This window comes from Shigella sp. FJ200513 (assembly GCF_040495915.1).
Lineage (GTDB): Bacteria > Pseudomonadota > Gammaproteobacteria > Enterobacterales > Enterobacteriaceae > ECMA0423.
In genome coordinates this window covers 1-55,523 of sequence record NZ_JBDYCV010000016.1, presented here as the reverse complement: position 1 = coordinate 55,523, position 55,523 = coordinate 1, and the positions used below count along the sequence as shown (strand labels likewise).

General features: G+C 51.9%; 54 protein-coding genes, 3 tRNA genes, 5 pseudogenes and 1 other annotated feature. Of the genes and pseudogenes, 22 read left to right on the top strand and 40 right to left on the bottom strand.

The window, feature by feature from the left end; genetic code table 11:
* Positions 1-61: IS1 family transposase (locus ABZJ92_RS05850; protein WP_071528444.1), on the top strand; the 61-nt coding region annotated here is incomplete at its 5' end.
* Positions 62-76: 15 nt separating this feature from the next.
* Positions 77-436, top strand: a pseudogene (locus ABZJ92_RS05845) (fimbrial family protein); the annotation flags it as partial.
* A gap of 37 nt (positions 437-473) precedes the next feature.
* Here ABZJ92_RS05845 and nhaR read toward each other — a convergent pair.
* Positions 474-1,373 carry a transcriptional activator NhaR gene (gene nhaR / locus ABZJ92_RS05840; protein ID WP_001338226.1) on the bottom strand — a complete coding sequence of 300 codons (900 nt, stop codon included), beginning with the start codon at positions 1,371-1,373 and terminating at the stop codon, positions 474-476.
* Positions 1,374-1,438: 65 nt separating this feature from the next.
* Positions 1,439-2,605 (bottom strand): Na+/H+ antiporter NhaA, encoded by a 1,167-nt coding sequence (nhaA, locus tag ABZJ92_RS05835; RefSeq protein WP_000681363.1) that lies wholly within the window; start codon positions 2,603-2,605, stop codon positions 1,439-1,441.
* A gap of 585 nt (positions 2,606-3,190) precedes the next feature.
* Here nhaA and mokC point away from each other — a divergent pair.
* Positions 3,191-3,343 (top strand): type I toxin-antitoxin system toxin MokC, encoded by a 153-nt coding sequence (gene mokC / locus ABZJ92_RS05830; RefSeq protein WP_000809168.1) that lies wholly within the window; start codon positions 3,191-3,193, stop codon positions 3,341-3,343.
* Positions 3,344-3,446: 103 nt separating this feature from the next.
* Here mokC and dnaJ read toward each other — a convergent pair whose 3' ends face one another.
* Together dnaJ and dnaK are read right to left on the bottom strand one after the other, a co-directional pair.
* The gene (gene dnaJ / locus ABZJ92_RS05825) at positions 3,447-4,577 is read right to left on the bottom strand and encodes a molecular chaperone DnaJ (protein WP_001118475.1); all 1,131 of its coding nucleotides are present in this window, start codon (positions 4,575-4,577) and stop codon (positions 3,447-3,449) included.
* Between the two features lie 88 nt (positions 4,578-4,665).
* Positions 4,666-6,582, bottom strand: a complete 1,917-nt coding sequence (gene dnaK / locus ABZJ92_RS05820) for a molecular chaperone DnaK (RefSeq protein ID WP_000516121.1) — start codon at positions 6,580-6,582, stop codon at positions 4,666-4,668.
* Positions 6,583-6,958: 376 nt separating this feature from the next.
* Here dnaK and ABZJ92_RS05815 point away from each other — a divergent pair, with 376 nt between their 5' ends.
* The 3 genes from ABZJ92_RS05815 (at position 6,959) to satP (ending at position 8,817) form a co-directional block, all read left to right on the top strand.
* Entirely contained in the window at positions 6,959-7,363 is a 405-nt protein-coding gene (locus ABZJ92_RS05815) for a DUF2541 family protein (protein WP_000843568.1), read from the top strand.
* 25 nt (positions 7,364-7,388) lie between these two features.
* Positions 7,389-8,102, top strand: a complete 714-nt coding sequence (msyB, locus tag ABZJ92_RS05810; RefSeq protein ID WP_001102351.1) for an acidic protein MsyB — start codon at positions 7,389-7,391, stop codon at positions 8,100-8,102.
* Between the two features lie 148 nt (positions 8,103-8,250).
* Entirely contained in the window at positions 8,251-8,817 is a 567-nt protein-coding gene (satP, locus tag ABZJ92_RS05805; RefSeq protein WP_000528538.1) for an acetate uptake transporter, read from the top strand.
* A 34-nt stretch (positions 8,818-8,851) separates the two neighbouring features.
* Here the strand turns inward: satP and mog are convergent, their stop codons facing one another.
* Together mog and tal are read right to left on the bottom strand one after the other, a co-directional pair.
* On the bottom strand, positions 8,852-9,439 hold the full coding sequence (gene mog / locus ABZJ92_RS05800) for a molybdopterin adenylyltransferase (protein WP_001295414.1): 588 nt from the start codon (positions 9,437-9,439) through the stop codon (positions 8,852-8,854).
* 114 nt (positions 9,440-9,553) lie between these two features.
* A complete protein-coding gene (tal, locus tag ABZJ92_RS05795; protein WP_000130185.1) occupies positions 9,554-10,507 on the bottom strand; it encodes a transaldolase in 954 nt (317 codons plus the stop codon).
* A gap of 278 nt (positions 10,508-10,785) precedes the next feature.
* On the opposite strand from tal, the pseudogene ABZJ92_RS05790 reads away from it, so the two are divergent.
* Positions 10,786-12,216, top strand: a pseudogene (locus ABZJ92_RS05790) (alanine/glycine:cation symporter family protein).
* Between the two features lie 69 nt (positions 12,217-12,285).
* Positions 12,286-13,062 carry a peroxide stress protein YaaA gene (gene yaaA / locus ABZJ92_RS05785; RefSeq protein ID WP_000906197.1) on the top strand — a complete coding sequence of 259 codons (777 nt, stop codon included), beginning with the start codon at positions 12,286-12,288 and terminating at the stop codon, positions 13,060-13,062.
* A 152-nt stretch (positions 13,063-13,214) separates the two neighbouring features.
* Here the strand turns inward: yaaA and ABZJ92_RS05780 are convergent, their stop codons facing one another.
* The 7 genes from ABZJ92_RS05780 to yjjY form a co-directional block, all read right to left on the bottom strand.
* A complete protein-coding gene (locus tag ABZJ92_RS05780; RefSeq protein WP_000738723.1) occupies positions 13,215-13,511 on the bottom strand; it encodes a DUF2502 domain-containing protein in 297 nt (98 codons plus the stop codon).
* A 213-nt stretch (positions 13,512-13,724) separates the two neighbouring features.
* On the bottom strand, positions 13,725-15,011 hold the full coding sequence (thrC, locus tag ABZJ92_RS05775) for a threonine synthase (RefSeq protein WP_000781046.1): 1,287 nt from the start codon (positions 15,009-15,011) through the stop codon (positions 13,725-13,727).
* The gene (gene thrB / locus ABZJ92_RS05770) at positions 15,012-15,944 is read right to left on the bottom strand and encodes a homoserine kinase (RefSeq protein ID WP_000241641.1); all 933 of its coding nucleotides are present in this window, start codon (positions 15,942-15,944) and stop codon (positions 15,012-15,014) included.
* 1 nt (position 15,945) lies between these two features.
* Positions 15,946-18,408 carry a bifunctional aspartate kinase/homoserine dehydrogenase I gene (gene thrA, locus ABZJ92_RS05765; RefSeq protein ID WP_001264716.1) on the bottom strand — a complete coding sequence of 821 codons (2,463 nt, stop codon included), beginning with the start codon at positions 18,406-18,408 and terminating at the stop codon, positions 15,946-15,948.
* A gap of 25 nt (positions 18,409-18,433) precedes the next feature.
* Positions 18,434-18,553 (bottom strand) — a sequence feature (Thr leader region).
* Positions 18,489-18,554: a thr operon leader peptide gene (thrL, locus tag ABZJ92_RS05760; protein WP_001386572.1), complete on the bottom strand. Its 66-nt coding sequence runs from the start codon at positions 18,552-18,554 to the stop codon at positions 18,489-18,491. It overlaps the preceding feature by 65 nt.
* A 213-nt stretch (positions 18,555-18,767) precedes the next feature.
* A complete protein-coding gene (locus ABZJ92_RS05755) occupies positions 18,768-19,454 on the bottom strand; it encodes a tRNA/rRNA methyltransferase (protein ID WP_001223164.1) in 687 nt (228 codons plus the stop codon).
* Between the two features lie 399 nt (positions 19,455-19,853).
* On the bottom strand, positions 19,854-19,994 hold the full coding sequence (yjjY, locus tag ABZJ92_RS05750) for a YjjY family protein (protein WP_001303782.1): 141 nt from the start codon (positions 19,992-19,994) through the stop codon (positions 19,854-19,856).
* A gap of 95 nt (positions 19,995-20,089) precedes the next feature.
* Between yjjY and arcA the strand changes: the two genes are divergently transcribed.
* Positions 20,090-20,806 carry a two-component system response regulator ArcA gene (gene arcA, locus ABZJ92_RS05745; protein WP_001194358.1) on the top strand — a complete coding sequence of 239 codons (717 nt, stop codon included), beginning with the start codon at positions 20,090-20,092 and terminating at the stop codon, positions 20,804-20,806.
* Positions 20,807-20,864: 58 nt separating this feature from the next.
* Here the strand turns inward: arcA and creD are convergent, their stop codons facing one another.
* Genes creD through creA form a run of 4 tightly spaced genes read right to left on the bottom strand, consistent with a single transcriptional unit; the run spans position 20,865 to position 24,874 of the window.
* Complete coding sequence (gene creD, locus ABZJ92_RS05740) at positions 20,865-22,217, bottom strand: cell envelope integrity protein CreD (protein ID WP_000920341.1); 1,353 nt, start codon at positions 22,215-22,217, stop codon at positions 20,865-20,867.
* A gap of 57 nt (positions 22,218-22,274) precedes the next feature.
* Positions 22,275-23,699 (bottom strand): two-component system sensor histidine kinase CreC, encoded by a 1,425-nt coding sequence (gene creC, locus ABZJ92_RS05735; RefSeq protein WP_001219565.1) that lies wholly within the window; start codon positions 23,697-23,699, stop codon positions 22,275-22,277.
* Entirely contained in the window at positions 23,699-24,388 is a 690-nt protein-coding gene (creB, locus tag ABZJ92_RS05730) for a two-component system response regulator CreB (RefSeq protein ID WP_001188683.1), read from the bottom strand. The genes creC and creB overlap by 1 nt, the downstream gene beginning before the upstream one ends.
* A gap of 12 nt (positions 24,389-24,400) precedes the next feature.
* Entirely contained in the window at positions 24,401-24,874 is a 474-nt protein-coding gene (gene creA, locus ABZJ92_RS05725; protein WP_000875487.1) for a protein CreA, read from the bottom strand.
* Positions 24,875-25,084: 210 nt separating this feature from the next.
* Between creA and robA the strand changes: the two genes are divergently transcribed.
* Positions 25,085-25,954 (top strand): MDR efflux pump AcrAB transcriptional activator RobA, encoded by an 870-nt coding sequence (gene robA, locus ABZJ92_RS05720; RefSeq protein ID WP_000371666.1) that lies wholly within the window; start codon positions 25,085-25,087, stop codon positions 25,952-25,954.
* Here the strand turns inward: robA and gpmB are convergent.
* The gene (gene gpmB, locus ABZJ92_RS05715; protein WP_000942344.1) at positions 25,951-26,598 is read right to left on the bottom strand and encodes a 2,3-diphosphoglycerate-dependent phosphoglycerate mutase GpmB; all 648 of its coding nucleotides are present in this window, start codon (positions 26,596-26,598) and stop codon (positions 25,951-25,953) included. The genes robA and gpmB overlap by 4 nt on opposite strands.
* Before the next feature lie 51 nt (positions 26,599-26,649).
* Here gpmB and yjjX point away from each other — a divergent pair.
* Positions 26,650-27,170 (top strand): annotated as a pseudogene (gene yjjX / locus ABZJ92_RS05710) (inosine/xanthosine triphosphatase).
* Positions 27,171-27,254: 84 nt separating this feature from the next.
* On the opposite strand, the gene trpR reads toward yjjX, so the two are convergent.
* Positions 27,255-27,581, bottom strand: coding sequence for a trp operon repressor (gene trpR / locus ABZJ92_RS05705; RefSeq protein WP_000068679.1), 327 nt, complete (start codon positions 27,579-27,581; stop codon positions 27,255-27,257).
* Between the two features lie 89 nt (positions 27,582-27,670).
* On the bottom strand, positions 27,671-29,608 hold the full coding sequence (gene sltY, locus ABZJ92_RS05700; protein ID WP_353765428.1) for a murein transglycosylase: 1,938 nt from the start codon (positions 29,606-29,608) through the stop codon (positions 27,671-27,673).
* Between the two features lie 210 nt (positions 29,609-29,818).
* On the opposite strand from sltY, the gene ettA reads away from it, so the two are divergent.
* Positions 29,819-31,486 carry an energy-dependent translational throttle protein EttA gene (gene ettA / locus ABZJ92_RS05695; protein WP_000046745.1) on the top strand — a complete coding sequence of 556 codons (1,668 nt, stop codon included), beginning with the start codon at positions 29,819-29,821 and terminating at the stop codon, positions 31,484-31,486.
* A 106-nt stretch (positions 31,487-31,592) separates the two neighbouring features.
* On the opposite strand, the gene nadS is transcribed toward ettA, so the two are convergent.
* Genes nadS through serB form a run of 4 tightly spaced genes read right to left on the bottom strand, consistent with a single transcriptional unit; the run spans position 31,593 to position 35,446 of the window.
* Complete coding sequence (gene nadS / locus ABZJ92_RS05690; RefSeq protein ID WP_000007444.1) at positions 31,593-31,760, bottom strand: NadS family protein; 168 nt, start codon at positions 31,758-31,760, stop codon at positions 31,593-31,595.
* Positions 31,761-31,793: 33 nt separating this feature from the next.
* A complete protein-coding gene (nadR, locus tag ABZJ92_RS05685) occupies positions 31,794-33,026 on the bottom strand; it encodes a multifunctional transcriptional regulator/nicotinamide-nucleotide adenylyltransferase/ribosylnicotinamide kinase NadR (protein ID WP_000093812.1) in 1,233 nt (410 codons plus the stop codon).
* Between the two features lie 20 nt (positions 33,027-33,046).
* Positions 33,047-34,429 (bottom strand): DNA repair protein RadA, encoded by a 1,383-nt coding sequence (radA, locus tag ABZJ92_RS05680; RefSeq protein ID WP_005053736.1) that lies wholly within the window; start codon positions 34,427-34,429, stop codon positions 33,047-33,049.
* Positions 34,430-34,477: 48 nt separating this feature from the next.
* Complete coding sequence (gene serB, locus ABZJ92_RS05675; RefSeq protein WP_001132955.1) at positions 34,478-35,446, bottom strand: phosphoserine phosphatase; 969 nt, start codon at positions 35,444-35,446, stop codon at positions 34,478-34,480.
* A gap of 105 nt (positions 35,447-35,551) precedes the next feature.
* Between serB and ABZJ92_RS05670 the strand changes: the two genes are divergently transcribed.
* From ABZJ92_RS05670 to ABZJ92_RS05660, 3 genes and pseudogenes are all read left to right on the top strand, one after another.
* Positions 35,552-36,196, top strand: coding sequence for a YtjB family periplasmic protein (locus ABZJ92_RS05670; protein WP_000124615.1), 645 nt, complete (start codon positions 35,552-35,554; stop codon positions 36,194-36,196).
* Positions 36,197-36,223: 27 nt separating this feature from the next.
* Positions 36,224-37,233: pseudogene (gene lplA, locus ABZJ92_RS05665) on the top strand (lipoate--protein ligase LplA).
* A 31-nt stretch (positions 37,234-37,264) separates the two neighbouring features.
* The gene (locus ABZJ92_RS05660) at positions 37,265-37,528 is read left to right on the top strand and encodes a helix-turn-helix domain-containing protein (RefSeq protein ID WP_000566150.1); all 264 of its coding nucleotides are present in this window, start codon (positions 37,265-37,267) and stop codon (positions 37,526-37,528) included.
* A gap of 160 nt (positions 37,529-37,688) precedes the next feature.
* Here ABZJ92_RS05660 and deoD read toward each other — a convergent pair whose 3' ends face one another.
* The 4 genes from deoD to deoC all read right to left on the bottom strand — a co-directional run bounded on the left by deoD (position 37,689) and on the right by deoC (position 41,968).
* Positions 37,689-38,408, bottom strand: a complete 720-nt coding sequence (gene deoD / locus ABZJ92_RS05655; protein ID WP_000224879.1) for a purine-nucleoside phosphorylase — start codon at positions 38,406-38,408, stop codon at positions 37,689-37,691.
* Positions 38,409-38,464: 56 nt separating this feature from the next.
* Positions 38,465-39,688 (bottom strand): phosphopentomutase, encoded by a 1,224-nt coding sequence (gene deoB / locus ABZJ92_RS05650; protein WP_000816471.1) that lies wholly within the window; start codon positions 39,686-39,688, stop codon positions 38,465-38,467.
* 51 nt (positions 39,689-39,739) lie between these two features.
* On the bottom strand, positions 39,740-41,062 hold the full coding sequence (gene deoA, locus ABZJ92_RS05645) for a thymidine phosphorylase (protein WP_000477815.1): 1,323 nt from the start codon (positions 41,060-41,062) through the stop codon (positions 39,740-39,742).
* Positions 41,063-41,188: 126 nt separating this feature from the next.
* The gene (gene deoC, locus ABZJ92_RS05640) at positions 41,189-41,968 is read right to left on the bottom strand and encodes a deoxyribose-phosphate aldolase (RefSeq protein WP_005053747.1); all 780 of its coding nucleotides are present in this window, start codon (positions 41,966-41,968) and stop codon (positions 41,189-41,191) included.
* A gap of 257 nt (positions 41,969-42,225) precedes the next feature.
* Between deoC and ABZJ92_RS05635 the strand changes: the two genes are divergently transcribed.
* Positions 42,226-43,767, top strand: a complete 1,542-nt coding sequence (locus ABZJ92_RS05635) for a YjjI family glycine radical enzyme (RefSeq protein ID WP_001143271.1) — start codon at positions 42,226-42,228, stop codon at positions 43,765-43,767.
* Positions 43,739-44,602 (top strand): YjjW family glycine radical enzyme activase, encoded by an 864-nt coding sequence (locus tag ABZJ92_RS05630; protein ID WP_001088391.1) that lies wholly within the window; start codon positions 43,739-43,741, stop codon positions 44,600-44,602. Before ABZJ92_RS05635 ends, ABZJ92_RS05630 begins: the two co-directional genes overlap by 29 nt.
* 213 nt (positions 44,603-44,815) lie before the next feature.
* On the opposite strand, the gene ABZJ92_RS05625 is transcribed toward ABZJ92_RS05630, so the two are convergent.
* From ABZJ92_RS05625 to holD, 8 genes are all read right to left on the bottom strand, one after another.
* Positions 44,816-45,598 carry a metal-dependent hydrolase gene (locus ABZJ92_RS05625; protein ID WP_000563019.1) on the bottom strand — a complete coding sequence of 261 codons (783 nt, stop codon included), beginning with the start codon at positions 45,596-45,598 and terminating at the stop codon, positions 44,816-44,818.
* On the bottom strand, positions 45,595-46,668 hold the full coding sequence (locus ABZJ92_RS05620) for a patatin-like phospholipase family protein (RefSeq protein ID WP_005053752.1): 1,074 nt from the start codon (positions 46,666-46,668) through the stop codon (positions 45,595-45,597). Before ABZJ92_RS05620 ends, ABZJ92_RS05625 begins: the two co-directional genes overlap by 4 nt.
* Positions 46,669-46,789: 121 nt before the next feature.
* The gene (locus ABZJ92_RS05615) at positions 46,790-46,951 is read right to left on the bottom strand and encodes a DUF1328 domain-containing protein (RefSeq protein WP_000490275.1); all 162 of its coding nucleotides are present in this window, start codon (positions 46,949-46,951) and stop codon (positions 46,790-46,792) included.
* A gap of 116 nt (positions 46,952-47,067) precedes the next feature.
* Positions 47,068-47,673 carry a molecular chaperone OsmY gene (osmY, locus tag ABZJ92_RS05610; protein WP_001295410.1) on the bottom strand — a complete coding sequence of 202 codons (606 nt, stop codon included), beginning with the start codon at positions 47,671-47,673 and terminating at the stop codon, positions 47,068-47,070.
* A 392-nt stretch (positions 47,674-48,065) separates the two neighbouring features.
* Positions 48,066-49,655 (bottom strand): peptide chain release factor 3, encoded by a 1,590-nt coding sequence (gene prfC, locus ABZJ92_RS05605; RefSeq protein ID WP_000175932.1) that lies wholly within the window; start codon positions 49,653-49,655, stop codon positions 48,066-48,068.
* Positions 49,656-49,745: 90 nt separating this feature from the next.
* Complete coding sequence (gene yjjG, locus ABZJ92_RS05600; RefSeq protein ID WP_000870703.1) at positions 49,746-50,423, bottom strand: pyrimidine 5'-nucleotidase; 678 nt, start codon at positions 50,421-50,423, stop codon at positions 49,746-49,748.
* Positions 50,424-50,437: 14 nt separating this feature from the next.
* Positions 50,438-50,884, bottom strand: coding sequence for a ribosomal protein S18-alanine N-acetyltransferase (rimI, locus tag ABZJ92_RS05595; RefSeq protein ID WP_001092461.1), 447 nt, complete (start codon positions 50,882-50,884; stop codon positions 50,438-50,440).
* Complete coding sequence (holD, locus tag ABZJ92_RS05590) at positions 50,853-51,266, bottom strand: DNA polymerase III subunit psi (RefSeq protein ID WP_000204032.1); 414 nt, start codon at positions 51,264-51,266, stop codon at positions 50,853-50,855. The genes rimI and holD overlap by 32 nt, the downstream gene beginning before the upstream one ends.
* Before the next feature lie 102 nt (positions 51,267-51,368).
* Here holD and rsmC point away from each other — a divergent pair, with 102 nt between their 5' ends.
* From rsmC to ABZJ92_RS05570, 4 genes are all read left to right on the top strand, one after another.
* On the top strand, positions 51,369-52,400 hold the full coding sequence (rsmC, locus tag ABZJ92_RS05585) for a 16S rRNA (guanine(1207)-N(2))-methyltransferase RsmC (RefSeq protein WP_001272299.1): 1,032 nt from the start codon (positions 51,369-51,371) through the stop codon (positions 52,398-52,400).
* A gap of 276 nt (positions 52,401-52,676) precedes the next feature.
* Positions 52,677-52,763 (top strand) — tRNA-Leu (locus tag ABZJ92_RS05580).
* A gap of 28 nt (positions 52,764-52,791) precedes the next feature.
* Positions 52,792-52,878, top strand: a tRNA-Leu gene (locus ABZJ92_RS05575).
* 34 nt (positions 52,879-52,912) lie between these two features.
* A tRNA-Leu gene (locus ABZJ92_RS05570) sits at positions 52,913-52,999 on the top strand.
* 38 nt (positions 53,000-53,037) lie between these two features.
* On the opposite strand, the gene ABZJ92_RS05565 is transcribed toward ABZJ92_RS05570, so the two are convergent.
* Positions 53,038-53,274 (bottom strand): DUF1435 domain-containing protein, encoded by a 237-nt coding sequence (locus tag ABZJ92_RS05565; protein ID WP_001423769.1) that lies wholly within the window; start codon positions 53,272-53,274, stop codon positions 53,038-53,040.
* Positions 53,275-53,414: 140 nt separating this feature from the next.
* Here ABZJ92_RS05565 and fhuF point away from each other — a divergent pair, with 140 nt between their 5' ends.
* Positions 53,415-54,203, top strand: coding sequence for a siderophore-iron reductase FhuF (gene fhuF / locus ABZJ92_RS05560; protein WP_000331583.1), 789 nt, complete (start codon positions 53,415-53,417; stop codon positions 54,201-54,203).
* Positions 54,204-54,240: 37 nt separating this feature from the next.
* On the opposite strand, the gene bglJ is transcribed toward fhuF, so the two are convergent.
* The 3 genes and pseudogenes from bglJ to ABZJ92_RS05545 all read right to left on the bottom strand — a co-directional run.
* Positions 54,241-54,918, bottom strand: coding sequence for a DNA-binding transcriptional activator BglJ (gene bglJ, locus ABZJ92_RS05555; protein WP_014532396.1), 678 nt, complete (start codon positions 54,916-54,918; stop codon positions 54,241-54,243).
* Positions 54,876-55,445, bottom strand: a pseudogene (locus ABZJ92_RS05550) (helix-turn-helix domain-containing protein); the annotation flags it as partial. The pseudogene ABZJ92_RS05550 and the gene bglJ, both read right to left, overlap by 43 nt.
* Positions 55,446-55,461: 16 nt before the next feature.
* A partial coding sequence (locus ABZJ92_RS05545) for an IS1 family transposase (RefSeq protein ID WP_071528444.1) occupies positions 55,462-55,523 on the bottom strand: 62 nt, incomplete at its 5' end.

Below are 55,523 nucleotides of genomic sequence, written 5' to 3'. Positions count from 1 at the left end.
ATCGGTGGAGCTGCATGACAAGGTCATCGGGCATTATCTGAACATAAAACACTATCAGTAAGTTGGAGTCATTACCGAAAATTATCAGTTTCATCATATAAGATTTGACTGCATCCAGGGCGAGCAAGGTGAATTAGTTTTTGAACCCAGTGACGTTGAATATTACTTTGAACCAGTGACGATACAGGAGTCAGGAACCAGCATATTAAAAAATGAGTTAGAAAACAGTGAGGACGGTGCGGGTCAAATAGGCTTTCAACTCTCCAATGATGGTACGAATGAAATCCAGTATGGTAAAAGCAATTACTACTCTTTTCAGCATCCCCATGAAGGAAGTAATCAGATTCCTCTATTTATTCGCCCGCGTACATATGGAAACAATGTCTCAAGCGGGCAAATAATGAGCCGAGTCAAAATCGTGGTAATGTACAACTAATCTATCTCCCCCACCTTAACTTTGGGGGAGCTGCCGATTAACGCACCGCTGGACTAAAAAGCGCAGAATAATCCGTATTGCAGATTCGCTGTACCGCCGGGTGCTGAATCATCCGCTCAGCAAAAATAGCATGGTACTCTTCCATCACATTCTCGACGCGACCAATTTCTACGACAGTTTTATCGGCATAAAAGTCATATGCATAAAGCGTTGGGGCAACGAAGATTGCATTGTGCATCGCACCAAAAGCTTTCATCAAAGCGGCATCATCAAACTCGCCGAGGATTTCTACGTTTAATCCCTGGGAGTTAAACCAGTTAAGCAATTTGCGCCCTAACATTGAACGTCGCCCAGGAATCAAAAGTCGCCGTTCTTCCAGACAAGCCGGGAACGGTTTTTCTGGTGGTGGATTTGTACACCAGAAACTCACGCCACATTCGCCAATTCTCACGGAGAACAGGCCTTCCTGCTGCGTAGAGTCTATCGGACAGTCAGAAATGATCATATCCAGTTTATGCTGACTTAATTGCTCCAGCAGCATTTCGTGGGTGGATTCGAAGCAGCGAAGATGAATGGGCTCGCCTTCTACCACTGCGGCGTTAAGTACGCTACTGACCAGGCGTTTGGAAAGTGCATCAGCCACGCCAACGTCAAACAATAAATTGGATTCTTTGCGATAGTTCACAATATCCAGCATTTCCTGGCTTAAGGTGAACATTTTATCGGCATAGCGATAGACCAGTTCTCCCAGCTCGCTGGGTTCGAGACCACGTCCCTTGCGTTTAAATAATTTGCCTTGCAGGCGCTCTTCCAGCGCTCGAATCTGTCCGGTAATGGTTTGTGGAGTTAAATAAAGCGCCTCCGCTGCGCCAACCACGGAACCTTCTTTATAGACATGCCAGAAGTAATACAAGTGGTTGTAATTGATATGAGACATGCTCATTTCTCTCCCTGATAACAATGAAAAGGGAGCCGTTTATGGCTCCCCGGTAAACCGTCCTGTCAAACTGATGGACGCAAACGAACGCGTAACCAGCTGTATCCAATTACCGCCGAAGAGATAGAACCGACCAGGATACCGAGTTTCGCCCAGTTAATCAGTTCTGGATCTACGCTACCAAAGGCCAGGCTGGCAATAAAGATAGACATAGTAAAACCGATACCGCACAGGATCCCCACCACCATAATTTGCTGATAAGTCGTTCCCTCAGGCAGATGCGCCAGTTTCAAACGCAGCGCCAACCAGCAGAACAGACTAATCCCCAGCGGTTTGCCAATCAGCAAGCCAGCGATGATCCCCAATGGCAGAATGGAGGTCAAGCCATCCAGCGTGACGCCTTGCAGTGAAACGCCAGCATTAGCAAATGCAAACAGCGGCAAAATCAGATACGCCACCCACGGGTGCAACACATGCTCCAGTCGCTTCGCTGGAGAACGCCCATGCTTCTCTTTCAAAGGAATAAAGAAGCCGACAATTACCCCCGCCAGAGTTGCGTGAACCCCCGATTTCAACACCGCAGTCCACAACACCACGCCAACAAGAATATAGACGCCCGTGCGGCGTACACCACACAGATTCAATACCGCGAGTACCGCAATTGCTACAGCCGCGACGCCAAGGGAGGCCATCGATAAGTCATTAGTGTAGAACAATGCGATGATAATGATGGCCCCAAGATCGTCGATAATAGCCAGAGCCATCAAAAAGATCTTCAGCACTAACGGAACACGACTTCCCAACAGCGCCAGTACACCAAGTGCAAAAGCAATGTCAGTAGCCGCCGGGATCGCCCACCCTTCGCGGGTAATCGGATCGGCATAGTTAAAAGCCAGATAGAGTAATGCCGGCACAATCATCCCACCAATAGCGGCGATAACTGGAAATGCGGCCTGGCGTAAGCTGGCTAGCGATCCTTGCATCAGTTCACGTTTAACTTCCAGACCGACTAACAGGAAAAATACCGCCATCAGCGCATCATTTATCCATAACAGCATGTTTTTGTTGATTTCGAGTGAACCAACCCGGAGCTGAACCGGCGTCTCCAGAAAGTCGTGATACCATCCACTGGTTGCGCCGCTGTTGGCCATAATCATCGCCAGGATAGCGGCAATGATAAGAATAATGCCTCCCGAGGCATCACTGCTAAAGAATCGATGCAGATGTTTCACTTTTTATTTCTCTTTCAGGTGAATAGATCGTTTTTACTATTTTACCCCGCACGAATCATCGTTAAAATCAGATTATAGTGTAGGAATAATTCGTTTTTTACGAGCCATTGAAGAATTTGCGCCATCAGCGGTGAGATGCGTTTTTGACGGCTGTAAGCGCTCACGAGTGACCCTAAGCCCAGATAATCATAGCTTAAGGTGAGGATTCCTGAGGGATTAATTAGGAAAAGTAATAATTAATTTGTTGTCAGTCGGCGATGCTTGTTAGGCCAATATTTCAAAAATAATCCAGCTTGTCGTCAATAATTGCGATGAAGAGATAAATTAAAGTTAAATAATTAAATCATTAAAAAATTACGCCACAAAAATGCGAGGCGTCTTCAGGATTAGAATCGATAAAACAAAATGGGTTAAAGAGAGCGATATAATAGCGGCGGGTGCTTGAGGCTGTCTGTCTCAGGCATTAGCTGAACGGCAGATAGAGAAAAGCCCCGAGTGATATTTTACCATCAACCCGAGGCCTCCTATATGCTGAACACATGTAGAGTGCCTCTTACTGACCGTAAGGTCAAGGAGAAGAGAGCAATGAAGCAGCATAAGGCGATGATTGTCGCCCTGATCGTCATCTGTATCACCGCCGTAGTGGCGGCGCTGGTAACGAGAAAAGACCTCTGTGAGGTTCACATCCGAACTGGCCAGACGGAGGTTGCTGTTTTCACGGCTTACGAATCCGAGTAAGAGCAACGGCGGGGAGTGATCCCCGCCACTTTACAGGTGCTCGCATATCTTCAACGCACCCTATTTTTACCCAGGCCTGCCCACGGGCAGGCTTTTGGGGAGGTTAGCGGGTCAGGTCGTCAAAAAACTTCTTCACACCATCAAAGAAGCTCTTTGAGCGCGGGCTGTTGTGCTCGCCGGTTGGGCCACCGAAGCTTTCTTGCAGCTCTTGCAGCAGCTGTTTCTGCTTTTCGTTCAGGCCTACCGGTGTTTCGACGACAACGCGGCACAGCAAATCACCCTGTGCGCCACCGCGGACAGACTTGACGCCTTTACCGCGCATACGGAATAGCTTACCGGTCTGGGTTTCGCCAGGCACTTTCAGTTTGACGCGACCATCAAGGGTCGGTACTTCGATTTCGCCACCCAGCGCCGCCATAGCGAAGTTGATCGGGACTTCGCAATACAGGTTGTTGCCTTCACGCTCGAAAATCGGGTGCTGTTTAACCTGAACCTGAACGTACAGATCGCCTGCCGGTGCGCCATGCTCGCCCGCTTCACCTTCGCCCGCAAGACGGATGCGGTCTCCAGTGTCCACCCCTGCCGGGATTTTAACGGACAGCGTTTTGCTGCGCTCAACACGACCATGACCATGACATTTGTTGCACGGATCTTTGATCAGCGTACCGCGGCCCTGACAGTGTGGACAGGTCTGCTGTACAGCGAAGAATCCCTGGCGCATCTGCACCTGACCAGAACCATGACAGGTCGGACAGGTCTGCGGCTGTGTACCTGGTTTTGCACCGCTACCGTGGCAAACGTCACACTCTTCCAGAGTCGGAATGCGGATCTCTTTGGTCACGCCACGTACAGCTTCTTCGAGGGTGAGCTCCATGTTATAGCGTAAATCAGCACCGCGCGCCGCACGTTGACGACCACGTCCGCCGCCAAAAATATCGCCGAAAACGTCACCAAAAATATCGCTGAAGTCTGCGCCGCCGCCAAAACCACCGCCGCCCATGCCTCCTTGCTCAAACGCAGCATGACCATACTGATCGTATGCCGCACGTTTTTGCGAGTCGGTCAGAACTTCATAAGCTTCCTTGATCTCTTTAAATTTCGCCTCGGCCTCTTTGTCACCCTGGTTACGGTCCGGGTGGTATTTCATGGCCAGGCGTTTGTAGGCCTTTCTGATTTCACGCTCTTCCGCTGTTTTGGAAACGCCTAAAATCTCGTAATAATCTTGCTTAGCCATCTTTTTTAAATTGCCCCTAGATGAATGCACGGGCGGAGAGGAAATTCCCCTTCGCCCGTGTCAGTATAATTACCCGTTTATAGGGCGATTATTTTTTGTCTTTGACTTCTTCAAATTCAGCGTCGACAACATCGTCATCTTTCGCGTTGTTTGCAGAAGCATCAGCACCGGCAGTCTGCTGCTGGGCATGTTGCTGCTGGGCGATTTCCATCAGTTTCTGGGAAACCTGTGCCAGTTCCTGCATTTTCGCTTCGATAGCGGCTTTGTCTTCACCTTTCAGAGCAGTTTCCAGTGCAGTCAGCGCAGACTCGATAGCAGTTTTGTCGTCAGCCGGCAGTTTGTCGCCTGCTTCTTCAACCTGCTTACGGGTGCTGTGCAGCAGATGGTCGCCCTGGTTGCGAGTCTGTACCAGCTCTTCAAACTTACGGTCAGCTTCGGCGTTAGCTTCTGCGTCGCGTACCATTTTCTGGATTTCATCTTCGTTCAGACCAGAAGAAGCCTTGATGGTGATCTTCTGCTCTTTACCGCTGTTTTTATCTTTCGCGGAAACGTGCAGGATACCGTCAGCATCGATATCGAAGGTAACTTCGATCTGCGGCATGCCGCGCGGTGCCGGGTTGATACCATCTAGGTTGAACTGACCCAGAGATTTGTTATCAGCCGCACGTTTACGTTCACCCTGCAGCACATGGATGGTTACCGCAGACTGGTTGTCTTCAGCGGTAGAGAACACCTGGCTGTGCTTGGTCGGGATAGTGGTGTTTTTCGCGATCAGCGTCGTCATCACACCGCCCATGGTTTCGATACCCAGAGACAGCGGGGTAACGTCCAGCAGCAGTACGTCTTTTACGTCACCAGTCAGAACACCACCCTGAACAGCAGCACCGATTGCTACAGCTTCGTCCGGGTTAACGTCTTTACGCGGCTCTTTACCAAAGAACTCAGCAACTTTCTTCTGAACCATTGGCATACGAGTCTGACCACCAACGAGGATAACGTCGTCGATATCAGATACGGACAGGCCAGCATCCTGCAGTGCAACTTTCAGCGGCTCAATGGAACGGTTTACCAGATCTTCAACCAGGCTTTCCAGTTTCGCACGAGTCACTTTGATGTTCATGTGTTTCGGACCGGTCGCGTCTGCAGTGATGTATGGCAGGTTAACGTCGGTCTGCTGAGCGGAAGACAGTTCGATTTTCGCTTTTTCTGCCGCTTCTTTCAGGCGCTGCATTGCCAGCGGATCGTTGCGCAGGTCAATGCCCTGATCTTTCTTGAATTCTTCAACCAGATAGTTGATCAGACGGCTGTCGAAGTCTTCACCACCCAGGTGGGTATCACCGTTGGTTGCCAGAACTTCGAAGGTTTTTTCGCCGTCAACTTCGTCGATTTCGATAATAGAAATATCGAAAGTACCACCCCCCAGGTCATAAACCGCGATAGTACGGTTGCCAGTGCCTTTGTCCAGACCGTAAGCCAGCGCAGCTGCGGTCGGTTCGTTGATGATACGTTTTACTTCCAGACCAGCGATACGGCCTGCGTCTTTGGTTGCCTGACGCTGAGCATCGTTAAAGTATGCCGGTACGGTGATAACAGCTTCAGTTACCGGTTCACCCAGGTAATCTTCAGCGGTTTTCTTCATTTTTTTCAGCACTTCAGCAGAAATCTGCGGCGGTGCCATTTTCTGGCCTTTAACTTCGACCCATGCGTCGCCGTTATCAGCAGCAATAATTTTGAACGGCATGATGGAAACATCACGCTGTACTTCTTCGTCCTGGAAGCGGCGGCCAATCAGGCGTTTAATCGCAAACAGGGTGTTTTGCGGGTTCGTCACTGCCTGACGTTTAGCCGGCTGACCAACCAGAGTTTCACCATCCTGGGTATAGGCAATGATAGAAGGCGTGGTGCGATCGCCTTCGGCGTTCTCCAGCACGCGAGGAATGGTGCCATCCATAATCGCTACACAAGAGTTGGTAGTACCCAGGTCGATACCAATTATTTTACCCATCTAAACGTCTCCACTATATATTCGGTCATCATGTGGTTGTGAGTCTGTAATAGGGGCGAAACGTCTGGTTTCAACTGCCCAATTTCATTTTTTTGCAGACTCACTCACTGCGGTTGACTACTAAATGGGGTCGTAACCCACGTCATCAAGGGGGAGATGCAAAAATTTTTTGTGCTTTTGCGCAGAAATTTCGCGATATGGCAGGACAAGACGTAAAATTGACAGCAATTTTATTCATATAAAGAATGAATCGCAGCCAAGGCGTTCATCAAAAAATTGTAATAAAAAGAAAAGATTACGTGCCTGAATCTTCTCTTTATCAGCAGTAAACTAGTGGGTATTCATCCCCCTACCTCTTCCCACTAAGAGAATCCTTATGAAATCCGTTTTTACGATTTCCGCCAGCCTGGCGATTAGCCTGATGCTGTGCTGCACGGCGCAGGCAAACGACCATAAACTCCTCGGCGTCATTGCAATGCCGCGTAACGAAACCAACGATCTGGCGCTGAAACTTCCTGTTTGTCGCATTGTGAAACGCATACAACTCTCTGCCGACCATGGCGATTTACAGTTAAGTGGTGCATCGGTTTATTTCAAAGCCGCCCGTAGCGCCAGTCAGAGCCTGAATATTCCTTCAGAAATAAAAGAAGGGCAAACCACTGACTGGATCAACATTAACAGCGATAACGACAATAAACGCTGCGTCTCAAAAATCACCTTTTCCGGTCATACGGTGAACTCATCGGATATGGCCACGCTGAAAATTATCGGCGACGACTAACGCCAGAATATAGAAGCCACAAAAAATGAATGTTAATTACCTGAATGATTCAGATCTGGATTTTCTTCAGCATTGTAGTGAGGAACAGTTGGCAAATTTCGCCCGATTGCTCACCCATAATGAAAAAGGCAAAACTCGCCTCTCCAGCATACTGATGCGCAACGAACTGTTTAAATCGATGGAAGGGCATCCCGAGCAACATCGCCGCAACTGGCAGCTGATTGCCGGAGAATTACAGCATTTTGGTGGCGATAGTATCGCCAACAAACTGCGCGGACACGGTAAATTGTATCGGGCCATTTTGCTCGATGTTTCAAAGCGATTGAAGCTGAAAGCCGACAAAGAGATGTCTACGTTTGAAATTGAGCAACAGTTACTGGAACAATTTCTGCGTAATACCTGGAAGAAAATGGACGAGGAACATAAGCAGGAGTTTCTGCACGCGGTCGATGCCAGGGTGAATGAGCTGGAAGAGCTGCTGCCGCTGCTGATGAAAGACAAATTATTGGCAAAAGGTGTGTCGCATTTGCTTTCCAGCCAACTGACCCGCATTTTACGCACCCACGCAGCAATGAGCGTACTTGGGCATGGTTTGCTGCGCGGCGCGGGGCTGGGAGGCCCTGTGGGCGCAGCATTAAATGGGGTTAAAGCGGTCAGCGGCAGCACCTATCGCGTGACGATTCCAGCCGTACTGCAAATCGCCTGCCTGCGCCGGATGGTTAGCGCCACTCAGGTCTGATACCGGAAACCGGGGAAAATTTTCATTTTCCCCTCAAAAGATCGTAGACACTGCCCCACTGGCTGATTATTATGCCGCGCCCTGAAAACACTACAGTTATTCAGGGAAATTATTTCACCATTCATTCGATGATGATTTTTGAGGAATTATGGGCAACACTAAGTTGGCTAATCCGGCACCGCTGGGCCTGATGGGCTTCGGCATGACCACCATTCTGCTTAACCTGCACAACGTGGGTTATTTCGCTCTGGACGGTATTATTCTTGCCATGGGCATTTTCTACGGCGGCATCGCGCAAATTTTTGCTGGTCTGCTGGAGTACAAAAAAGGCAACACTTTCGGTTTAACCGCATTCACCTCTTACGGTTCTTTCTGGCTGACGCTGGTTGCGATTCTGCTGATGCCGAAACTGGGTCTGACCGATGCGCCAAATGCACAGTTCCTTGGTGTCTACCTGGGTCTGTGGGGCGTATTTACGCTGTTTATGTTCTTCGGCACTCTGAAAGGCGCGCGCGTCCTGCAATTCGTTTTCTTTAGCCTGACCGTGCTGTTTGCCCTGCTGGCGATCGGTAACATTGCCGGTAATGCCGCGATCATCCACTTTGCCGGCTGGATTGGTCTGATCTGCGGTGCCAGCGCAATCTATCTGGCGATGGGTGAAGTGCTGAACGAGCAGTTTGGTCGCACCGTTCTGCCGATTGGTGAATCCCACTAATTGTCTTGAGATCCCCCCGCTCGGGGGGATTTTTTTATTCGCTAACGTCGCGTCTTGCACTCTTCGGTCTGAATGCAGCAACCACTTCTGGTGCCGTTTCAACGTATGGCCCTTCCAGCAACTGAATGCAGTACGGTACGCTGGCAAAAATACCATGCACCACAACGTTACCCTCAGCGTCCTTCACACCTTCCAGCGTCTCTTTAATAGACTTCGGCTGACCGGGTAAGTTAAGGATCAGCGCCTGTTTGCGAATCACGCCCACCTGACGCGAAAGGATCGCAGTTGGTACAAAATGCAGGCTGATCTGGCGCATCTGTTCACCAAAGCCAGGCATCTCGCGGTCCGCTACTGCCAGCGTCGCATCGGGCGTTACGTCACGACGCGCCGGGCCAGTTCCGCCCGTGGTGAGCACCAGATGGCAACTCATTTCATCCACCAGCTCACACAACGTTTGCTCGATGATCGCCTGCTCATCGGGGATTAAGCGGGTTTCCAGTTCAAACGGCGTGGTTAGCGCCGATGTCAGCCATTCTTCCAGCGCTGGAATGCCTTTATCCTGATAAACGCCGCTGGATGCGCGATCAGAGATGGAAACTAAGCCAATACGTAAAGTATTCATCAAGATTTTTCCGTTTAAACAATCTCGTTAAACAGAATGATACACTGCGAAGGGAGTGACAGACAGGCTTCAGAAGAGGTAGCGTGACCGACTTCCCGGTCACGCTAAGAATGATTACAGCAGATCGCCGATCATTTTTTCCAGTTTTTCCTGGTCAATAGCAAACTTACGGATACCTTCCGCCAGTTTATCTACTGCCATTGGATCCTGGTTGTGCTGCCACAGGAACTCGGACTCAGTGATACGCGCCGGACGCGCTTTCACTTCGCCGGTGTAAGACAGTTTACGTTCGATAGCCCCTTCGCTCTCCGCCAGCTCTTTCAGCAGTGCCGGTGCGATGGTCAGACGGTCACAGCCTGCCAGTTCCAGAATTTCGCCGATGTTACGGAAGCTTGCGCCCATAACCACGGTTTCATAACCGTGCTCTTTGTAGTACTGGTAGATTTCAGATACAGAAACCACGCCCGGATCTTCTGCCGGAGCGTACTCTTTCTTATCGGTATTCGCTTTGTACCAGTCAAGAATACGGCCAACAAACGGCGAGATCAGGAACACGCCCGCCTCCGCACAAGCACGAGCCTGAGCGAAGGAGAACAGCAGGGTCAGGTTACAGTTGATACCTTCTTTTTCCAGCTGTTCTGCAGCACGGATACCCTGCCAGGTAGAAGCCAGTTTGATCAGAATACGATCGTTGCTAATACCTGCATCGTTGTAGAGTTTGATCAGGCGTTTTGCTTTCGCAATTGACGCTTCAGTGTCATAGGAAAGACGCGCATCAACTTCAGTTGAGATACGGCCCGGAACCAGTTTCAGGATTTCCAGACCAATATTTACTGCCAGTTTGTCGGTCGCGTCCACGATCTGCTGCGCGCGATCGTTGCTCTGCTGTTTCGCCCAGGCGACAGCATCATCAATCAACTTACGGTATTCCGGAATCTGCGCTGCGTTAAGAATGAGAGAAGGGTTGGTTGTGGCATCCTGCGGTTGATACAGCTTCATTGCCGCGATGTCCCCAGTGTCGGCCACTACGGTGGTGTACTGACGAAGGGAGGTCAATTTGTCCGTCATGATAGTATTTCTCTTTAAACAGCTTGTTAGGGGGATGTAACCGGTCTGCCCTGATGATATCACGACGCAACGTCAGCGCAACCGCCGACAAGACGGTTATCGCCAGGCGAGACTGTTTCGGATTTCTGACACTGCGTTGATATCGCCCACCATTTTTATACAAAACCTCATGTATGCTACGCAGAAGTTATCAAGTACCTCGTAGCGTATATACTTCTTAAACAATTGGTAACGTTTACACAGGAAAGTCATCGCGACCGGCAATAAGAGGGATATGCATGCCAGATTTTTTCTCCTTTATTAACAGCGTCCTTTGGGGATCGGTAATGATTTACCTGCTCTTCGGCGCAGGTTGTTGGTTCACTTTTCGCACCGGATTTGTGCAGTTTCGCTACATCCGCCAGTTTGGCAAAAGTCTTAAAAATAGCATTCATCCACAGCCAGGCGGTTTAACCTCATTTCAGTCATTGTGTACCAGTCTTGCGGCGCGCGTGGGTAGCGGCAACCTGGCCGGCGTTGCGCTGGCAATTACCGCCGGTGGACCAGGTGCCGTCTTTTGGATGTGGGTTGCTGCGTTTATCGGCATGGCGACCTCGTTTGCCGAATGTTCCCTTGCACAACTTTATAAAGAACGTGACGTCAATGGGCAGTTTCGTGGCGGACCGGCATGGTATATGGCGCGCGGGCTGGGGATGCGCTGGATGGGCGTTCTGTTCGCCGTCTTTTTGCTCATCGCCTACGGCATAATTTTCAGCGGAGTTCAGGCGAACGCCGTTGCCCGAGCCCTGAGTTTTTCTTTTGATTTTCCTCCGCTGGTGACGGGCATTATTCTCGCTGTCTTTGCTCTGCTGGCAATCACTCGTGGTCTTCATGGCGTCGCCCGGCTCATGCAGGGGTTTGTCCCGTTGATGGCGATAATCTGGGTACTGACCAGCCTGGTGATTTGCGTAATAAATATCGGGCAACTTCCCCACGTCATTTGGTCTATTTTTGAGAGTGCTTTTGGCTGGCAGGAAGCGGCAGGCGGCGCGGCGGGATATACCTTAAGCCAGGCGATTACTAACGGTTTTCAGCGCAGTATGTTTTCCAATGAGGTGGGAATGGGATCGACGCCAAACGCGGCAGCGGCAGCTGCATCCTGGCCTCCGCATCCGGCAGCACAAGGGATTGTCCAGATGATTGGCATTTTTATCGACACCCTGGTCATCTGTACGGCAAGCGCCATGCTGATATTACTGGCGGGTAACGGCACAACCTACATGCCGCTGGAAGGTATTCAGCTTATCCAGAAGGCGATGCGGGTGCTAATGGGTTCCTAGGGTGCTGAATTTGTTACCCTCGTGGTTATTCTGTTTGCCTTCAGCTCCATCGTTGCCAACTACATTTATGCCGAAAACAATCTCTTCTTTTTACGCCTGAACAACCCTAAAGCGATCTGGTGTTTGCGGATCTGCACCTTCGCAACGGTCATCGGCGGCACCTTGCTAAGCCTTCCGCTGATGTGGCAACTGGCAGATATCATAATGGCCTGCATGGCTATTACCAATTTGACCGCCATTTTACTGCTCTCGCCTGTGGTTCATACCATTGCCAGTGATTATCTACGCCAGCGTAAACTCGGCGTGCGCCCGGTGTTTGATCCGTTGCGTTATCCGGATATCGGTCGCCAGCTTTCTCCGGACGCGTGGGATGATGTTTCGCAGGAGTAATCACAACTATCGATCAACTCATTCTCTTTTTTTGCTAAAGTCGGCATAAATTTCCTGCAAGGACTGGATATGCTGATTCTTATTTCACCTGCGAAAACGCTTGATTACCAAAGCCCGTTGACCACCACGCGCTATACGCTGCCGGAGCTGTTAGACAATTCCCAGCAGTTGATCCATGAAGCGCGGAAACTGACGCCTCCGCAGATTAGCACGCTGATGCGCATCAGCGACAAACTGGCGGGTATCAACGCCGCTCGCTTTCATGACTGGCAGCCAGATTTCACGCCGGCGAATGCCCGCCAGGCGATTCTGGCGTTTAAAGGTGATGTCTACACCGGCTTGCAGGCCGAAACCTTCAGCGAAGACGATTTCGATTTTGCCCAACAGCATTTGCGAATGCTTTCCGGCTTGTATGGCGTACTGCGCCCGCTCGATTTAATGCAGCCTTATCGTCTGGAAATGGGGATCCGTCTTGAGAATGCCCGAGGGAAAGATCTGTATCAATTCTGGGGAGATATCATCACCAACAAGCTGAACGAGGCGCTCGCAGCACAAGGCGATAATGTGGTGATTAATCTGGCGTCAGATGAGTATTTTAAATCGGTGAAGCCGAAGAAATTGAATGCCGAGATTATCAAGCCGGTGTTCCTCGATGAGAAGAACGGCAAATTTAAGATCATCAGCTTCTACGCTAAGAAAGCACGCGGTCTGATGAGTCGTTTCATTATTGAAAATCGGCTGACCAAACCAGAGCAACTGACTGGTTTTAATAGCGAAGGTTACTTCTTTGATGAAGATTCCTCCAGCAATGGCGAACTGGTGTTTAAACGCTACGAGCAGCGTTAAGTTTGTAGTCAATGCCGGATGCGGCGTGAACGCCTTATCCGGCCTACAAAAGCATGCAGATTCAATATATTGCAGAATTAACGTAGGCCTGATAAGACGCGCCAGCGTCGCATCAGGCGCTGAATGCCGGATTGTTACCCGGCATTTGTCATTTAGCGGTGATGTTTGCCTGGACCATGACCGCCGTGATGATCATGAGGAGCTTTCTTATGGTGGCGCGGCGGTGGCGGCGGTCCGTGTGGGTGCCAGCGATTGCCTCGCCATTCATAATGTTGTTTCCACCAGCCGTGGTCGCGCCAGTGACCTCCATCCCAGTAATAGCCACGATTATCACGATCGCCTATCTGTAATTTTACTGACGGGACTAACGTAATTTCCGCAGCCTGTGCTGCCATGGGAGCGACCAGAACCAGGGAAAGTGCGAGTACGATAGATTGCATCTTTTTCACAGGTTACTCCTTTTATCATTGCCCGTTATGGGTCGATATCCGGAGATTACGCGATGAGAACGACGGTTGTTATTCTCCGCAATCCTAATCTCTAAGTTACCGCATTTATTGATAATTTCTCCTTTTTCCCTGTCGTTTTTCTCCATAATTTCTTCATAAAAAAGCCGGGCTGCATAAAAGCAAACCCGGCCTGATTGAGATAATGAATAGATTTTACTGATGATTCATCATCAATTTACGCAACGCAGAAAAATCGGCGGGCAGATTATGTGAAAGCAAGGGTAAATCAGCACGTTCTGCCAGCTCTTTTGGCAGATCCAACGTTTCACCGAGAATCGCTTCCACGCTCTCTTTAAATTTCGCCGGATGCGCGGTGCCGAGGAACAAGCCATATTCGCCTGGATTCAACTGGTCACGCAGCGCACGATACGCTACGGCAGCGTGCGGCTCCGAGGTGTAGCCCAGTTCTTTTAACTCACGCATTGTCTGTTGCGTGGTTTCATCATCCACGGCTGCATAACCCAGCTCTTTCAGTTGCCAGATTTTGCGGCGGAACAACTCTTCCACACGCGGCCAGTTGTTCGGCTGACTCACGTCCATCGCGTTGGATAACGTCGCCTGAGTCGCTTTGGGTGACCACTGACCGTCGTGCAGGAAACGTGGCACGGTATCGTTCACGTTGGTCGCAGCAATAAAACGTTTCACCGGCAGACCGAATGACTTCGCCAGCAGACCCGCCGTCAAATCGCCGAAGTTTCCGCTTGGCACCGAGACAACCAGCTGGTTGCGCGCCTCCTGCGGCAGCTGCGCAACAGCTTCAAAGTAGTAGCAAATCTGCGCCAGCAAACGGCTGATGTTAATCGAGTTAGCCGAGTTTAACCCCAGCGCCACTTTCAGTTCTTCATCATCAAACGCCTGCTTCACCAGCGCCTGACAGGCATCGAAATCGCCGTCGATGGCAACAGTTTCGATATTGCCGCCCAACGTACAGAACAGTTTTTCTTGCAGTGGACTGATTTTGCCTCGTGGATAGAGGATAACCACTTTCACATTCGGCAAACCGTAGAAAGCATGAGCCACTGCAGCTCCGGTATCACCGGAGGTCGCGGTCAGAATGGTCACTGGCTTATCATCCGCAATATGGGTCAGCATTTGTGCCATAAAGCGACCGCCGAAATCTTTAAATGCCAGCGTTGGCCCGTGGAACAATTCCAGACAACCGACATCGCTTTCAACATTGGCGACCGGAGCCGGGAAGGCAAACGCCGCGCGCACGCGCTCTTCCAGGATTTCCTGTGGGATTTCATCACCAATAAACGCCGAGAGGATCTTCGCACTGCGGGTGACAAAATCCAGCTTCAGCATCTCATCAATTTCAGTCAGGCTGAATTCCGGCAGGTCGTGCGGAAAAAACAGCCCCTGATTTTTGCCCAACCCCTGGGTTACGGCTTGCGCAAAGCTGACCTGCTCGTTGTGATCTTTCAGATTGTAGAGTTTCATTTAGTTTTCCAGTACTCGTGCGCCCGCCGTATCCAGCCGGCAAATATGAACAAAACCTTCCTGATTTTGCAGGTAGTTCTTACCCAACCAGTCGGCAACGCGCTGGGCGGTATCCGGCTTGTCACATAGAGCGAACAAGGTCGGGCCGGAGCCGGAGATACCGCTCGCTACCGCGCCGATTTCCGCGACAGCCTGCCGCGCCTGCCGGAAGCCAGGCAGTAACCGTTCACGGTAGGGTTCAGCGATAACATCTTTCATCAGCTTCGCGGCAAGCTCAGGCTGACGGGAATAGCAGGCGTGAATGAAGCCAGCCAGATGTCGCCCGTGCGCAATGCAATCCTGGCGGCGATACTGCGCCGGTAAAATAGCCCGGGCTTCTGCCGTCGAGACTTTAATTCCCGGATACGCCAGCACCCACAGCCACTCATCAAACCCTGGCACTTGCTGGCTGATGATGTCGTTTTCTTCGATCATCAACTGCATACCACCAAGAAAACACGGTGCCACGTTGTCGTAATGAATGCTGCCGGAGATACGTCCTTCCAGCTCGCCCATCAAAGCCAGCAAACGAGTGTCATTAAGCGGCTTGCCGCAGTGTTCATTCATCGCCATCAGCGCCGCGACCACCGAACAGGCGCTGGAGCCTAAGCCCGAACCGATCGGCATATTCTTTTCCAGAGTCATCGCCACTGGAATTTGCTTGCCAAGCTCCTGGCAAAAACGCTCCCAGCACTGATAAACGATATTTTCCCGTGGTTCTGACGGCAGCTTATCGGCAAAGCGTCCGAGTTTGTTGAGACTGAATGTCTCTGCCGCCTCAACCGTGACTACATCTCCGAGCAATGCACCATCAACGGGTGCCACCGCCGCCCCGAGCACATCAAACCCGACGCTCATATTGGCACTGGAAGCCGGGGCATAAACTTTAACCATGTCAGACTCCTAACTTCCATGAGAGGGTACGTAGCAGATCGGCAAAGACACCGGCAGCGGTAACGTCATTGCCCGCACCATATCCGCGCAGCACCAACGGCAGCGGCTGATAATAGTGGCTATAAAAGGCCAGGGCGTTTTCGCCATTTTTCACTTTGAACAGCGGATCATTCCCATCCACTTCGGCAATCTTCACGCGGCAGACACCATCTTCATCAATATTGCCAACATAGCGCAAAACTTTTCCTTCATCACGGGCCTTCGCCACGCGCGCGGCAAAGAGATCGTCGAGCTGTGACAGATTCGCCATAAAAGCGGCAACATCACCCTCGGCGTTAAACTCTGCGGGCAGCACAGGTTCAATTTCAATATCCGCCAGCTCCAGTTCACGTCCCGTTTCACGAGCGAGAATCAATAGTTTACGCGCCACATCCATACCAGAAAGATCATCTCGCGGGTCCGGTTCGGTATAACCCATTTCCCGCGCCAGCGTGGTCGCCTCGGAGAAACTCATGCCTTCGTCTAACTTGCCGAAGATATAAGAAAGCGAACCTGAAAGAATGCCGGAGAACTTCACCAATTCATCACCTGCATTGAGCAGATTTTGCAGGTTCTCAATAACCGGTAATCCAGCCCCAACGTTGGTGTCATAGAGGAATTTACGCCGCGATTTTTCCGCCGCATAACGCAACTGATGATAGTAATCCATCGACGAGGTGTTGGCCTTTTTGTTCGGCGTGACAACGTGGAAACCTTCGCGCAGGAAGTCGGCATATTGATCCGCCACTGCCTGGCTGGAGGTGCAGTCAACAATGACCGGGTTCAGCAGATGATATTCTTTCACGAGGCGAATTAAGCGCCCGAGATTAAACGGCTCTTTGGCTTGTGCAAGTTCTTCCTGCCAGTTTTCCAGATTAAGGCCATGCACACTAGTGAGCAGAGCCTTCGAGTTGGCAACGCCGCAGACACGTAAGTCGATATGTTTATTCTTCAGCCAGCTTTGCTGACGCTTCAGTTGCTCCAGCAGCGCACCGCCAACGCCACCGACGCCAATCACAAACACTTCGATAACCTGATCGGTATTGAACAGCATCTGATGAGTAACGCGCACGCCAGTGGTCGCATCATCGTTATTTACCACGACAGAGATTGAGCGTTCAGAAGATCCCTGAGCAATGGCGACAATGTTGATATTGGCGCGGGCCAGCGCGGCAAAGAATTTCGCCGAGATCCCACGCAAGGTGCGCATACCATCACCTACCACCGAGATAATGGCCAGCCGTTCCGTCACCGCCAGCGGCTCCAGTAAGCCTTCTTTCAGTTCCAGGTAGAACTCTTCCTGCATTGCCCGTTCAGCTCGCACACAGTCGCTTTGTGGAACGCAGAAACTGATACTGTATTCGGAAGATGATTGCGTAATCAGCACCACGGAAATACGGGCGCGTGACATTGCAGCAAAGACGCGCGCCGCCATGCCAACCATCCCTTTCATCCCCGGGCCGGAAACGCTGAACATTGCCATGTTATTCAGATTGGAAATGCCCTTGACCGGTAATTCGTCTTCATCACGGCTGGCACCAATGAGCGTACCTGGTGCTTGAGGATTTCCGGTATTTTTAATCAGGCAAGGGATCTGGAACTGGGCGATGGGGGTAATGGTGCGGGGGTGAAGAACTTTAGCGCCGAAGTAGGAAAGCTCCATCGCTTCCTGGTAGGACATCGACTTCAACAACCTCGCATCGGGCACCTGACGCGGGTCGCAGGTATAGACCCCGTCAACGTCCGTCCAAATCTCGCAACAATCGGCGCGTAAACAGGCAGCCAGCACCGCCGCGGAGTAGTCGGAACCGTTACGTCCAAGCACCACCAGTTCGCCTTTTTCATTACCGGCGGTGAAACCTGCCATCAACACCATGTGATCAGCCGGAATGCGGCTTGCCGCAATACGGCGGGTGGACTCAGCAATATCGACGGTAGATTCGAGGTAATGCCCCACTGCCAGCAGTTTTTCGACCGGATCGATAACGGTAACGTTGTGACCACGCGCTTCTAACACGCCGGCCATAATGGCGATCGACATTTTCTCGCCACGGCAAATCAGCGCAGCGTTGATGCTATCCGGGCACTGCCCCAACAAACTAATGCCATGCAGGACATGTTTTATTTGGGCAAATTCCTGATCGACGAAAGTTTTCAATTGCGCCAGCGGGAACCCCGGCTGGGCGGCGGCGAGTCCCGTCAAAAGTTCGGCAAAAATACGTTCGGCATCGCTGATATTGGGTAAAGCATCCTGGCCGCTAATGGTTTTTTCAATCATCGCCACCAGGTGGTTGGTGATTTTGGCGGGGGCAGAGAGGACGGTGGCCACCTGCCCCTGCCTGGCATTGCTTTCCAGAATATCGGCAACACGCAGAAAACGTTCTGCATTTGCCACTGATGTACCGCCGAACTTCAACACTCGCATGGTTGTTACCTCGTTACCTTTGGTCGAAAAAAAAGCCCGCACTGTCAGGTGCGGGCTTTTTTCTGTGTTTCCTGTACGCGTCAGCCCGCACCGTTACCTGTGGTAATGGTGATGGTGGTGGTAATGGTGGTGCTAATGCGTTTCATGGATGTTGTGTACTCTGTAATTTTTATCTGTTTGTGCGCTATGCCTATATTGGTTAAAGTATTTAGTGACCTAAGTCAATAAAATTTTAATTTACTCACGGCAGGTAACCAGTTCAGAAGCTGCTATCAGACACTCTTTTTTTAATCCACACAGAGACATATTGCCCGTTGCAGTCAGAATGAAAAGCTGAAAAATACTTACTAAGGCGTTTTTTATTTGGTGATATTTTTTTCAATATCATGCAGCAAACGGTGCAACATTGCCGTGTCTCGTTGCTCTAAAAGCCCCAGGCGTTGCTGTAACCAGTCGACCAGTTTTATGTCATCTGCCACTGCCAGAGTCGTCAGCAATGCCATGACTCGTTCGCGTAAAGCTTGCAGTTGATGTTGGTCTGCCGTTGTGTCACTTTTCGCCGGTTGTTGTATTAATGTTGCTAATTGATAGCAATAGACCATCACCGCCTGCCCCAGATTGAGCGAAGGATAATCCGCCACCATCGGCACACCAGTAAGCACGTCAGCCAACGCTAACTCTTCGTTAGTCAGCCCGGAATCTTCGCGACCAAACACCAGCGCGGCATGGCTCATCCATGAAGATTTTTCCTCTAACAGCGGCACCAGTTCTACTGGCGTGGCGTAGTAATGATATTTCGCCCGACTACGCGCAGTGGTGGCGACAGTGAAATCGACATCGTGTAACGATTCAGCCAGTGTCGGGAAAACTTTAATATTATCAATAATATCACCAGATCCATGTGCGACCCAGCGGGTGGCTGGCTCCAGGTGTGCCTGACTATCGACAATCCGCAGTTCGCTAAAACCCATCGTTTTCATTGCCCGCGCCGCTGCCCCAATATTTTCTGCTCTGGCGGGTGCGACCAGGATAATCGTTATACGCATATTGCCACTCTTCTTGACCAAATAACCGCGAACAGGGTGATCACTGTCAACTTATTACGCGGTGCGAATTTACAAATTCTTAACGTAAGCCGCAGAAAAAGCCCTTTACTTAGCTTAAAAAAGGCTAAACTATTTTCTGACTGCACTAACGGTTTAATTGTTAAAAAATGCTACATATCCTTCTGTTTACTTAGGATAATTTTATAAAAAATAAATCTCGACAATTGGATTCACCACGTTTATTAGTTGTATGATGCAACTAGTTGGATTATTAAAATAATGTGACGAAAGCTAGCATTTAGATACGATGATTTCATCAAACTGTTAACGTGCTACAATTGAACTTGATATATGTCAACGAAGCGTAGTTTTATTGGGTGTCCGGCCCCTCTTAGCCTGTTATGTTGCTGTTAAAATGGTTAGGATGACAGCCGTTTTTGACACTGTCGGGTCCTGAGGGAAAGTACCCACGACCAAGCTAATGATGTTGTTGACGTTGATGGAAAGTGCATCAAGAACGCAATTACGTACTTTAGTCATGTTACGCCGATCATGTTAATTTGCAGCATGCATCAGGCAGGTCAGGGACTTTTGTACTTCCTGTTTCGATTTAGTTGGCAATTTAGGTAGCAAACATGCAGACCCCGCACATTCTTATCGTTGAAGACGAGTTGGTAACACGCAACACGTTGAAAAGTATTTTCGAAGCGGAAGGCTATGATGTTTTCGAAGCGACAGATGGCGCGGAAATGCATCAGATCCTCTCTGAATATGACATCAACCTGGTGATCATGGATATCAATCTGCCGGGTAAGAACGGTCTTCTGTTAGCGCGTGAACTGCGCGAGCAGGCGAATGTTGCGTTGATGTTCCTGACTGGCCGTGACAACGAAGTCGATAAAATTCTCGGCCTCGAAATCGGTGCAGATGACTACATCACCAAACCGTTCAACCCGCGTGAACTGACGATTCGTGCACGCAACCTGCTGTCCCGTACCATGAATCTGGGTACTGTCAGCGAAGAACGTCGTAGCGTTGAAAGCTACAAGTTCAATGGTTGGGAACTGGACATCAACAGCCGTTCGTTGATCGGCCCTGATGGCGAGCAGTACAAGCTGCCGCGCAGCGAGTTCCGCGCCATGCTTCACTTCTGTGAAAACCCAGGCAAAATTCAGTCTCGTGCTGAACTGCTGAAGAAAATGACCGGCCGTGAGCTGAAACCGCACGACCGTACTGTAGACGTGACGATCCGCCGTATTCGTAAACATTTCGAATCTACGCCGGATACGCCGGAAATCATCGCCACCATTCACGGTGAAGGTTATCGCTTCTGCGGTGATCTGGAAGATTAATCGGCTTTACCACCGTCAAAAAAACGGCGCTTTTTAGCGCCGTTTTTATTTTTCAACCTTATTTCCAGATACGTAATTCATCGTCCGTTGTAACTTCTTTACTGGCTTTCATTTTCGGCAGTGAAAACGCATACCAGTCTATATTACGAGTCACAAACATCATGCCGGCCAGCGCCACCACCAGCACACTGGTTCCCAACAACAGCGCGCTATCGGCAGAGTTGAGCAGTCCCCACATCACTCCATCCAGCAACAACAGCGCGAGGGTAAACAACATGCTATTGCGCCAGCCTTTCAATACCGCCTGCAAATAAATACCGTTCATTAACGCCCCAATCAGACTGGCGATTATCCATGCCACGGTAAAACCGATATGTTCAGAAAGCGCCAGCAAGAGCAAATAAAACATCACCAATGAAAGCCCCACCAGCAAATATTGCATTGGGTGTAAACGTTGCGCGGTGAGCGTTTCAAAAACAAAGAACGCCATAAAAGTCAGTGCAATCAGCAGAATGGCGTACTTAGTCGCCCGGTCCGTTAATTGGTATTGATCGGCTGGCGTCGTCACTGCGACGCTAAACGCGGGGAAGTTTTCCCAGCCGGTATCATTGCCTGAAGCAAAACGCTCACCGAGATTATTAGCAAACCAGCTGCTTTGCCATTGCGCCTGAAAACCTGACTCGCTAGCTTCCCGTTTGGCTGGTAGAAAATCACCTAAAAAACTGGGATGCGGCCAGTTGCTGGTTAAGGTCATTTCGCTATTACGCCCGGCAGGCACCACAGAAAGATCGCCGGTACCGCTTAAATTCAGTGCCATATTCAGCTGCAGGTTCTGCTTCCGCCAGTCCCCTTCGGGTAAAGGGATATGCACGCCCTGCCCGCCTTGCTCTAACCCGGTACCGGGTTCAATGGTCAGTGCCGTTCCGTTAACTTCAGGCGCTTTCACCACACCAATACCACGCGCATCCCCGACGCTAATCACAATAAAGGGCTTGCCTAAGATGATATTTGGCGCGTTGAGCTCGCTAAGACGCGAAACATCGAAATCGGCTTTTAGCGTTAAATCACTGTGCCAGACCTGACCGGTATAAATCCCTATCTTGCGTTCTTCCACGTTCTGATTGCCATCAACCATCAATGACTCAGGTAACCAAAAATGGATAAAACTTCGTTTCCGCTCCACGGTTTTATCCTCTTCCTGCACCGTATAAAGCTCGGTCACAGGAATAGCGATAAGCGGCCCAACGAGTTTTTGCGGCCCGCTGGTACTTTGGCGAATCGCATCTTCCACATCGCTACGGTAATCGGCACGTTCGACAATCACTTGCCGAATCAGCATTATCGGAATCAACAACAGCAATACTGCACCAAACAAGGTGGTCATTTTCCAGAACAGGGGGGATTTCAACATAGTCTTCTCCTTTGCAATGGCAGCAGGATACGAAGGCTATGTGGGAAGAATTTGAAGCTATGTGAAGTGACGGTGAAGTCGTAGCGAGGCCAGCACGCCACCTTCCTGCACGTTGCGCAGCGTGACTTCGCCGTTAAACAAACGGGCGACCTCACTGACGAACGCCAACCCCAGACCGCTGCTTTTTTGCCCATTTGCACGCGGCAAAGAGTAAAAGCGTTCAAAAATACGTGACAGCGCGTAGTCAGGAATACCACTACCGGTATCCAGCACCTTAAGCGTGACGTGTTCCTGATCCACTTCGGCGCTTAGCGTTATGCAACCGCTCTCGGGAGTAAAATCGATGGCGTTATCCAGTAAATTCCCCAGCGCCTGATCCAGTAACGCCGGTTCAGCAGCAACATTAACCTCGGTGGGCATAACATGCAAAGTGATGTTTTTTTCTGCCAACTGCACGGTGCGCGCTTCGCTGACGCGGCGAAATAATGCCGCCACATCAACAGCAGTCAGAACGACTTCCTGACGATTCTCCAGTCTTGCCTGGCGTAGTAACGTTTCCACCAGCGCCTGCATTCGCGCATTTTGTGTCAGAATGTTGTCAGTAAAACGAGCCACTACTTCAGGCGGCGGACCTTCGCGTAAAATTTCCGCCGCGCCACGAATCGCCGCCAGTGGGCTTTTTAGCTCATGGGTTAACGCATAAACATACTGCTCAATATAGTTTTTCCCTTCCAGCTTCACGCGCATACTTTCCAGCGCCTGCGCGAGTTTACGCAGCTCGCTACTACCGAGATCGGGAAGAGGAACGGGCTTATTGTCAGTGACGGAATCAGCATAGCGAGTGAGCCGGGCAATGGAGCGGTTGATCCACCAAACCATGCCTGCGCCAATCACCAGTGCAATCCCCAACAAAATGGCGCTGGCCCATAAAATTCGCCGCTCGCTGCGTTTAATGACCGGAGCCATCGCCGCGTTCGGTTTGCCTACGCTCAAAACGCCAATAAGCCGCGAGCCGCCCATAATCGGCGCGGCAACATACATCACCGAACTTTCGGGATCGGCAGGATTTTGCAACGTGCTGCGCGCACCATACTGACCACGCAACGTTAGCCAGACGTCATTCCAGCGCGAATAATCCTGTCCAACGGCTTTATTTGCCGAATCGAACAATACTTTGCCATGCGCATCGGTCATATAGACATGATATTCATTGCGCACTTTGTTAATGCCACCAATATTGGCGCGAAACGGGCGATGTTGTAGCTGATTAAACGCCTGCGCCAGTTGCCCATGCGTTGGGTCCCCAGAGAGCAAATCGGGACGCGCCAGCTCCGCAAGTAACGTTGCCGTGTCGATCAACGTCCCCTCCGTTGCTCTTCGCACGCCCGGTTTAACTTCTTTGACAAAAATAGCCAGTACGAACCAGGCCGCCACCGCCACCAGTAAAAAATAGCCCAGCAGCAACCGCATGCCGATACGCATTACAAGCCCCTCAGGCTATATCCCATGCCGCGATGAGTATTAATCGGTGAAAGATCGGGGTTGATGGCGCGCAGCTTGGCACGCAGCGTTTTAATGTGGATATCGACGGTGCGATCGTAGGTGTCCTGCGCATCTTCCCACACGCTATCCATTAGTTGCTGGCGGGACCAGACGCGGCCTGGCGACTTGAGTAACGTCTTCAGCAATAAAAACTCATACCGCGTCAGCGTTAATGGCGTGTCAAACCAGCTGATCTGCGCCGCGGGTTCATTCAATTCAAAATGACCAATACGGATGACGGGAGACGGCGTCGAGAACTTCTTCACCCGACGCAGTAAGGTGCGCACCCTGGCGCACACTTCGCGGGGTGAAAACGGTTTAGCCACATAGTCGTCAGCGCCAATTTCCAGCCCAAGCAGGCGATCGACCTCTTCACTTCGGGCCGTCAGGAACAGTACAGGTAACGCCGGATAGAGCGCCAGTAACTGGCGGCACAATTCAAAGCCACTGATATCAGGCAAACCAACGTCGAGAATCATGACGTCGGGAACCTGCTGGCGAGCTTTATCCAGCACCGGCAAACCTCGCTCAAAGACCTCGACGGCAAAACCTTCCTGCTGCAACATGTAGACCAGCGTGTCGGCTATCCCTTGCTCATCTTCCACTAACCAGACCGTTTCCCGTTGCATAAATCGCCTCTGTTATTGCCGCCACGGCATGACAGGAACCGCGCTAATCGCGTTTTTCGGCGAACCTTCTACAACTTTGTCGGAGTAAGCCAGATAAGCGAGCGCGTTGCGTTTGGCGTCATAAAAGCGCACGACCTGTAACGACTTAAAGACCAGGGACGTGCGTTTTTTGAATACTACCTCGCCCTGAGCTTTGCCGTTTTTAATACGATCCGACAGTTCAATCGGCCCGACTTGCTGACAAGAAATGGCCGCATCGGAGGTATCTTCTGCCAGGCCCAATCCCCCTTTAATACCACCGGTTTTCGCCCGGCTCACATAACAGGTGACATTTTTCACATCGGGATCGTCAAAGGCTTCCACAACAATTTTGTGATCCGGGCCGATCATTTTAAATACGGTGTCGACCGAACCAATCTCTTCTGCATGAGCCAATGGCCCCAGCATTATCAGGCTTAAAGACAGGATCAAATGCTTGTATTTCATATTGTTACCATTTTTATCTATTACACGAGCAATTAGTTCGTCACGGTAAATAACATATTGATTAAGAACAAAATCTCAATTCTTTTATTTCCGTCAAGCCCTAAAACATACTCTACTAAGAAAAAAACACTGAATGCTAAAACAGCAAAAAATGCTATTATCCAATTACCTGATGTCAGGTGCTCGTTGTTGAAAGGATGAGGATATTTTATGGATCAGGCCGGCATTATTCGCGACCTTTTAATCTGGCTGGAAGGTCATCTGGATCAGCCCCTGTCGCTCGACAATGTAGCGGCGAAAGCAGGTTATTCCAAGTGGCACTTACAGAGAATGTTTAAAGATGTCACTGGCCATGCTATTGGCGCGTATATTCGTGCTCGTCGTTTGTCGAAATCGGCGGTCGCACTACGCCTGACTGCGCGTCCGATTCTGGACATCGCGCTGCAATACCGCTTCGACTCTCAACAGACATTTACCCGCGCATTCAAGAAGCAGTTTGCCCAGACTCCTGCACTTTACCGCCGTTCTCCTGAATGGAGCGCCTTTGGTATTCGCCCGCCGCTACGTCTGGGTGAATTCACAATGCCAGAGCACAAATTTGTCACCCTGGAAGATACGCCGCTGATTGGTGTTACCCAGAGCTACTCCTGTTCGCTGGAGCAAATCTCTGATTTCCGCCATGAAATGCGTTATCAGTTCTGGCACGATTTTCTCGGCAACGCGCCGACCATTCCGCCGGTGCTCTACGGCCTGAATGAAACGCGTCCGAGTCAGGATAAAGACGACGAACAAGAGGTATTCTATACCACCGCGTTAGCCCAGGATCAGGCAGATGGCTATGTACTGACGGGGCATCCGGTGATGCTGCAGGGCGGCGAATATGTGATGTTTACCTATGAAGGTCTGGGAACCGGCGTGCAGGAGTTTATCCTGACGGTATACGGAACGTGCATGCCAATGCTCAATCTGACGCGCCGTAAAGGTCAGGATATTGAGCGATACTACCCGGCAGAAGACGCCAAAGCGGGAGATCGCCCAATTAATCTGCGCTGTGAACTGCTGATTCCTATCCGCCGTTAACGCTGCAGCTCATCTAATGCAGGGGCGTCCAGATGCGAGATGTCCCCTGCGGTTTCAACGACCCAGCCAGACGCCAGCCACAGGCTTTCCTGATAATCCACGCGCGAAATAGAACAGTTACGCAGACGTAAGCGGCGCTCTGCCCATGCTGGTAATCCGAGAATCGTACTCACCAGACATCCCAGTGCAATACCATGGCTCACCAGCAGCGGTCGGCTTCCCTGCGGTAAGTCCCGGCAAGATTCCAGTGCCGCATTGACGCGATCGCTGAGCTCCTGCATTGACTCGCCTTCAGGAATACGCCCGTCAACGGTGCCATTGACCAGCTGCCGACGCCAGTTCTCTTCTTCTTCGGTCAGAGAATCGATATGTCTTTTTTCCAGCACACCCATGTTTAATTCACGCAGGCGAGAATCAAAGATGATGTCACAGCCGCAGGCCTGGGCGATGATTTCCGCCGTACGCCGGGTGCGTCCTAAATCGCTACTGATAATATGCGTAATGCCAAGCTCTTTGGCACGGGTTGCCACCTGCATCGCCTGTTGCTCACCTTTGGCGGTCAGCGGGCTGTCAGACTGGCCCTGAATACGTCGCTCGGCGTTCCACTGCGTTTCACCGTGGCGGACTAGGTATACCTGTAACATGCTTTTTTTCCGTATACTGCTGTAACGTTAATTTTCTGAGTAATGCTGATTATGCACCAAGTTGTCTGTGCGACCACCAATCCCGCTAAAATTCAGGCCATTCTGCAGGCATTTCACGAGATCTTCGGCGAAGGATCCTGCCATATTGCATCCGTTGCCGTCGAGAGCGGTGTACCGGAACAACCCTTTGGCAGTGAGGAAACGCGCGCTGGCGCACGAAATCGGGTAGCAAATGCCCGCCGTTTACTTCCAGAGGCTGATTTTTGGGTGGCGATTGAAGCTGGCATTGATGGCGACAGCACTTTCAGTTGGGTGGTGATTGAAAACGCCAGCCAGCGCGGCGAGGCGCGTTCGGCAACTTTGCCGTTACCTGCGGTGATTCTGGAAAAAGTTCGTGAAGGCGAGGCGCTTGGTCCCGTGAGTCGCGTTATACCGGTATTGATGAGATTGGTCGTAAGGAAGGGGCGATCGGCGTGTTTACCGCCGGGAAACTCACTCGCGCCAGCGTCTATCACCAGGCGGTGATCCTGGCGCTGAGTCCGTTTCACAATGCCGTGTATCAGGCATTGTAGGACGGATAAGGCGTTCACGCCGCATCCGACATTCGGTGCACGATGCCTGATGCGACGCTGCCGCGTCTTATCAGGCCTACAAAATCAATCGCTTTTCAGCAACACCTCTTCCAGCCACTGACGCAGCTCCACGGGCGCGGCTTTCAGGCTGTTAGATCCACGCGTAATCGTCGCGATGCCCGCGCCGAGTTCATTTTTTAACTCACGCTGACTCATTTCGCCACGCAACAGCTCTTCGACAATACGCACGCGAGTCCCCAACGCTTCGCGCTCATCTGGCGTCAGCATCAGGTTTAACAACGGTAAATGGAGATCGTTTTGGTAGGCATTCTTAAGCAGGTCGACAAAACGTAACCACTCCTGGTGACGCTGTTCTGCCATCGCTGCTGAATAGGGTGATTGTTGGGCCATAATATGTCGCCATTGTTAGCGGGGGAAGCAAAATGACTCCCCCGGTTGTACTCGCTAAAGAGTACGATAGCATATCATAAACGTGCGGATCAGTAACGACGTCCCCATTCCGTGGCGCTCATCAACGTCGGTTTATCCCCCATGAAATAGCGGTAGTAAGCATCATAAGCCAGCACGTTCTTCACATAACCGCGCGTCTCGGAGAACGGAATACTCTCGACAAATGCCACAGCGTCGATACGCCCGGCGCTGTTGCCAAGCCAGGTTCGCACCCGTCCAGGTCCGGCGTTATAAGCTGCTGAGGAGAAAATACGGTTATTGCCAAACTGCTGATAAACATATTGCAGGTAACTGGTGCCAATGTTGATGTTCGTTTCCGGATCCAGCAATTGCCCAGGGCTGCTATAACCAGGAATAGAGAACATCTTCACCGTATGGGTCGCTGTACCAGGCATAATCTGCATCAGGCCGCTGGCCCCTACCGGTGATTTCACTTTCGGATTCCAGGCGCTCTCCTGACGGGCAATCGCCATCGCATAGCTTTGCGGGATCTCTTTCACACTGGTGTAACGTTTGAAAAGATCGTTGTAAGCCAGCGGGAATCGCTCTTCCAGATGATCCCAAAGCTTCCCGGCGATCGTTGCCTGAACGCTAAGATCCCACCATTGGTTATTGAAAGCATACCGAGCCAGTTGAGCCTGCTCTGTTTTTGACTTGCTCTTCACCAGATTGGCCCACTCGCTACGCGCGGTATTATCGAGATTCCAGTACATCAACTCGCGCACGCGCGCCATCTCCGGCCCCTGAGTCAGGGTGCTGTCAACATTCTGCGGCGCTTTATCAATCTTCAGCTCATACTCTTCACCGATGCGTTGTGCTGCAACCATCGGGTAGAAACCACGCTGTTGTATGAGTTGATGCAAAATCTCTTTCGCTTCAGCTTCACGTCCGCGTTCCAGCAATAAATCCGCCTGCCAGTAACGCCATTCATCTTTCTCTTTTGCTTCCATCGGCAGACGCGCCAGCCAGGTATTCAGGCCGCGACGATCGCCGGTGCCAAGCGCCATTCGCACACGGCGTTCAATCAACGACGTGGATTGCGAGCGCATAATGGCGTCATCGCGCCATTTCGCCTGCTCATCGGTGACATCATTGCCCATCAAACGCCAGGCGACGATATCGCGCAGCTCCTGAATCTGATCTTCATTAAGCTGCTGCGCCTGGGCAAGCGACGGGATCATCAGCCGTGCATTTTCGGCATCCTGCCGCGCCACACTGGCAAACGCCACCGCCGCCATTTGACGGGTAAAATCGGTCGCGCCGGTTGTACGCGCGAAGGTCAGTACCGTATTAGGGTTGTTCGCCAGTGAAATGATTGCCGAGGCGATAGTCTGGTAATCGGCAGGCATCTGCCCTGCCAGCACTGTTACCAGGCCTGTGTTACCCGCTTTCATCGCCAGACGGATACGCTCTAAATACGCCAGCGGATCTTGTTTACCTGACGCACGCCAGACGCTAAATAACTTGTCACAGGCGTTAGGCTGGCTCTTGCCGGTTAGCCACAGCTCTTTCGCCCCTTGCCAGGCTTCTTCACTCTGCCCGGTGTTCCATTTCGCATAGTAGTAATTACATTGCGCTTCGGTAGTTCCGGGCTTTTCCGGGCTAAAGGCTAACAAGCCACGCCAGTCTTCACGCCGCGCCAGTTCATTGACGAAACGAGATTGCAGCGTGCGAGCGGGAGGAAGCGTGGGGTTAGCGCGAACAAAGTTAGTGACCGTCACCGCCGGTTGATTCATCAGGTCATCGGTGATCTGGCGGTATTCCAGGTAGGGATAAAGCGGATAATCCTTCAGTCCAGGCATCATTTGTTCGACCACATCCATCTGTCGATTATCCCAGGCCTGCTTGATTTGCGCGTAACGGCTACGCTGCTCATCCAGTGAGTCGGCTCGCGCCACGCTGCTGACCGTCAGCAGACAGACACCGGCAGCCAACAGCCGCCAGGTAACTTGTTTGGCTTTTTCCACAAGCGCATCCTCTAAGTGTAAATACATCAATGCAGCGTCATGCCGCGTAATAGATTTATGCTAACCAGTCATTGCCGTTTACGCCACGTTACGGACACTTTTTTACTTTTACTGCGAAGGTGATCGACCAACTGGGATTAGGCGGGGAAACAGGCTACACTTCGCCTTTGAAAACTCATCATCACGATAAACATAGAGGCGAAGTCCAACGTGGCTCAATTCGTTTATACCATGCATCGTGTCGGCAAAGTTGTTCCGCCGAAACGTCATATTTTGAAAAACATCTCTCTGAGTTTCTTCCCTGGGGCAAAAATTGGTGTCCTGGGTCTGAACGGCGCGGGTAAGTCCACCCTGCTGCGCATTATGGCGGGCATTGATAAAGACATCGAAGGTGAAGCGCGTCCGCAGCCAGACATCAAGATTGGTTATCTGCCGCAGGAACCGCAGCTGAACCCGGAACACACCGTGCGTGAGTCCATTGAAGAAGCGGTTTCAGAAGTGGTTAACGCCCTGAAACGCCTGGATGAAGTGTATGCGCTGTACGCCGATCCGGATGCCGATTTTGACAAGCTGGCCGCTGAACAAGGCCGTCTGGAAGAGATCATTCAGGCTCACGACGGTCATAACCTGAACGTACAGCTGGAGCGTGCGGCGGATGCGCTGCGTCTGCCAGATTGGGACGCGAAAATCGCTAACCTCTCCGGTGGTGAGCGTCGTCGCGTGGCGTTGTGCCGCCTGCTGCTGGAAAAACCAGACATGCTGCTGCTCGACGAACCGACCAACCACCTGGATGCCGAATCCGTGGCGTGGCTGGAACGCTTCCTGCACGACTTCGAAGGCACCGTGGTGGCGATTACTCACGACCGTTACTTCCTCGATAACGTTGCAGGCTGGATCCTCGAACTGGACCGCGGTGAAGGAATTCCGTGGGAAGGTAACTACTCCTCCTGGCTGGAGCAGAAAGATCAGCGTCTGGCGCAGGAAGCTTCACAAGAAGCGGCGCGTCGTAAGTCGATCGAGAAAGAGCTGGAGTGGGTACGTCAGGGAACTAAAGGCCGCCAGTCGAAAGGTAAAGCACGTCTGGCACGCTTTGAAGAGCTGAACAGCACCGAATACCAGAAACGTAACGAAACCAACGAACTGTTTATTCCACCTGGACCGCGTCTGGGCGATAAAGTGCTGGAAGTCAGCAACCTGCGTAAATCCTACGGCGATCGCCTGCTGATTGATGACCTGAGCTTCTCGATCCCGAAAGGGGCGATCGTCGGGATCATCGGTCCGAACGGCGCGGGTAAATCGACCCTGTTCCGTATGATCTCCGGTCAGGAACCGCCGGACAGCGGCACCATCACTTTGGGTGAAACGGTGAAACTGGCATCGGTTGATCAGTTCCGTGACTCAATGGATAACAGCAAAACCGTTTGGGAAGAAGTTTCCGGCGGGCTGGATATTATGAAGATCGGCAACACCGAGATGCCAAGCCGCGCCTACGTTGGCCGCTTTAACTTTAAAGGGGTTGATCAGGGTAAACGTGTTGGCGAACTTTCCGGTGGTGAGCGCGGTCGTCTGCATCTGGCGAAGCTGCTGCAGGTTGGCGGCAACATGCTGCTGCTCGACGAACCAACCAACGACCTGGATATCGAAACCCTGCGCGCGCTGGAAAACGCCCTGCTGGAGTTCCCGGGCTGTGCGATGGTTATCTCGCACGACCGTTGGTTCCTCGACCGTATCGCCACGCACATCCTGGACTACCAGGATGAAGGTAAAGTTGAGTTCTTCGAAGGTAACTTTACTGAGTACGAAGAGTACAAAAAACGCACGCTGGGCGCAGACGCGCTGGAGCCGAAGCGTATCAAGTACAAGCGTATTGCGAAGTAATGCGTAAAATGCCGGATGCGGCGCGAACGCCTTATCCGGCCTACAAAACCAGCAATTTCAATACGTTGTAAAACTGTAGGCCTGATAAGACGCGGTAAGCGTCGCATCAGGCATTGAGCACCGAATGCCGGATGCGGCGTGAACACCTTTTCCGGTCTACAACAGCCTTAGCATCCTCAATTTCGTGGCGGGTCACCCGTGCAGGTTTTTTCAAACCTTGTTTAATCTCGACAGCCTCTTCCAGAGAGGTTTTCAACTCATCAAAAAAACTCATTTTATACCTCGCCTTTGAGCAGTTTCGTCACGGTTATCCTTGCTCCCCCATCATCTCCCGCACCAGCTCCACGCAGCGCAGGAAACGGCTGTCGTAATCGTCCTCTTCAACCCGCACGAATTCGATATTGTTCTCTTCCAGCATCTCCACCAGCAAGTTCTGGAACTCTTTGCGATCCACCGAACTGCCGAGGCTGCGTAAACCATCCGCCACCCACGGCGTGTTGTTCTCCAGCAGGATCACCAGATCGAAACGGTATTCATCAATCAGCGCCTGCACGAACGGATGCTCACGCCCTTCGTACTTTTTGCAGAACGCCTGGGTAGTGACAAAATCGGTGTCAATAAACGCCACTTTATTGGCGTATTTCACTGCAAAATCAATGTATTGTGCGTGACCCAACGCGATTTTATCGTAGTCGGAATACTGCAATGCGATTTCATCACCGCCGAGGTGTGAAAAGACATAATCGCGGCCATATTCCCACGCACTGGTGGTGTTGAAGATATTGGCAAGTTTGTTTACCAGGGTGGATTTACCGCTCGACTCGCCGCCAAGGATCGCCACGGTACGCACAAAAAACGGCTTCACTTCGGTAGGAATATATTCCCAGTAGCGGAACGGGTTTTCGCGGATCTGCGCACCGCTGATACTCATAAAGGTACGTTTCGGATCGACCAGCACCGTCTCGATCCCCAGATGTTCCATATACTGTGGCGCATCGGCTTCTTCCGAGGTGTAGATCAGGTCCGGCTGGATCCCCTTTTCAGCCATAAACTTTTTGATGCCGTTGCTCCACACATCCCAGCCATGCGGATACGGCTCCATGCCCTCTTCGTTGAAAGCATGAATACGGATATTTTTCTGATATTTAAAGGTTTGCAATAGCCAGCGCAGACGATCCGGCACCGTGGGCTGCTGCGACATGGCGCTGTCTTCAAACAACGCGCGGTCGCGGGTATCGTCAAAACCCATAATGATATGCAGCTCGTCAACCTGGCTACAGGCGCGCTGGATAAGGTAGATATGTCCGGTATGCAGCGGGTAGAACTTACCGAATACGACACCAATGGTTTTCTTCTGCCGGGGAAATTCAAGCCCCAAAAAACGGTGCAATGCCTCCAGCTTTTGCGCGCTGGGGCTTTTAATTTTGGCATTCAGTAACTGGCTTAAATACCCTTTGGTCATACCGCTGGCATCAGCTACCTGCTGTAGCGTGCAGCCCTGTTGCTTGATGGCAGTTTTCAGGTAATCAAATGACGACATATCTCCCTCCGTATCTCTCATTATAAGTCGTCGAACACGCTAAGCGCGTCGGAGAGTTTTTTAACGCCAAAAATCTGCATCCCTTCCGGCGCTTTTTTCGGTACGTTAGCCGCCGGAACAATCGCCCGGCGAAAACCGTGTTTCGCCGCTTCAGAAATCCGCTCCTGGCCACTGGGCACCGGGCGGATCTCCCCTGCCAGCCCGACTTCACCAAACACCACCAGATCCTGTGGCAGCGGTCTGTCACGCAGGCTGGAAACCATCGCCAGCAGTAACGCTAAGTCGGCGCTGGTTTCGGTTACCTTCACGCCGCCGACCACGTTCACAAACACATCCTGATCGGCCATTTGCAGACCACCGTGACGGTGCAAGACAGCCAGCAGGATTGCCAGACGGTTTTGTTCCAGCCCCACTGCCACGCGGCGCGGATTCGCCATTATCGAGTGATCGACCAGCGCCTGAATCTCCACCAGCAACGGACGCGTTCCTTCCCACACCACCATCACGGAGCTGCCGGAGGTCACTTCATCTCCGCGACTTAAGAAAATTGCCGAAGGGTTGCTGACTTCACGCAGCCCCTGTTCGGTCATCGCGAAGACGCCCAGCTCATTCACCGCGCCGAAGCGGTTTTTATGGCTGCGTAAGGTGCGAAAACGGGAGTCGGCATCGCCATCCAGAAGCACCGAACAGTCGATACAGTGTTCCAGCACTTTCGGGCCAGCCAGCGAACCATCTTTGGTTACGTGTCCAACCATGACAATCGCCACACCGCGCGTTTTGGCGAAACGCGTCAGATAAGCCGCCGTTTCACGCACCTGCGCCACGCTACCAGGCGATGATTGTACATCCGCCATATGCATCACCTGGATCGAGTCAATTACCATCAGCTTCGGTTGCTCTTCTTCGGCAATCAGGCAGATCTGCTCGATGCTGGTTTCCGACAACATATTGAGATTGTCAGTCGGCAGGCCAAGGCGATGAGCGCGCATTGCCACCTGTTGCAGCGACTCTTCGCCGGTGACATACAGCGTTTTCATCTGCTGGGCCAGTTTGCACAGCGTTTGCAGCAACAGCGTGGATTTCCCCGCACCAGGGTTACCGCCAATCAGAATGGCACTTCCTGGCACCACGCCGCCTCCTAGTACGCGGTCGAACTCTTTAAATCCGGTGGAAAAACGCGGCAGCTCTTCAAGGCTGATATCGGAGAGTTTCTGGACTTTTGCCACCCCGGCGCTACCGGCATAGCCGCTGAGACGCTCGTTACGCGCCACCGTTGGCGACGCAGCAAGACGCACCTCGGTGATGGTGTTCCAGGCATGACAGGCACTGCACTGCCCCTGCCAGCGCGGATAATCGGCCCCGCATTCATTACAAACAAAGGCGCGTTTTGGAGCTTTTGCCACGGTGTACCTCGTTAATGCTGTGCCGCCCGCAGGATGACGGGCAGGCAATTACTTCTGATTCAGGCTGCCAGAGAGGATGCAGAATACCCCCATCAGGTCAGCGTGACGGATGGTGACTTCCGCCTTTTCATTCACTTTTGGCTTGGCATGGTAGGCAATCCCCAGCCCTGCTGCTTTGATCATCGGCAGGTCATTAGCTCCATCGCCAATCGCCACGGTCTGCGCCAGCGGGATTTCATACTCCTGCGCGAGGCGAGTCAGAGTTTTCGCTTTGTACTGCGCGTCTACGATGTCGCCGATCACATTGCCGGTAAATTTACCGTCCATGATCTCCAGTTCATTGGCTACCACGGCTGTCAGGCGCAGCTTGTCGCGCAGGTATTCAGCAAAGAAAGTAAAGCCGCCGGAGGCAATCGCCACTTTCCAGCCCAGCGTTTCCAGCTTGAGCACCAGCTGCGTTAAGCCTGGCATCAGCGGCAGATTTTCACGCACCTGTTGCAGAATATTGGCGTCAGCGCCTTTCAGCGTCGCCACGCGGCTGCGCAGGCTGGCGGTAAAATCGAGTTCGCCGCGCATCGCCCGTTCGGTTACCTCCGCCACCATCTCGCCCGTTCCGGCCAGCTTGGCAATTTCATCAATACATTCAATCTGGATGGCGGTGGAATCCATGTCCATCACCAGCAAACCCGGCGTGCGCAGGTGCGGGATTTTCCCCAGCGGGGCGACATCCAGCTGCGCTTCGTGGGCCAGGCGTGTAGCCCGTGCGGTGAGTGAACCTGCCAGACGAATCACCTGATAATCTTCCACGCACCAGGCGGCAACAATCACCATCGCCGCACCCAGTTTGCTCTGGTATTGGGTCAGACGCTGTTTATCCAGCCCACGACCATACAGCAGCCAGCCGCTACGACCTGCGTGGTAATCCAGTGGCATCACTTCATCACCACTTAATGAAAGAGGCAGACCCGGCCATAAAGAGACATCTTCAGGCAGGTCGCACCAGGTAATGTTAGGCATTAAGGCTCCTGTAAAATCGTTCGAAGCAGGGAAAATAACGCATGAGGCTACCTTGTATCCATTGCTTCTGGCAACATTAAGTCTCAAATTTTCAAAGGGTGGAAGATGGCTCGCACAAAACTGAAATTCCGGCTACATCGGGCAGTGATTGTCCTGTTCTGTCTTGCCTTGTTAGTGGCACTGATGCAGGGGGCGTCATGGTTTAGTCAAAACCACCAGCGACAGCGTAATCCACAGCTGGAAGAACTGGCCCGCACCCTGGCGCGTCAGGTGACGCTGAACGTTGCACCGCTGATGCGTACCGACTCACCGGATGAAAAACGCATTCAGGCGATCCTCGATCAGTTAACAGATGAAAGCCGTATCCTCGACGCGGGTGTGTATGACGAACAAGGCGATCTTATCGCACGTTCTGGCGAAAGCGTCGAAGTGCGCGATCGGCTGGCGCTCGACGGTAAAAAAGCAGGCGGCTATTTTAACCAGCAGATTGTCGAGCCAATTGCGGGTAAAAACGGACCGCTCGGCTATCTGCGCCTGACACTCGACACCCATACGCTCGCCACCGAAGCCCAACAGGTGGATAACACCACTAACATTTTACGCCTGATGTTGCTGCTCTCACTGGCAATCGGCGTAGTGCTGACCCGCACGCTGCTACAGGGTAAACGCACCCGCTGGCAGCAATCGCCCTTCCTGTTAACCGCCAGCAAACCGGTGCCGGAAGAGGAAGAAAGCGAGAAAAAAGAGTGACCCATTACTACAAGAAAGGAAATCGTTATGTCCACATTACGCCTGCTCATCTCTGACTCTTACGACCCGTGGTTTAACCTGGCGGTGGAAGAGTGTATTTTTCGCCAAATGCCCGCCACGCAGCGCGTTCTGTTTCTCTGGCGCAATGCCGACACGGTAGTAATTGGTCGCGCGCAGAACCCGTGGAAAGAGTGTAATACCCGGCGGATGGAAGAAGATAACGTCCGCCTGGCGCGGCGCAGTGGCGGCGCGGTGTTCCACGATCTCGGCAATACCTGCTTTACCTTTATGGCTGGCAAGCCGGAGTACGATAAAACTATCTCCACGTCGATTGTGCTCAATGCGCTGAACGCGCTCGGCGTCAGCGCCGAAGCGTCCGGACGTAACGATCTGGTGGTGAAAACCGTCGAAGGCGACCGCAAAGTCTCAGGCTCGGCCTATCGCGAAACCAAAGATCGCGGCTTCCACCACGGCACCTTGCTACTCAATGCCGACCTCAGCCGCCTGGCAAACTATCTCAATCCGGATAAAAAGAAACTGGCGGCGAAAGGCATTACTTCAGTGCGTTCCCGCGTGACCAACCTCACCGAGCTGCTGCCGGGGCTCACCATGAGCAGGTTTGCGAGGCCATAACCGAGGCCTTTTTCGCCCATTATGGCGAGCACGTGGAAGCGGAAATCATCTCCCCGGACAAAACGCCAGACTTGCCAAACTTCGCCGAAACCTTTGCCCGTCAGAGTAGCTGAGAGTGGAACTTCGGTCAGGCTCCGGCATTCTCGCATCTGCTGGATGAACGCTTTAGCTGGGGCGGCGTGGAACTGCATTTCGACGTTGAAAAAGGCCATATCACCCGCGCCCAGGTATTTACCGACAGCCTCAACCCCGCGCCGCTGGAAGCCCTCGCCGGGCGACTGCAAGGCTGCCTGTACCGCGCGGATATGCTGCAACAAGAGTGCGAAGCGCTGTTGGTTGACTTCCCGGACCAGGAAAAAGAGCTACGGGAGTTGTCGACGTGGATAGCGGGGGCGGTAAGGTAACTCGCTGATTAAAATATCCAAGGAAGGAAATATGATCGATCTGGAAAACCAGGAACGGGAGATTATCAATTTAATGTTCAGCCAGCGTATTTCCTGGCTAGCCGCCGTGCGTATCAGGCATAAATTATCGCTTGCTGAAGTAAGTAAAATGTTAGGTATCTCGATTAATTCTCTAAAACAGATCGAAAAGACGGAACGGCTTAGCTCAAACATCAAAAGCAAAATGGCAGAAATTTATGGTTGTCCACCAGAGTTGCTGATATGCCCTTCCTGGATGACGGCTGAACATAAATGAATAGATTCGTGAATAGATACTTGAATGTTTTTTATTTTCTATCCATATGAAAAATAATAGTAAATCTATAAATCAGTTGCTATTGATGAATAGATACTAAAAAGCCGGAGCAGTCCCCCACTCCGGCTTAACACGACAATCGCCTTTCAGCGAAACACAATTACTCTTTATCGCCCAGCAGAACGGATTCCAGTGCGATTTTGATCATGTCGTTGAAGGTGGTCTGACGCTCAGCGGCAGTGGTCTGCTCGTGAGTGCGGATGTGGTCAGACACGGTGCAGATGGTCAGGGCTTTCGCGCCAAACTCTGCAGCCACGCCGTAGATACCAGCCGCTTCCATTTCCACGCCGAGGATGCCGTATTTTTCCATCACGTCGAACATTTCGCCGTCCGGAGAGTAGAACAGGTCAGCGGAGAACAGGTTACCCACGCGAGCATCAACGCCCAGTGCTTTAGCTGCATCTACTGCGTTACGCACCATGTCAAAGTCAGCGATAGCGGCAAAGTCATGGTCTTTAAAACGGATGCGGTTAACTTTGGAATCGGTGCAGGCCCCCATACCGATAACGACGTCGCGCAGTTTTACGTGCGGCAGAACTGCGCCACAGGAACCAACGCGGATAATTTTCTTCACGCCGAAATCGGTGATCAGTTCTTTGGTGTAGATGGAGCAGGACGGGATACCCATACCGTGACCCATTACGGAAATTTTGCGGCCTTTGTAAGTACCAGTGAAGCCCAGCATACCGCGAACGTTGTTCACTTCACGGGCATCTTCAAGGAAAGTTTCAGCAATATACTTCGCACGCAGCGGGTCGCCTGGCATCAAAACTACGTCAGCGAAATCGCCCATTTCTGCATTAATGTGTGGGGTAGCCATTGTTTTATCCTTTTTGTGACATAACAAAGGCGGAGTCAACGCTCCGCCCAAATCCATCAGAACATGGCTTTGCCATATTCCATATCAGAAGTACCAAAATATTTTGCCAGAGTCTGGCCGATATCCGCGAAGGTTTCACGGTGACCCAGTGAGCCCGGTTTTACTTTCGGGCCATATACCAGTACCGGAATGTGTTCACGCGTGTGGTCAGTACCGGTCCAGGTCGGATCGCAACCGTGGTCAGCGGTGAGGATCAGGATGTCGTCATCGCGCAGCAGAGACATCAGCTCCGGCAGACGGCGGTCGAACAGTTCCAGACCCGCAGCATAACCGGCGACGTCGCGGCGGTGGCCCCAGGAAGAGTCGAAGTCAACGAAGTTGGTGAAGACGATGGTGTTATCACCCGCTTCTTTCATCTCTTTGATGGTGGCGTCAAACAGCGCGTCCAAGCCAGTCGCTTTCACTTTTTTGGTGATACCGCAGTTGGCGTAGATGTCTGCAATTTTACCGACAGAAACCACCTGGCCGTGTTTTTCATCAACCAGTTTCTGCAGCACGGTCGGTGCTGGCGGCTCAACAGCCAAGTCGTGACGGTTACCGGTACGCTGGAAGTTACCAGCTTTGTCACCGATAAACGGACGAGCGATAACACGACCGATATTGTAGCCGCCGTTGGTCAGCTCTTCACGGGCGATTTCGCACAGTTCGTAGAGTTTATCCAGACCGAAAGTTTCTTCATGGCAGGCAATCTGGAACACGGAGTCAGCGGAGGTATAGAAAATCGGCTTGCCGGTTTTCATGTGCTCTTCGCCCAGTTGATCCAGAATGACCGTACCGGAAGAGTGGCAGTTACCGAGGTAACCCGGCAGATTAGCGCGTTCGACCAGTTTATCCAGCAGCTCTTGCGGGAAGCTGTTTTCGTGATCGGAGAAATATCCCCACTCAAACAGAACCGGGACACCGGCGATTTCCCAGTGACCAGACGGGGTATCTTTACCGGATGACATTTCGTGCGCCCATGCGTACGCGCCGATAACTTCAGCGTTGCCGTCCATTCCCGCCGGAATGAAACCGGTAGAACCTTCGTGTGCTTTCGCCAGCCCCAGACGGGTCAGATTTGGCAGATTGAGCGGCCCTTTACGACCATTATCAGCTTCGCCTTTGGCACAAGCTTCTGCGATATGACCCAGGGTGTCAGCCCCGACGTCACCAAAGCGTTCTGCATCTTCTGTAGCGCCGATGCCGAATGAGTCCAGCACCATAATAAATGCACGTTTCATATGTTCTCCGTACTCAGTGCTTCAAATTTAAATGATCAGATCAGTATACCGTTATTCGCTGATACGGCGATAGACAGTTGGTGTGCTTTCCGGTGCGTTATCGGCAAGTTTAATTGCCGCTTTCACCGCTTTCGCCGCTTCCTGCCAGCTGTTTTCGTCTTTCGCGAGGATAACCGCCAGCGGACGCTGACCGTCTACCTGGTCGCCCAGACGCGCCATATCAGTAAAGCCGACGCTGTAATCGATGGTGTCAGATGCCTGACGACGACCGCCGCCCATTGCAACTACTGCCATCCCCAGCGCGCGGGTATCCATTTCACTGACAAAACCTTCGGTATCAGCATAGACTGCTTTCGTCAGCATCGCTGTCGGCAGATACTTCGCGTAGTTCTCAACGAAGTCGGTCGGGCCTTTTTGTGCCGCTACCATACGACCAAAGACTTCTGCCGCTTTACCGTTGTCCAGCACCGCCTGCAATTTCGCGCGCGCTTCGGCGTCATCTTTCGCCAGTTTGCCGGAGATCAACATCTCCACGCACAGCGCCATCGTGACATCAAACAGACGCGGGTTACGATACTCACCCGTCAGGAACTGCACCGCTTCACGAACTTCAACCGCGTTACCTGCACTGGAGGCCAGTACCTGATTCATGTCGGTGAGCAGCGCGGTGGTGCGCACGCCAGCGCCGTTAGCCACGCCAACAATCGCTTCGGCAAGGGCTTCAGAGAGTTCGTAGGTCGGCATAAACGCGCCGCTACCCACTTTCACGTCCATCACCAGCGCGTCCAGACCTTCCGCCAGTTTCTTCGCCAGGATCGAGGCAGTGATCAGCGGGATGGAGTCCACGGTTGCGGTAATATCACGGGTCGCGTAGAAACGTTTATCAGCCGGAGCCAGTGAACTGGTCTGACCGATAATCGCCACGCCGACGTCTTTAATAATTTCGCGGAAACGGTTGTCATCCGGGAAAATGTCGAAGCCAGGGATGGATTCCAGTTTGTCGAGCGTACCGCCAGTATGACCGAGGCCGCGACCGGAGATCATCGGAATATAGCCGCCGCAGGCTGCGACCATCGGCCCCAACATCAGCGAAGTGACATCGCCGACGCCGCCGGTCGAGTGTTTATCAACAATCGGGCCATTCAGATGCAGGCTTTTCCAGTCGAGAACGGTTCCTGAATCTCGCATCGCCATGGTCAGCGAGACACGCTCAGGCATTGTCATATCGTGGAAGAAAATGGTCATCGCGAGGGCGGCAATCTGCCCTTCGGAAATAGTGTTGTCGCGAATACCGTTGATAAAGAAACGAATTTCTTCATCGCTCAGCGCATGACCATCACGTTTTTTACGAATAATTTCTTGTGCGAGAAACAAGGTAACCTCCCGAGGAAAAGAGTATGAGGCGGCTTTTGCCGGATGCGTCTACGCCTTATCCGGCCTACGGGTAGATACGTCTCGTAGGCCTGATAAGCGCAGCGCATCAGGCGTAAAGCATCTTACTTAGTAGCTGCTGGCGCTCTTACCGTCGCCGTGGCCCAGCGCTTTCAGCAGGCTTGCCAGCAGGCTGGAAGCACCAAAGCGGTAGTGACGCGCATCAGCCCAGTCAGCACCGAACAGTTCATCTGCGATGGCGAGATATTTCTGCGCATCTTCCGCAGTACGCACGCCGCCCGCCGGTTTGAAACCAACGGTTTTTTCTACGCCCATATCACGGATCACTTCCATCATGATGCGAGCGCTTTCCGGCGTCGCGTTCACAGCCACTTTACCGGTAGAGGTTTTGATGAAGTCCGCACCCGCTTTGATGGAGATTTCAGACGCTTTACGGATCAGCGCTTCGTCTTTCAGTTCGCCGGTTTCGATGATCACTTTCAGCAGTACATTCGCTGCCGCGCAAGCCTCTTTACAGGCTTTCACCAGGTCAAAACCAACCTGCTCGTCACCCGCCATCAGCGCGCGGTACGGGAACACCACGTCAACTTCATCAGCACCGTAGGCGATTGCCGCACGGGTTTCTGCCAGCGCGATTTCGATGTCGTCGTTACCGTGTGGGAAGTTGGTTACCGTAGCGATACGGATTTCCGGGGTGCCCTGCTCTTTCAGAGTTTTGCGAGCAATCGGGATAAAACGAGGATAGATACAGATAGCGGCGGTATTGCCGACCGGAGTTTTGGCCTGATGACACAGAGCAATTACTTTCTCGTCGGTGTCGTCGTCATTCAGGGTGGTCAGGTCCATCAATTTCAGTGCACGCAGGCTGCTTGCTTTCAGATCAGTCATTTCATTCTCCTGGCTTGTCGCCAATAAAATTCACCTTGCGAGTTTGTTAGTATTCTAACATCTACTCCGCAACACACTTCGATACACATCACAATTAAGGAAATCTACTTACAAGTTTGCATCACTGTAATGCGATCTGGTTCAAATAATTCACTTTCAAATGAATGCGTCAGTGGTGGCAAACGCATCAGGATCAAAGTGAACATCACGAAACTTCTTACAATGGCGCATCACCTTCGGCATAAAAGGAAAAGAAGATGCCCACTTCTCATGAAAATGCACTGCAACAACGTTGCCAGCAAATTGTCACCAGCCCAGTGCTTAGCCCGGAGCAGAAGCGCCATTTTCTGGCACTGGAAGCAGAAAACAATCTGCCTTACCCACAGCTTCCTGCCGAAGCCCGCCGCGCGCTGGATGAAGGTGTAATCTGCGATATGTTTGAAGGTCATGCGCCGTACAAACCGCGCTATGTCTTACCCGATTACGCTCGTTTTCTGGCGAACGGTTCCGAATGGCTGGAGCTGGAAGGCGCGAAAGATCTTGATGACGCACTCTCTCTGCTGACCATTCTTTACCACCACGTACCGTCGGTCACATCGATGCCGGTCTACCTGGGGCAACTGGATGCGTTGTTGCAACCGTATGTTAGAATTCTAACACAAAACGAGATCGATGTTCGAATAAAACGTTTCTGGCGTTACCTCGACAGAACCCTGCCAGATGCCTTTATGCACGCCAATATCGGCCCGTCTGATTCGCCCATTACCCGCGCGATCTTACGTGCAGACGCGCAGGTTTCACCGAACCTGACCTTTATCTACGATCCTGAAATCACCCCTGATGACCTGCTGCTGGAAGTGGCGAAGAACATCTGTGAATGTAGCAAACCGCACATCGCCAACGGTCCGGTGCATGATAAAATTTTCACAAAAGGGGGCTACGGGATTGTGAGCTGTTACAACTCACTGCCGCTGGCGGGTGGTGGCAGCACGCTGGTACGCCTTAACCTGAAAGCCATTGCCGAGCGCAGCGAATCGCTGGATGACTTCTTTACGCGCACTCTACCGCACTACTGCCAGCAGCAGATCGCCATCATCGATGCGCGGTGTGAATTCCTCTATCAACAATCACACTTCTTTGAGAATAGCTTCCTGGTGAAAGAAGGGCTGATTAACCCTGAACGTTTTGTGCCAATGTTTGGCATGTATGGGCTGGCGGAAGCGGTTAACTTGCTGTGTGAGAAAGAAGGGATTGCCGCGCGCTACGGTAAAGAAGCCGCCGCAAATGAAGTGGGTTATCGCATCAGCGCGCAACTGGCGGAGTTTGTCGCCAATACCCCCGTGAAATATGGCTGGCAAAAACGCGCCATGTTACACGCACAGTCGGGGATCAGTTCCGATATCGGCACCACGCCGGGCGCGCGTTTGCCGTATGGCGATGAGCCAGATCCGATCACCCATCTGCAAACTGTCGCCCCGCATCATGCTTATTATTATTCCGGCATCAGCGACATTCTGACGCTCGACGAAACCATCAAACGTAACCCGCAGGCACTGGTACAGCTTTGCCTCGGTGCCTTTAAAGCCGGAATGCGTGAATTTACCGCCAATGTCAGCGGTAACGATCTGGTTCGCGTTACCGGTTATATGGTGCGTTTGTCGGATTTAGAAAAATATCGCGCCGAAGGTTCACGCACCAACACCACCTGGCTGGGCGAAGAAGCCGCACGCAACACTCGTATTCTGGAACGCCAGCCGCGCGTGATAAGCCATGAACAGCAGATGCGCTTTAGTCAGTAAGATTATCCCCTTCTCCTGCGTTGACGGGCCAGGCAGTCGTCTGGCTCTGTTTTTGCAGGGCTGCAATCTGCGCTGCAAAAACTGTCACAATCCGTGGACGATGGGACGTTGCAATGACTGTGGGGAGTGCGTGCCACAGTGTCCGCATCAGGCGTTGCAGATTGTTGACGGCAAAGTGGTGTGGAACGCTGTGGTCTGCGAGCAATGTGATACCTGCCTGAAGATGTGTCCGCAACATGCCACACCAATGGCGCAATCCATGAGCGTGGACGAAGTGCTTAGCCATGTGCGCAAAGCGGTGCTGTTTATTGAAGGGATAACGGTAAGCGGCGGCGAAGCCACGACCCAACTGCCGTTTGTAGTGGCGCTGTTTACTGCTATCAAAAACGATCCGCAACTGCGCCATCTCACCTGTCTGGTGGACAGTAACGGTATGTTGAGCGAAACCGGCTGGGAAAAATTACTCCCGGTGTGTGACGGCGCAATGCTCGATCTCAAAGCATGGGGTAGCGAATGTCATCAACAATTAACCGGACGCGATAATCAACAGATTAAGCGCAGCATCTATTTGCTGGCAGAGCGCGGCAAGCTGGCGGAACTGCGTTTGCTGATGATCCCAGGCCAGGTGGATTATTTGCAACACATCGAAGAACTGGCGGCGTTTATCAAGGGACTTGGTGATGTTCCGGTTCGCCTGAACGCGTTTCATGCCCACGGCGTGTATGGCGAGGCGCAAAGCTGGGCGAGCGCCACGCCGGAAGACGTTGAGCCGTTGGCTGATGCATTAAAGGTGCGCGGGGTGAGCCGGTTGATATTTCCGGCGCTCTATTTGTGACATGCCGGATACGGCCTACGGTTCGGCACAGACTTGTAGGCCTGATAAGACGCGTCAAGCGTCGCATCAGGCATTGTGCGCCAACTGCCGGATGCGGCGTGAACGCCTTATCCGGCCTACGGTTCGGCACAAACCTGTAGGCATGATAAGACGCGTTAAGCGTCGCATCAGGCATTATGCGCCGACTGCCGGATGCTGCCTACGAAGGGCAAACTACCCACGAACGTTAAACACCGCATACGTGTTATTAAGCAACACTTCGGCAATCTCATCCGCGGGTTCCGGGCGTAACTCGCAAAGCACGGCAAACACACGGGCAGCCTGTTCCGGGCGGTTAGGCTGCCCCTGAAAACCGTTGAGCGGCATATCCGGCGCATCGGTTTCCAGCAACAACGATGCCAGCGGTAATTTTGCGATGACATCGCGGGTTTTACTGGCGCGTGGATAGGTGATAGTACCGCCTACGCCGATTTTGTAGCCCAGCTGTACAAACCGTTCAGCCTGTTGCTGGCTGCCAGAAAATCCGTGGACAACACCAGCACGCGGCAAATCGTGGCGTTTAAGATGCATCGCCAGTTTGTCGTGCGTGCGCCGTGAATGCAGGATCACCGGCAGATCGTAGCGTTTCGCCAGTTTCAGTTGTTCGTCGAGTAACCACTGCTGCCTCTCAAATTGCGGATCGTCGCCGAAGAGATCCAGACCGATCTCCCCCACCGCCACCACCTTCGCCGGACGCCTTTCCAGCGCCTGCTGTAGCTGCTCAAGAGACACATCGCTATGTTTTTCCAACATACCAGGATGCAAGCCCAATACGGCATACAGCGGTTGATAATTTTCCGCTAACGCCTGCACACGGGCAAAATTTTCCGCCTCTGTCGCCGGAACAATGATCTTGCCTACGCCCGCTTGTGCCGCGCGTTGCAGGCTGGCCTCTTCATCGCCAATAAAAGGCGGGAAATCAAAATGGCAGTGAGTGTCGATAAAACGGCAAATCAAGCCAGATCCTCATTGTTAAATGTCGGGTCGTTCGCCTGCGGAGCGTCGCTCACTTCGGCAACCAGCGTATCGTTGGCGACTGGCGCAGGCGGAATGACAATCGATTCCGGCGTCACCACTGGCACCAGATGGCGGGTAAGCGGCGCTTTTTCAGTTAATAGCTTGCCAACCGTGGCGAGGAAATAACGACCGCATAAACGCCCAAGTTTATAGTCTTCACGCAGCGCCGGAATCCGACTGCCAAGCGCGATACTATGTAATGGCTTCGGCGGATAAATTTCGGATATCCGCAGCTTGCCCGGTGGTTTCTCAATAAATTGCTGAATGTCACGATAGCTGGTTTCATGATGCTGCACCAGATTGACCAGCGGCTGCAGGCTACTGTCACCCAGCCAGCGTTCCATGCGTTTGAACCACTGCGGCGTGTAGTACATTTGTGACGGCACAGTGCGGATGACGACCAACGTTTTAGCGCCCTGCCTTGCCGCCTCTTTAACCGGAATCGCATCACTGATCCCGCCATCCAGGTAGTTAATGCCTTCCAGCGACACTCCGCTACGATAAAAGCCAGGTATCGCACTGGAGGCGCGAATCACATCCAGCCAGTTTTGTTTGGTTGGTAAAAAGTAATTCGGCGCGTAGTCATCCTGACGACAGGCGCACATATAAAACGATTTGCCGCTGTCAAACAACCGCGCGGCGGTATCCATTTGCAACGGCATCTGGCTTGCGGTGGCCTCCACCAGCCAGTCGAGATCGATAAGATTTCCTCCACGGACAAAGCGCAATGGATCGAAAAATTCGCGTTTTGTGGTATAGCGCATGATGACTTTGCGCGCGTAACCGGGCTGATTGCAGATAAACGCCGAGAGGTTCTGCGCCCCGGCAGATGTGCCGAGATAAAGATCGAAAGGATTAAACTGCGCGCGCATAAACTCATCCAGCACGCCAGCCGTGAAAATTCCACGCTGTCCGCCGCCTTCGCACACCAGAGCTATTCGTCCAGGCTGGAACGGCCTTAGCGACAACGGCGCAATATTACCAAGCGTTACAGGTATTCGCTGCCCCACTTCTGCCTTCCTGTTTTTGTTGTGAAAGAAAGACAAAGTAACGCAATTTATTATTCGCTAAAACCGCAAAAGCCAGTCCGCTGGACTGGCTTTGGATAAAATTTTCTTAATGGTCTGAAATCTAGGGTCGTTTTCGGCCCATGAACAAACTCACTAGGAACAGAATAATCCCGACGACAAAGACAATTTTAGCTGCGCCTGCAGCGGTACCGGCCAGACCACCAAACCCAAGTGCGGCGGCGATTAACGCGATAACCAGAAATATGATGCCCCAACGAAACATAAGCGTCTCCTTTACCATAGTTAATGTCACCGCTTGATATGAGCGTGAAAATCACTCAATGCGATATTTTTAGTGTGGTGCACATCGCGCCTCCCGACAAAGTTCGGGAGGACGAATTACTTAGTTTTCAGATCATTTTTAACGCTTTTCACACCATCTACCGCTTTGGCGATACTTTCAGCACGGTCACTTTGTGCCTGAGAATCTACGGTACCGGAGAGCTGAACCACGCCATCGGTGGTTTCAACTTTCACTTTACGTGAAGGGACGATATCGTCCGCCAGCAGTTTGGCTTTGATTTCACTGGTGGTGGCGGTGTCACCCGCGTAGCCCTTCACCGAGCCTTCTTTAGCGTCGCGAACGTGCAGTTTGTCGCTGACAGAGGTCACGCCTTCAACGCCTTTCGCCACTTTCACTGCCTCTTCGGCCTGGGCCTGACTTTCAACGAAACCGCTCAGGGTCACGACTTTTTGATCGGTTTTGACAGAGATATCGGTGCTCTTGATGTTGTCATGATCCACCAGCGCCGCCTTCACTTTCGCGGTGATGGCGCTGTCATCCATGAAATTACCGACTTTATTCATAGAGCTATCGACTTTTTGCCCTGCGCTTTCATTGGTAGTCTGCGCGTTGTTTTCCGCGTAGGCAGAGCCGGTCGCGACGGCAGAGGTCAACATTACAGCCAGCAGAGTTTTCGAAATCTTCAGTCTTGTCATAGTCATCGATTTATTCCTGTATGTTTGCTCGTAATTTGAGCCTAGCAACACGAGGTTGCATTGCTGAATAGGGAGAGACTTCACCCTCTACAGAAGTCAATGGTCGCCATCACAAAAGCGATGGGTGATGAATAACGACCATTACAGCCTCTGAATCAGTTATTAATATCGGTAGAATGACAATCGACGGCTTTAGATACTAATATCTACGCATTGAACGGTATTTAACGCCATCAGAAATGTCATCACTTTGTTAAATATAGATCACAATTTTGAAACCGCTCGGGATATCAGCGAAAACATAAGCAAAAGTGAATGTTTTAAGAACATTCCGTAAGCGGCTAATAAGGAAGGGAAATTGACAGGGCGCAGCGGCTACCGCGCCCTGGAGGCAAGAATTAATGCTCGCGGGTCTGGTGGAACTGAACGTCCGGATAACGTTCCTGTGCCAGGCGCAGGTTGACCATGCTGGTAGCGATGTAAGCGAGGTTATCGCCGCCATCAAGCGCCAGTTGGCTTTCGTTCTTACGCTTGAACTCTTCGAATTTCTTCGCGTCTGCACATTCTACCCAGCGGGCAGTGGCAACGTTGACTGACTCATACACTGCTTCAACGTTGTATTCGCTCTTCAGGCGCGCTACCACCACATCAAACTGCAGCACACCAACCGCACCAACGATCAGATCGTTGTTGGAGATTGGACGGAACACCTGCACCGCGCCCTCTTCGGAAAGCTGTACCAGCCCTTTGAGCAGCTGTTTTTGCTTCAGCGGATCTTTCAGGCGGATACGACGGAACAGTTCTGGTGCGAAGTTCGGAATACCGGTGAACTTCATCATCTCACCCTGGGTAAAGGTGTCGCCGATCTGAATGGTGCCGTGGTTGTGCAGGCCGAGGATATCGCCCGGATACGCTTCTTCAACGTGCGAACGGTCACCCGCCATAAAGGTCAGCGCGTCGGAGATCACCACATCTTTCGCAGTGCGCACCTGGCGCAGTTTCATGCCTTTTTCATATTTACCGGACACCACACGCATAAACGCCACGCGGTCGCGGTGTTTCGGATCCATGTTGGCCTGAATTTTAAATACGAAGCCGGTAAATTTATCTTCGCTCGCTTCTACGGTACGGGTATCGGTCTGACGCGGCATCGGCGCAGGCGCCCACTCCACCAGGCCATTCAGCATATGATCAACGCCGAAGTTACCCAGCGCAGTACCGAAGAATACCGGAGTGATTTCGCCCGCAAGGAACAGCTCTTTGTCGAACTCGTTAGACGCGCCTTTAACCAGTTCCAGTTCGTCACGCAGCTGCTGTGCCAGATCTTCACCAACCGCAGCATCGAGATCCGGGTTATTCAGCCCTTTAACAATGCGGACTTCCTGAATGGTGTGCCCTTTACCGCTCTGATAGAGATAGGTTTCATCTTTATAAAGGTGGTAAACGCCTTTAAACAGCTTGCCGCAGCCAATTGGCCAAGTGATCGGTGCGCAGCCAATTTTCAGCTCGTTCTCAACTTCATCGAGCAGTTCCATCGGGTCGCGGATATCACGGTCAAGTTTGTTCATAAAGGTGAGGATCGGCGTGTCGCGCAGACGGGTAACTTCCATCAGCTTACGGGTACGATCTTCAACACCTTTTGCGGCGTCGATAACCATCAGGCAGCAGTCCACCGCCGTCAGGGTACGATAGGTATCTTCCGAGAAGTCTTCGTGCCCCGGGGTGTCGAGCAGGTTAACCAGGCAATCGTGATACGGAAACTGCATCACAGACGTAGTAATGGAGATCCCACGCTGCTTTTCCATCTCCATCCAGTCCGACTTAGCGTGCTGGTTGGAACCACGGCCTTTTACTGTACCGGCGGTCTGAATGGCCTGTCCGAACAGCAGCACCTTCTCGGTGATGGTAGTTTTACCGGCGTCCGGGTGAGAAATAATGGCAAAAGTGCGGCGCTTCGCCACCTCTTTCAAATAAGGAGACAACGTCATAATTCTTTCTTCTTGAGTAAGCGGCATCGCGCCGCGCTTGTTGAAAACGAAAAATTGCGGCTATTTTACCCATCAACGGGGGGGAGGCAATCAGTGTTTACACAGGAGCTGCTCCAGTTCGTGCAACGAAGAAACGGTCCAGGTGGGCGCGATGCCTTCTGGTTGCTCGCGATTGTGCGCATTCAGCCAGCAGGTCGCAAGCCCGGCGTTGATGCCACCGAGAATATCGGACTCGGCAGTGTCGCCAACCATCAGCACGCGTGAACGGTCAGGATTGCCCGCCTGTTCCAGCGCATAATCGAAAATTTTCTTATTCGGTTTGGCAACGCCAACTTCTTCGGAAATCACCAGCAAATCGAAGTAATCACGCAGGCCCGTCCGTTCCAGACGCACTTGCTGCAAGGCGCTAAAACCGTTGGTGATGATGCCGATTTTAGCGTTGCTACGAATGGCGTTAAGCAGAGAAACCGCGCCCGGCAACGGCGTACAGATTTCCGCCATCGCATTAATAAAGGCATCGTTAAGCAAGCCTGCTTCAACTTTCAGCCGTTCGGCCCAGCTCTCGAAACGCCCGTGCTGAAGCTGTAATGAAGTGATCGCGCCGTTTTGATAATCCACCCACAGTGGCTTGTTAACGGCCTGATAGTCCTGAAAATCTTCAGCGGTAAAGGTGACGCTGTAATCAAGAAACATCCGCTGCAGGCCGGTGAATGAGTCAAAGGTAAACAGCGTTTCATCGGCATCAAAGAAAATCCAGTCCCACTTCATTATTCCACCTTGTCTTACATACTGATTGGCAACGCCATGATGATGGCGTCTTCGCGACCGTCCGTGGTGGGGTAGTAATTGCGGCGAATCGTCGCCTCGTTAAAGCCTAAACTTTCGTACAGGGCAATGGCGGCAGCATTTGAGGCACGGACTTCCAGCCATAGTGTCGCCACGCCGCGTTTTTCCAGTTCGTCGATCAGATGTTCCAGCAGCGCCCTACCCAGCCCCTGACGCTGATAGTCGGGATCGACCGCAATATTGAACAATGTAGCTTCATCCAGCACCACTTGCGTAATCGCAAACGCCGCCATTTTGCCGTTTTGCGTTAACTGAAAGTTGAGATAACGCTCGCCCTGGTTGCTGGCAAAGGTTTTTTCACTCCACGGAAAGGCGTGGGCGCGTTGTTCAATGTGGTAAGCCGCTGGTAAATCAGTCGTTTCGAGGGAAGAAATCGTGTTCATATGTGCAAATTTGTTGCCATAACGCGGCGCGTGCCGTTGGGTTTGCCCGTAATTCGGTGAGCGCCGGTGATGCCACCTGAGCGCCTTCCAATGATAGCGGTTCGTCAGTACCCAACCGCCAGCTGTTGCAGCGACTGCCTTGCGGCAGCATCGCGATTTTTTCTGGCGTCAGTTGCAGCACTTGATCGGGGCTGACGGTTAATGCGCGCAGAACATCGCTCACTAAAGGATCAGTCAGGGCGGGAAGATCGTTTGCCACCATCACCAGACGGACGTGTGCCGGGCTCGCAATGGCAATCTCCCCCTGCAACGCGCCAGGGCGACGCAGCGACCACTGGGTAATGCCCAGTTGCTGTAACTGCCAGTCTCGTCGGGATGTCATAGCGAATCGCTCCTGTTGTCAGGGGCGCAAATATAGCAAATTCGTCGATACCGCGCCAACATATGGCTATAATCGCCGCCAGTATCAATTGAGGAGCATTCCATGTCTGCATTTACCCCGGCAAGTGAAGTCTTGCTGCGTCACAGTGATGATTTCGAACAAAGCCGTATTCTGTTTGCCGGAGACTTACAGGATGACCTGCCCGCGCGTTTAGATACCGCGGCCAGCCGTGCTCATACCCAGCAATTCCACCATTGGCAGGTGTTAAGCTGCCAGATGGGGGATAACGCCCGTTTTAGTCTGGTCGCCACGGCGAATGATGTCGCAGATTGCGATACGCTGATTTACTACTGGCCGAAGAACAAACCGGAAGCCCAGTTCCAGTTGATGAATTTACTTTCTCTGCTGCCAGTGGGGACAGATATTTTTGTCGTTGGCGAGAACCGCAGCGGCGTGCGCAGCGCTGAGCAGATGCTGGCAGATTATGCGCCGTTGAATAAAGTCGACAGCGCTCGTCGCTGTGGCCTCTATTTTGGTCGTCTGGAAAAACAGCCAGTATTTGATGCGGATAAATTCTGGGGCGAATACAGCGTCGATGGCCTGACGGTCAAAACGCTGCCTGGCGTGTTTAGCCGCGACGGTCTGGATGTCGGTAGCCAGTTGCTGCTCTCGACGTTAACTCCGCACACGAAAGGTAAAGTGCTGGATGTCGGCTGTGGCGCGGGTGTACTTTCAGTTGCCTTTGCGCGCCATTCGCCGAAAATTCGTCTCACCTTGTGCGATGTCTCTGCCCCGGCGGTAGAAGCCAGCCGCGCAACACTTGCAGCCAACGGTGTTGAAGGTGAAGTCTTTGCCAGCAACGTCTTTTCCGAGGTGAAAGGTTGTTTTGATATGATCATCTCCAACCCGCCGTTCCACGATGGGATGCAAACCAGCCTGGATGCGGCGCAAACGCTGATTCGTGGCGCGGTGCGTCATCTTAATAGCGGCGGCGAGCTGCGAATTGTAGCGAACGCCTTCCTGCCTTACCCGGACGTGCTGGATGAGACATTTGGCTTCCATGAAGTTATCGCGCAAACCGGGCGCTTCAAGGTATATCGCGCCATTATGACCCGCCAGGCGAAGAAAGGTTGAGTATCTGATATCTGTCGCCGCATACCGTGTCGGATGCGGCGTGAACGCCTTATCCGACCTACAAAACCTGCACGTTAGCCCTTCGTAGGCCAGATAAGACGCGCCAGCGTCGCATCTGGCATCTGCCCCCGCATGCCTACCAAACCTGCACGCTAGTTTCCTGATGGACATTTTTCCAGCAATTACACATCAGGCGATAATTAACTATTGACGAAAAGCTGAAAACCACTAGAATGCGCCTCCGTGGTAGCAATTCTTTTTAAGAATTGATGGTATGCGAAGGTGGCGGAATTGGTAGACGCGCTAGCTTCAGGTGTTAGTGTCCTTACGGACGTGGGGGTTCAAGTCCCCCCCCTCGCACCAAAAATCACGTTGATATTGCTCGCACTGGGCGAAGGTGGCGGAATTGGTAGACGCGCTAGCTTCAGGTGTTAGTGTTCTTACGGACGTGGGGGTTCAAGTCCCCCCCCTCGCACCAAACGAGGCGATATCAAAAAAAGTAAGATGACTGTGCGAAGGTGGCGGAATTGGTAGACGCGCTAGCTTCAGGTGTTAGTGTCCTTACGGACGTGGGGGTTCAAGTCCCCCCCCTCGCACCAATTATCTTTACTTCCTTTCTTGTTTCTTCCCTGTTTTGTCATCCCTGATTCAAATTCATTATCATCAGCATGATGCCAGCAATAAGCGCCAGGCACGATGGTAGCAAAATGTAATGCCGCAACTGTTTGTGATACAGCATCACCGGCGTCAATACTAATCCCATCAGAATGACAATCCGCCACTGATCCGGCGATAAATCCGCATACATCAGCCCTGCAATCAGCAATCCCGGCAGCAACACTCCCCAGCCACTGCCCAGCGTACGTTGCAACATGGTTTCATCTCTTTCATTGATAATGAAAACCAATATCATATGATAATTTTTATCATTTGCAAGCCAGAGAAATCCCTTGCTATCGAGTAAACCTATCGCTAGGATTAGCAATCATTATCATTTAGATTACTATCACGATTATGGCCTATCGTTCCGCACCGCTCTATGAAGATGTCATCTGGCGAACGCATCTCCAGCCGCAGGATGCTGGGCTTGCACAAGCCGTACGGGCGATGATCGCCAAACATCGTGAACATTTGCTGGAGTTTATCCGCCTGGATGAACCCGCTCCGCTTAACGCCATGACGCTGGCGCAATGGTCATCACCGAATGCGCTAAGTTCTCTACTGGCGGTCTATTCCGATCATATCTATCGCAACCAACCAACGATGATCCGCGAGAACAAACCGCTGATCTCACTATGGGCACAATGGTATATCGGCCTGATGGTGCCACCATTAATGCTGGCGCTACTGACGCAGGAAAAAGCATTAGATGTGTCGCCGGAACATTTCCATGCTGAGTTTCACGAAACCGGACGCGTCGCCTGTTTCTGGGTCGATGTGTGTGAAGATAAAAACGCAACACCACATTCGCCGCAGCAGCGAATGGAAACGTTAATCAGCCAGGCGCTGGTTCCGGTTGTGCAAGCACTAGAAGCGACCGGAGAGATCAACGGCAAACTTATCTGGAGTAATACCGGTTATTTGATCAACTGGTATCTCACTGAGATGAAGCAACTGCTCGGCGAGGCTACTGTTGAATCGCTGCGCCATGCCCTCTTTTTTGAGAAAACGCTCACGAACGGTGAAGATAATCCACTCTGGCGTACCGTGGTACTGCGCGACGGCCTGCTGGTGCGCCGCACTTGCTGCCAGCGTTATCGCTTACCGGATGTGCAGCAATGTGGCTATTGTACGCTGAAATGAAAGCACTGCCGGGGAAGTAAACCCGGCATCATGCGGATTAATAGGGATGCAACACATTACTTGCTTCGCAATGCCGCATACATAACAGAATATCTTCGGCCTCCAACAACCCTGCATCAGAACTGACGCCCAGTTTCGACATCACATTAAATTTATGCGCTCGGATCGTTTTGATATTACGTTTAAGCTGCTCGGCAATTTGTGTCATTGAGTAGCCACGCGACATAAAGCGCAATATTTCTCTCTCCGTCGGGCTTAACGTCCGGCTTTGGTTAATGTACCACTGATTGTTCAGTCGGTCGGTCGCCTGACGTACACCATTTAATGACAAAAAGAGTTCCTGATGAAAAATCTCCAGCGTTGACGCTTTACTTAATACACCGTCCAGCGGTGATGGCGACAATGAACCAATCAGCCGAGCTTCAATATCATCATCCACAATAACTAAACGCCGGGTACGCGGAAACTTAATCGCCAGCTCAGTCAGGCAAGATAATCCCTCTCTGCGCTCACTTCTCATGGCAGAAAAAGAAAAAATGACCGCCGCAAACGAGATCCGCGACATGGCATCCTGAAATGACTCCTGACTGGTATAGGTATGGAGCTTATAAGGGTTGCCCGCAAACTTTCTGAATAAACTCTCAATACCGATACTACTCATGACGCATTTTTCTATGAGTGCGACATTTCTCTTCTTAATTCGGCTGTGTTCCATTCTGCGGCATCTCCATAAACAGAAGGCAAGTTAAGTTCTCTTGCACCCTGCGCGCTATTTATCCATGCATACATTTCAGCGTTGCTGTGAATTGCCAGTCGACGCATCGCACTGTTTTTTTGGGCGCTGATAGTTTTATTACTTTTCTTAAGCAATGAAGCTATCTGGTTGATGCCCCATCCTTTACCTAATAGCCGCAGTACCTTGCGCTCTGAAAGAGTGAGAATGACGGAGCGATAGCTAAAATCATGAGTTTCAGTCATTGCCGGAGAGGTCAGCATGGCGCTGATACGCTCTGCGTGCGTATTGCCGGAACGTACGGTCTTGACCAGATTCTCAATGGGTTCAACATCAGACAATAACGTCGCCGTAGGGCACATGAGCAGTTCTACAGCCTGGGAATACCAGGAGCGTGACACCATGAAAACCCAGTGAATTTCCCGATATTGTGAGATTAAAGAATAATAATGTTCACAAACAGAACGTGGATCTTCACTTTCACCGGCTAAATCAGCAATGACTAATCCGGGTAATGACTCCAACTTACTGATAGTGTTTTATGTTCAGATAATGCCCGATGACCTTGTCATGCAGCTCCACCGATT

Excerpts from the sequence above, each read along its gene's own strand:
- satP (WP_000528538.1), top strand. The coding sequence starts at position 8,251 with ATGGGCAACACTAAGTTGGCTAATCCGGCACCGCTGGGCCTGATGGGC.
- robA (WP_000371666.1), top strand. The coding sequence starts at position 25,085 with ATGGATCAGGCCGGCATTATTCGCGACCTTTTAATCTGGCTGGAAGGT.
- trpR (WP_000068679.1), bottom strand. The coding sequence starts at position 27,581 with ATGGCCCAACAATCACCCTATTCAGCAGCGATGGCAGAACAGCGTCAC.
- fhuF (WP_000331583.1), top strand. The coding sequence starts at position 53,415 with ATGGCCTATCGTTCCGCACCGCTCTATGAAGATGTCATCTGGCGAACG.
- ABZJ92_RS05660 (WP_000566150.1), top strand. The coding sequence starts at position 37,265 with ATGATCGATCTGGAAAACCAGGAACGGGAGATTATCAATTTAATGTTC.
- yjjG (WP_000870703.1), bottom strand. The coding sequence starts at position 50,423 with ATGAAGTGGGACTGGATTTTCTTTGATGCCGATGAAACGCTGTTTACC.
- ABZJ92_RS05565 (WP_001423769.1), bottom strand. The coding sequence starts at position 53,274 with ATGTTGCAACGTACGCTGGGCAGTGGCTGGGGAGTGTTGCTGCCGGGA.
- dnaK (WP_000516121.1), bottom strand. The coding sequence starts at position 6,582 with ATGGGTAAAATAATTGGTATCGACCTGGGTACTACCAACTCTTGTGTA.
- serB (WP_001132955.1), bottom strand. The coding sequence starts at position 35,446 with ATGCCTAACATTACCTGGTGCGACCTGCCTGAAGATGTCTCTTTATGG.
- nhaR (WP_001338226.1), bottom strand. The coding sequence starts at position 1,373 with ATGTCTCATATCAATTACAACCACTTGTATTACTTCTGGCATGTCTAT.
- holD (WP_000204032.1), bottom strand. The coding sequence starts at position 51,266 with ATGACATCCCGACGAGACTGGCAGTTACAGCAACTGGGCATTACCCAG.
- mog (WP_001295414.1), bottom strand. The coding sequence starts at position 9,439 with ATGAATACTTTACGTATTGGCTTAGTTTCCATCTCTGATCGCGCATCC.
- prfC (WP_000175932.1), bottom strand. The coding sequence starts at position 49,655 with ATGACGTTGTCTCCTTATTTGAAAGAGGTGGCGAAGCGCCGCACTTTT.
- ABZJ92_RS05670 (WP_000124615.1), top strand. The coding sequence starts at position 35,552 with ATGGCTCGCACAAAACTGAAATTCCGGCTACATCGGGCAGTGATTGTC.
- creA (WP_000875487.1), bottom strand. The coding sequence starts at position 24,874 with ATGAAATACAAGCATTTGATCCTGTCTTTAAGCCTGATAATGCTGGGG.
- dnaJ (WP_001118475.1), bottom strand. The coding sequence starts at position 4,577 with ATGGCTAAGCAAGATTATTACGAGATTTTAGGCGTTTCCAAAACAGCG.
- deoC (WP_005053747.1), bottom strand. The coding sequence starts at position 41,968 with ATGACTGATCTGAAAGCAAGCAGCCTGCGTGCACTGAAATTGATGGAC.
- yjjY (WP_001303782.1), bottom strand. The coding sequence starts at position 19,994 with ATGACTAAAGTACGTAATTGCGTTCTTGATGCACTTTCCATCAACGTC.
- deoB (WP_000816471.1), bottom strand. The coding sequence starts at position 39,688 with ATGAAACGTGCATTTATTATGGTGCTGGACTCATTCGGCATCGGCGCT.
- ABZJ92_RS05755 (WP_001223164.1), bottom strand. The coding sequence starts at position 19,454 with ATGCGTATAACGATTATCCTGGTCGCACCCGCCAGAGCAGAAAATATT.
- ABZJ92_RS05815 (WP_000843568.1), top strand. The coding sequence starts at position 6,959 with ATGAAATCCGTTTTTACGATTTCCGCCAGCCTGGCGATTAGCCTGATG.
- creD (WP_000920341.1), bottom strand. The coding sequence starts at position 22,217 with ATGTTGAAATCCCCCCTGTTCTGGAAAATGACCACCTTGTTTGGTGCA.
- thrB (WP_000241641.1), bottom strand. The coding sequence starts at position 15,944 with ATGGTTAAAGTTTATGCCCCGGCTTCCAGTGCCAATATGAGCGTCGGG.
- thrA (WP_001264716.1), bottom strand. The coding sequence starts at position 18,408 with ATGCGAGTGTTGAAGTTCGGCGGTACATCAGTGGCAAATGCAGAACGT.
- rimI (WP_001092461.1), bottom strand. The coding sequence starts at position 50,884 with ATGAACACGATTTCTTCCCTCGAAACGACTGATTTACCAGCGGCTTAC.
- arcA (WP_001194358.1), top strand. The coding sequence starts at position 20,090 with ATGCAGACCCCGCACATTCTTATCGTTGAAGACGAGTTGGTAACACGC.
- osmY (WP_001295410.1), bottom strand. The coding sequence starts at position 47,673 with ATGACTATGACAAGACTGAAGATTTCGAAAACTCTGCTGGCTGTAATG.
- mokC (WP_000809168.1), top strand. The coding sequence starts at position 3,191 with ATGAAGCAGCATAAGGCGATGATTGTCGCCCTGATCGTCATCTGTATC.
- ABZJ92_RS05615 (WP_000490275.1), bottom strand. The coding sequence starts at position 46,951 with ATGTTTCGTTGGGGCATCATATTTCTGGTTATCGCGTTAATCGCCGCC.
- creB (WP_001188683.1), bottom strand. The coding sequence starts at position 24,388 with ATGCAACGGGAAACGGTCTGGTTAGTGGAAGATGAGCAAGGGATAGCC.
- creC (WP_001219565.1), bottom strand. The coding sequence starts at position 23,699 with ATGCGTATCGGCATGCGGTTGCTGCTGGGCTATTTTTTACTGGTGGCG.
- deoD (WP_000224879.1), bottom strand. The coding sequence starts at position 38,408 with ATGGCTACCCCACACATTAATGCAGAAATGGGCGATTTCGCTGACGTA.
- yaaA (WP_000906197.1), top strand. The coding sequence starts at position 12,286 with ATGCTGATTCTTATTTCACCTGCGAAAACGCTTGATTACCAAAGCCCG.
- msyB (WP_001102351.1), top strand. The coding sequence starts at position 7,389 with ATGAATGTTAATTACCTGAATGATTCAGATCTGGATTTTCTTCAGCAT.
- bglJ (WP_014532396.1), bottom strand. The coding sequence starts at position 54,918 with ATGGAACACAGCCGAATTAAGAAGAGAAATGTCGCACTCATAGAAAAA.
- rsmC (WP_001272299.1), top strand. The coding sequence starts at position 51,369 with ATGTCTGCATTTACCCCGGCAAGTGAAGTCTTGCTGCGTCACAGTGAT.
- gpmB (WP_000942344.1), bottom strand. The coding sequence starts at position 26,598 with ATGTTACAGGTATACCTAGTCCGCCACGGTGAAACGCAGTGGAACGCC.
- ABZJ92_RS05630 (WP_001088391.1), top strand. The coding sequence starts at position 43,739 with ATGAACAGCAGATGCGCTTTAGTCAGTAAGATTATCCCCTTCTCCTGC.
- nadS (WP_000007444.1), bottom strand. The coding sequence starts at position 31,760 with ATGAGTTTTTTTGATGAGTTGAAAACCTCTCTGGAAGAGGCTGTCGAG.
- tal (WP_000130185.1), bottom strand. The coding sequence starts at position 10,507 with ATGACGGACAAATTGACCTCCCTTCGTCAGTACACCACCGTAGTGGCC.
- ABZJ92_RS05635 (WP_001143271.1), top strand. The coding sequence starts at position 42,226 with ATGCCCACTTCTCATGAAAATGCACTGCAACAACGTTGCCAGCAAATT.
- thrC (WP_000781046.1), bottom strand. The coding sequence starts at position 15,011 with ATGAAACTCTACAATCTGAAAGATCACAACGAGCAGGTCAGCTTTGCG.
- nadR (WP_000093812.1), bottom strand. The coding sequence starts at position 33,026 with ATGTCGTCATTTGATTACCTGAAAACTGCCATCAAGCAACAGGGCTGC.